Origin of the sequence: Kitasatospora hibisci (genome assembly GCF_043950205.1) — a bacterium.
GTDB classification, from domain to species: Bacteria; Actinomycetota; Actinomycetes; order Streptomycetales; family Streptomycetaceae; genus Kitasatospora; species Kitasatospora hibisci.
Genome location: NZ_CP171642.1, coordinates 1,015,878 through 1,067,500 on the forward strand (window position 1 = coordinate 1,015,878; position 51,623 = coordinate 1,067,500).

A 51,623-nucleotide genomic window follows, 5' to 3' on the forward strand; every position below is an offset into this window, starting at 1 on the left:
GCGTCGGCCGGGGACCGCCTCCCGGAGCGCTTCGCCACCGTCCTGGACCTGAGCGGCCCGCAGGCCGCGGTCGAGCCGTCGGCGTCCGCCGCCCGGGCGGCCGTCGCGCTGGCGGCGGCGAGCCTGCGGCGCGGTGAGTGCGACCTCGCCCTCGCCGGCGACGGCGGCACCGTCCTGGCGGTGCTCCGGCGGCTGCCGGAGGCGCGACGCGACGGGGACCGGATCCTGGGCGTGCTCACCGACGCCGGCCCGTCGTCGGACGGCGAGCCGCTCGGCCGGATCGGCGCCGTGGCCGAGGAGACTGCAGCCCAGGCCGAGGAGGCCGTAGCCGAGGAGTCACCCGCCGGCCGGCCCGCCGGGGCACAGCCCGCCGCAGCGCGGCCCACCGAGGCGGCACCCGCTCCCACGCGGCCGCTGACCACCCCGTTCACCCCGCTGGTGCTCTCCGCCCGCAGCGACGCCGCCCTGCGCGCCACGGCACGGGCGCTCCAGGTCCGCCTCACGGCCGACCCTCAGCTGCGGATCACCGACGTCGGCCTGTCCCTGACCGCGACCAGGACGGCGTTCGAGCAGCGCGCCGTCCTGGTCGCCGACGGCCGCGAGGACGCGCTGCGCGGCCTGCGCGCCCTCGCCGAGGGCGAGTTCGGCCCGCTGCTGGTCCGCGGCACGGCAGCCACCGGGACCGGAACGGCGGATACCGGGACCTCAACGGCGGGCCCCGCCGCCGGCACCGTCTTCGTCTTCCCCGGCCAGGGCACCCAGTGGCCCGGCATGGCACTCGACCTGCTGGAGTCCTCCGAGGTGTTCCGGGAGCACCTGGAGGCCTGCGCGGACGCGCTCGAACCGTACGTCCCCTGGTCGCTGACCGACGTGCTGCGCGGAGCGCCGGGCGCCCCGGCCCTGGTCTCGGTGGACGTCGTCCAGCCCGTTCTGTTCGCCGTGATGGTCTCGCTCGCCGCGCTCTGGCGGGCCTGCGGCGTGGAGCCGGCCGCCGTGGTCGGCGCCAGCCTCGGCGAGATCGCCGCCGCCCACGTCGCCGGTGCGCTCACTCTGGACGACGCCGCTCTGGTGGTGGCGCGGTGGAGCCAGGCCCAGGCCGGCGCCGCCGGCCAGGGCGACCTGGCCTCCGCCCTGCTGCCGCGCGAGCAGCTCGCGGCACGGCTCGACCGCCGGACCGTCGACCCGCAGCTCGGAAGCGTGGACATCGCCGGGACCAACGGCGCGCAGTCCGTCCTGTTCTCCGGCGACCGTGCCGCCGTGGACGCACTGCTCGCCGAGCTGACGGCCCAGGGCGTCACCGCGAAGAAGCTCAGCAACGGGCTCGCCGCGCACTCGCCCGGACTGCGGCTGGACCGCACGCGGCTGCTCGACGAGCTCGCCTGCATCCGCCCGCGCACCTCCACCGTCCCGTTCTACTCCTCGCTCACCGGTGGCCTGCTCGACACGGCCGGGCTGGACGGGGCGTACTGGCTGGAGAACATCACCAACGAGATCCGGTTCGAGGACGCCACCCGCGCGCTGCTGGCCGACGGCCACCGGACCTTCCTGGAGGTCGCCCCGCACCCGGGACTGCTCGGTGGCCTCCAGGAGACCCTGGAGGCCACCGGACTGGCGGACGACGCCGCCGTGGTCGGCACGCTCCGCCGCGACCAGGGCGGGGCGGACCGGCTGCTGGCCTCGATGGCCGAACTGCACGTCCGCGGCGCGGCGGTGAACTGGTCCGCCGCCTTCACCGGCTCCGGTGCACGGCGGGTGCCGCTGCCGACCTACCCGTTCGGTGCCGCGCCGTCGGCCACCCGCCGGTCGGACGCCAGCCGGTCGGCCGCCGAACAGCGCCGGTGGATCGGCGAGTTGGTTCGCACGGAGATCGCCGCTCTGCGCGGTCCCGGGACGGCGGCGCAAGCCCACGGAGGCCGGTCCTTCCGGGACCTCGGATTCGACTCCGCAACGGCGGTCGAGCTGCGCAACCGGCTGGCGGCGGCGACCGGACTGCGGCTGCCGCTGACCCTGCTCTTCGACCACCCCACGCCGGAGGCCCTCGGGCGGAACCTGCTCACCGCGCTGGCCGGCGGCCCGGATCCGGCGTCCACGGCGTCGGCCGCGTCCACGGCGTCGGCCCGCACGGACGAACCGATCGCGATCGTCGCGATGGCCTGCCGGTTCCCCGGCGAGGTCCGCAGCCCCGAGGACCTGTGGCAGCTCGTCGCCGACGGCCGGGACGCGATCACGCCGTTCCCCGACGGCCGTGGCTGGGACGTCGAGGCGCTGTACGACCCCGACCCGGACCGGAGCGGCTGCACCTACGCCCGGGAGGGCGGCTTCCTGCACGACGCGGACCGGTTCGACGCCGCGTTCTTCGGCATCAGCCCGCGCGAGGCCCTGGCCATGGACCCGCAGCAGCGCCTGCTGCTGGAGACCTCCTGGGAGGCCTTCGAACGCGCCGGCATCGACCCCGCGTCGATGCGCGGAAGCCGGACCGGTGTCTACGTCGGCGCGATGACGCAGGACTACGGCGCCCGCATGCACGAGGCGAGCGGCGGCGTCGAGGGCCACGTGCTCACCGGTGCGACGGTGAGCGTCCTCTCGGGCCGGCTGTCGTACGTGTACGGGCTGGAGGGCCCGGCGATCACGGTCGATACGGCGTGCTCGTCCTCGCTGGTCGCCCTGCACCTGGCGGCGCAGGCGCTGCGGAACGGGGAGTGCACGATGGCGCTCGCCGGTGGAGCTGCGGTGATGGCCGCGCCGGGCATGTTCGTCGAGTTCAGCCGCCAGCGCGGGCTCGCCCCCGACGGCCGCTGCAAGGCCTTCGCCGCCACCGCCGACGGGACCGCCTGGGCGGAGGGCGTGGGCCTCCTGTTGCTGGAGCGGCTCTCGGACGCCGAGCGGAACGGGCACCGGGTGCTCGCCGTCGTGCGCGGGTCGTCGGTCAACCAGGACGGGGCCAGCAACGGACTGTCCGCGCCCAACGGGCCCTCGCAGCAGCGGGTGATCCGGGCGGCGCTGGCCGACGCCCGGCTGACGGCCGCGGAGGTGGACGCGGTCGAGGCGCACGGGACGGGCACCAAGCTCGGCGACCCGATCGAGGCGCAGGCCCTGCTGGCCACCTACGGGCAGGACCGTCCGGCCGAACGGCCGCTCTGGCTCGGCTCGCTGAAGTCCAACCTCGGCCACACCCAGGCCGCGGCCGGGGTCGGCGGCGTGATCAAGATGGTCATGGCGATGCGCAACGGCGTGCTGCCGCGGACCCTCCACGTCGACGAACCCACCACACACGTCGACTGGGCGTCCGGAGCGGTCTCGCTGCTCACCGACGCACAGGAATGGCCGGCCGGTGAACGCACCCGGCGAGCCGCCGTCTCCTCGTTCGGGATCAGCGGGACCAACGCGCACGTCATCCTGGAGGAGGCCCCGGAGGGCAGCGAGGCCGAGGTCGTACCCCCTTCAGCGGTGGTGCCGTGGGTGCTGTCCGCGCGGGACGAGCGGGCGCTGCGTGAGCAGGCCGGGCGGTTGCGGGCGGCCGTCGAGGCCCACCCGGAGTGGGACCCCGCCGCGGTGGCCGGGACGCTGGTATCGGGCCGATCGGTGTTCGAGCACCGGGCCGTGGTCATCGGCGAGAGCCGTGCCGAGCTGCTGAACGGCCTCGCGGCCCTCGCCGACGGAACCACCACGCCCGGCGTCGTCCAGGGCCACGGCACCTTCGACCGCCCGGTCTTCGTCTTCCCCGGCCAAGGCTCCCAATGGATCGGCATGGGCGCCGAACTCCTCGACACCTCCCCCGTGTTCGCCCAGTGGATCGCCAACTGCGAAACCGCACTCGCCCCACACGTCAACTGGTCACTCACCGACGTCCTACGCGGCAACAACGACCTCACCCGCGTCGACATCGTCCAGCCCGCACTGTTCGCCGTCATGGTCTCCCTCGCCGAACTCTGGCGCTCCCTCGGCATCGAACCCGCCGCCGTCATCGGCCACTCCCAAGGCGAAATCGCCGCCGCCACCATCGCCGGCGCCCTCACCCTCGAAGACGGCGCCCGCATCGCCGCCCTCCGCAGCCAAGCCATCCTCACCATCAGCGGCCACGGCGGCATGGCCTCCCTCCCCCTCAACAACACCGACACCACCGAACTACTCCAGCCATGGAACGACCGCCTCACCATCGCCGCCCACAACGGCCCCACCACCACCGTCATCGCCGGCGACCACGACGCCCTCGACGAACTCCTCACCCACTGCCAGAACAACAACATCCGCGCCCGACGCATCGACGTCGACTACGCCTCCCACTCCCCCCACGTCGAAACCATCCAGACCAACCTGACCACCCAACTCGCCGGCATCACACCACGCCAAGCCACCATCCCCTTCTACTCCACCGTCACCGGCACCCTCCTCGACACCACCAACCTCAACGCCGACTACTGGTACACCAACCTCCGCCACCCCGTCCGCTTCACCGACGCCACCCACGCCGCCCACACCAACGGCCACACCACCTACATCGAAACCAGCCCCCACCCCGTCCTCACCATGGCCGTACAGGACATCAGCGAAAACACCGACCGACAGGCCCACGTCATCGGTTCGCTACGCCGCGACGAGGGCGGCCTCCGCCGCCTCCTCACCTCCCTCGCCGAAGCCCACGTCCACGGCGCCACCCTCACCTGGCCGACCAACCCACCCCACCCCACCGGCCCACTCGACCTGCCCACCTACCCCTTCCAGCGCGAACGCTTCTGGCTCGACACCCCAACCGCGACCGGAGACGTCACCACCGCCGGCCTCACCCCCGCCCAACACCCCCTGCTCAGCGCCCTACTCCCCCTCGCCGACGACGACGCGACCATCCTCACCGGCCAGATCTCCCCCACCACCCACCCCTGGCTCACCGACCACGCCGTCTTCGGCACCCCCCTCCTCCCCGGCACCGCCTTCGTCGAACTCGCCCTCCACGCCGGACGCGGACTCGACTGTGAACACCTCGAAGAGCTCACTCTCGAAGCCCCGCTGACGCTCACCGAGCAACACGCCACCCGCCTCCAGGTCCGTGTCGGCGCCCCCGACGAGACCGGCCGGCGCCCCCTCACCATCCACTCGGCCCGGGAAAACAGCGAATGGACCCGGCACGCCACCGGTGTTCTGGCCGCGGACGGTCCGGCGGTGCCGCCGACCGGGTGGCAGGCCCCGACGGCGGCGTTCGAGCCGGCCGGCACGCTCTACGACCGGCTGGCCGACGCGGGCTTCGACTACGGCCCGACGTTCCAGGGGCTGCGTGCCCTCGGCCGGCGCGGCGACGAACTGCTCGCCGAGGTCGTCCTCCCCCAGGAGCGGCACGGCGACGGCTTCGGCCTGCACCCCGCCCTGCTCGACGCGGCCCTGCACGTCTGCCTGCTGGAGGGCGCGAGCGGCGTCCGCCTGCCGTTCTCCTGGTCCGACGTCACCGTCCATGCGGTCTCCGCCACATCGCTGAGGGTCCGGCTGACGCCGACCGGTCCGGACACCGTCTCGCTGCTGGCGACCGACGAGCGGGACCGCCCGGTCGTCTCGGTCGGTGCGCTGACGCTGCGGCCGGTCACTCCCGAGCAGTTCAGCGCCGCGGCCCACGGCCATCGCGACTCGCTCCACCAGGTGGAGTGGGTGCCGGTCCAGGCCGCCCCCGCGGCCGCCGGCGCCACCGCTCCGTTCCTCGTGGGCGCCGGTCTCGCCGGACACCCCGCGTCCGCCGACGACGCGGGGTTCGCCGACCTCACGGACCTGCTCGCGGCGGTCGCCGCCGGTGCCCCGGTGCCGGAGACGGTCGTGGTTCCGTTCCTGCCCGGCCCCGAGCCGACGGCAGCGGCCGTCCACGCGGCAACCGCCGACGTGCTCGGCCTCGTCCAGGCCTGGATGGCCGAGGAGCGGCTCGCCGCCTCCCGCCTTGTGCTGCTCACCCGCGGCGCCGTGGCGGTGGACCCGGCGGACGATGTCCCCGACCTGGTCCACGCCCCGCTCTGGGGTCTGCTCCGGTCCGCCCAGTCGGAGAACCCCGGCCGCTTCGTCCTGGCCGACACCGACGAACACCCCGACTCATACCCGGCGCTGGTCCGGGCCCTCGGCTCCGCGGAGACGCAACTGGCCGTGCGCGCCGGTCGGGTGTCCGCCGCCCGGCTGACGGCCGTCCCGCCGAGCGCACCGGAGGCCGCGGGCCCGTTCGGCCCGACCGGCACGGTTCTGGTGACCGGCGGAACCGGCCTCCTCGGCGGCCTGTTCGCCCGTCACCTGGTCACCCGGCACGGCGTGCGGCACCTGCTGCTGCTCAGCAGGCACGGGCTCGCTGCCGACGGAGCGGCCGAACTCCGCGACGAGCTCGCCGCGTCGGGCGCACAGGTGACGGTCGCGGCCTGCGACGCCGCCGACCGGGACGCGCTCGCCGCCGTCCTGGCCGCGGTGCCCGCCGAGCAGCCGCTGGTCGGCGTGGTGCACACGGCCGGCGTGCTGGACGACGGGGTGATCACCGCCCTGACCCCGGACCGCGTCGCGGCCGTACTGCGGCCGAAGGTCGACGCGGCGTGGCACCTCCACCAGCTGACGCGCGGGAGCGAGCTGCGCGCTTTCGTGATGTTCTCCTCGGCAGCCGGCGTGCTCGGCCAGTCCGGCCAGTCGAGCTACGCGGCCGCCAACGCCTTCCTCGACGCCCTCGCGCAGCGGCGCCGAGCGGCCGGTCTGCCCGCGCAGTCCCTGGCCTGGGGCCTCTGGGCGGAGGCCGGCGGGATGACCCGGCACCTCGCGGAGGCCGACCTCGTGCGGTTGAGCCGTACCGGTCTCGCGGGCATGCCGTCCGACCAGGGTATGGCCCTGTTCGACGCCGCCCTGCGGACGGACCGGCCGGTGTTGGTGCCCGCCCGGCTGGACACCGCCGCTCTGCGGGCGCAGACCGAGGTGCCGCCGCTGCTCCGCGGCCTGGTCCGCACCACCAGGCGCCGCGAGACCGTCGCCACCGGGACCACGACGTTCCGGGAGCGGTTCGGCGAGCTGACGCCGGAGCAACGGGCCCGTGCCGTGCTCGACCTGGTCCGCGCCCACGTCGCCGCCGTCCTCGGCTACGCCTCGCCGGACCGGGTCGAACCGGACCGCGGCTTCCTCGACCTCGGCCTCGACTCCCTCACCGCACTCGAACTGCGCAACCGGCTCGGCGCGGAGGCCGGTCGCCGACTGACCGCCACGCTGATCTTCGACCACCCGACCCCGGCGGCCGTCGCCCGGCACCTCGAGGCCGAGGCCTTCCCGGCGGAGGATCCGTCCGCGGAGCCGGATGCTTCGGAGGTCGGCGAGGACGAGTTCCGCCGGGCCCTGGCGGCGATCCCGCTGGACCGCTTCCGGGAGGCCGGACTGGTCCGCACTCTGCTCCAACTCGCCGACTCCGCGGACGGATCCGCCACGGTGGACGACGACGAGGAGGAGCACGGAAGCGCGCTCGACACGATGGACCTGGAGAGCCTCGTCCGGGTCGCCCTCGGTGACAAGTGACCACCACGCACCACGTCTCAACGGCTCGGAGTTTCGGAGTTCTCGATGACCACCAGTGAAGAAGTCGTCAAGGCGCTGCGGGCCTCCCTCAAGGAGGCCGAGGCGCTGCGGCAGCAGAACCGCAAGCTGACCGCCGCGGCCTCCGAGCCGATCGCCATCGTCGGCATGGCCTGCCGGTACCCCGGAGGCGTCAAGTCCCCTGAGGACCTCTGGCAGTTGGTCGCCGACGGCGGCGACGCGATCTCCGCCTTCCCGGAGGACCGCGGCTGGGACGTCGAGGCGCTGTACGACCCCGACCCGGAGGCGGTCGGCAAGACCTACACCCGGGCCGGCGGGTTCCTGCACGAGGCCCCGCTGTTCGACCCCGACTTCTTCGGGATCAGCCCGCGCGAGGCCATGGCCATGCACCCGCAGCAGCGCCTGCTGCTGGAGACCTCGTGGGAGGCCTTCGAGCAGGCCGGCATCGATCCGGCGTCGGTGCGCGGCACCCGGACCGGCGTGTTCGCCGGGGTGATGCACCAGGACTACGCTGCGCGGCTGCGCCAGACCCCGGAGGACCTTGAGGGCTACCTGATGACGGGCAGCCTCGGCAGCGTGGTGTCGGGCCGGGTCGCCTACACCCTGGGCCTGGAGGGTCCGGCCGTCACGGTCGACACGGCGTGCTCCTCCTCGCTGGTCGCCCTGCACCTTGCGGCGCAGGCGCTGCGGAACGGCGAGTGCACGATGGCACTGGTCGGCGGCGTCACCGTGATGACCGGGCCTGGCGGGTTCGTCGAGTTCAGCCGCCAGCGCGCGCTGTCGCCGGACGGTCGATGCCGCGCCTTCGCCGCCGCCGCCGACGGGACCGGCTGGGCGGAGGGCGTGGGCATCCTGCTGGTGGAGCGCCTGTCGGACGCCCAGCGCAACGGGCACCGGGTGCTGGCAGTGGTGCGCGGCTCGGCGATCAACCAGGACGGGAGCAGCAGCGGCTTCTCCGCGCCGAACGGTCCGGCCCAACAGCGGGCGATCCGGGACGCGTTGAAGAACGCCCGGCTGACGGCCGCGGAGGTGGACGCGGTCGAGGCGCACGGGACGGGCACCAAGCTCGGCGACCCGATCGAGGCGCAGGCGCTGCTGGCCACCTACGGGCAGGACCGTCCGGCCGAACGGCCGCTCTGGCTGGGTTCTCTGAAGTCGAACATCGGCCACGCCCAGGCGGCGGCCGGGGTCGGCGGCGTGATCAAGATGGTCATGGCGATGCGCAACGGCGTGCTGCCGCGGACCCTCCACGTCGACGAACCGACGCCGCACGTCGACTGGGCGTCCGGAGCGGTCTCGCTGCTCACCGACGCACAGGAATGGCCGGCCGGTGAACGCACCCGGCGAGCCGCCGTCTCCTCGTTCGGGATCAGCGGGACCAATGCGCATGTGATCCTGGAGGAGGCCCCGGAGGAGGCCCGGAAGGAGACGACCGAGGTCGTATCCCCTTCAGCGGTGGTGCCGTGGGTGCTCTCCGCCCGCGACGAACGCGCCCTACGCGCCCAGGCCGGACAGCTCGCCACCTTCCTCCAGAACCACCCCGACACCGACCTACGCGCCGTCGGCCACACCCTCCTCACCGGACGCGCCACCCTCGACCACCGCGCCGTCGCCCTCGGCCAGAACCACCACGAACTCCTCACCGCCCTCACCGCAATCGCGGACGGCACCACCCCCACCGGCCACGGCACCCACGACCGCCCGGTCTTCGTCTTCCCCGGCCAAGGCTCCCAATGGATCGGCATGGGCGCCGAACTCCTCGACACCTCCCCCGTGTTCGCCCAGTGGATCGCCAACTGCGAAACCGCACTCGCCCCACACGTCAACTGGTCACTCACCGACGTCCTACGCGGCAACAACGACCTCACCCGCGTCGACATCGTCCAGCCCGCACTGTTCGCCGTCATGGTCTCCCTCGCCGAACTCTGGCGCTCCCTCGGCATCGAACCCGCCGCCGTCATCGGCCACTCCCAAGGCGAAATCGCCGCCGCCACCATCGCCGGCGCCCTCACCCTCGAAGACGGCGCCCGCATCGCCGCCCTCCGCAGCCAAGCCATCCTCACCATCAGCGGCCACGGCGGCATGGCCTCCCTCCCCCTCAACAACACCGACACCACCGAACTACTCCAGCCATGGAACGACCGCCTCACCATCGCCGCCCACAACGGCCCCACCACCACCGTCATCGCCGGCGACCACGACGCCCTCGACGAACTCCTCACCCACTGCCAGAACAACAACATCCGCGCCCGACGCATCGACGTCGACTACGCCTCCCACTCCCCCCACGTCGAAACCATCCAGACCAACCTGACCACCCAACTCGCCGGCATCACACCACGCCAAGCCACCATCCCCTTCTACTCCACCGTCACCGGCACCCTCCTCGACACCACCAACCTCAACGCCGACTACTGGTACACCAACCTCCGCCACCCCGTCCGCTTCACCGACGCCACCCACGCCGCCCACACCAACGGCCACACCACCTACATCGAAACCAGCCCCCACCCCGTCCTCACCCCCGCCATCGAAGAAACCCTCCACACCACCAACCCCGTCATCATCACCGGCACCCTCCGCCGCAACGAAGACACCTGGACCCGCCTCCTCACCTCCGCCACCCACCTCCACAACCACGGCCACCCCCTCAACTGGACCCCCCTCCTCCACCCCGCCCCCCACCCCGACCTCCCCACCTACCCCTTCCAGCACCAGCACCTGTGGATCGAGGACACCGCCCCGGCCGGTTCTGGCCCGGCCGAGGGCACCGCGGTGGACGCGGGCTTCTGGGAGGCCGTCGCGGAGCAGGACGTCGCCGCCCTGGCCGCGACGCTGGAGGTCGAGGACGAGGAACAGCGCCGGTCGCTGACCACCCTGCTGCCCGCTCTCTCCTCCTGGCACCGGCAGAGCCTCGACCGTTCGGCGGTGGACGACTGGAGGTACCGGATCGCCTGGAAGCCGGTCGCCGGGCACGCCGCGTCCGCGCTCACCGGCACCTGGCTGGTCGTCGTGCCGGCCGGCCACTCCGAGGCCGCTTGGGTCGCCGAGGCCACCCGCGTGCTCGGCGTGCGCGGCGCACGGACCGTTCTGCTGGAGGTCCCCGACGGGGACGCGGACCGCGAGGTCCTGGCCGCGCGGCTGCGCGGACTGCTCGCCGACGACGCGTCCGACCACGCCGGCGTGCTGTCGTTCCTCAGCCTGGCCGACAGCCGGTGCCCCGGGAAGCGCACGGTGACGGTCGGCCTGGCGCTGACGCTGGCGCTCGTCCAGGCGCTGGCCGACCTCGGCGTCCGGGCGCCGCTGTGGTGCGCCACCCGCGGCGCCGTGTCCGCCGGGCCGTCCGACGCTCCGGCCGATCCGGTGCAGGCCCAGCTGTGGGGCCTCGGCCGGGTCGTCGCGCTGGAGCAGTCGCAGCTCTGGGGCGGCCTGGTCGACCTGCCGGAGCAGCCCGACGAGCGCTCGCTCGGCCAGCTGGTCCGGGTGCTGGCGGCGGCATCCGACGAGGACCAGATCGCGGTGCGTCCGGCCGGGCTGTTCGCCCGGCGAATGGTCCACGCGCCGCTCGCGGACGCCAGGCCGGTCCGGCGGTGGCGCCCGCGCGGCACGGTGCTGGTCACCGGCGGTACCGGGAGCCTCGGCCCCCGGCTCGCTCGCTGGCTGGCCGACAACGGCGCCGAGCACCTCGTCCTGGCCAGCCGCTCCGGCCCGAACGCGCCGGGCGCGACGGAGCTGGCGGCCGAGCTGACGGCGCAGGGCGTGGCCGTCACCCTGGCCGCGTGCGACATCGCGGACCGCGAGGCGGTGTCCGCGCTGCTCGACGGGCTGCGGGCGGACGGCCACACGGTGCGGGCGGTCCTGCACACGGCCGCGTTCATCGAGCTGACATCCGTGGCCGACACCGGGCTGGAGAGCTTCGACCAGGTTCTGGCCGCCAAGGTGGACGGAGCCCGGCACCTCGCCGACCTGCTCGACCCGGAGGCGCTGGACGCCTTCGTGCTCTTCTCCTCCATCGCCGGCTTCTGGGGCAGCGGGGACCACGCCGCGTACGCGGCCGCCAACGCGGCGCTCGACGCACTGGCCGAACAGGGCCGTGCGGACGGTCTGCCGATGGTGTCGGTGGCCTGGGGCGTCTGGGAGGACGCCGTCAACACCTGGAAGAACCTCGGCGACCTCGACGTCGAGCGGACCCGTCAGCGCGTGCGCGGGCAGGGCCTCCCGCTGATGCGTCCCGAGGCGGCGATCGCCGCCCTCCAGCAGGCACTTGACCACGACGACACCTTCATCGCGGTGGCCGAGATCGACTGGGCCCGCTTCGTCCCCCTGTTCACCGCGCTGCGCCCGAGCCCGCTGCTTGCCGAACTCCCCGAGGCGCGAGCGGTGCTGGCTTCCTCCGCCGAGGCGGAGGCCAACACGCCGGGCCTCGGCTCGGAACTCCGCCGCTCCCTGGCCGACCTGTCCGAGGCGGAGCAGCTCCGGGTGCTCGTGGACCTGGTCACCACCCACGCCGTCGCCGTGCTGGGGCGGCGCGACCCGGAAGCCATCCGTCCCGAACGAGCCTTCAAGGAGCTCGGTTTCGAGTCCCTGACCGCGGTCGAGCTGCGCAACCGGCTGGCGGCCGCGACGGGCCTGCGACTTCCGGCGACGCTGGTCTTCGACTATCCGACACCGGCTGCGATCGCCGCCCAACTGCGGCGCGAGGTGCTTGAGCTGGGTGCAGCCGAGGAGGCTGTCCCGGCCGGTCCGACCGGGTCGGCCGGCGCCGCGGACGACGAGGCGATCGCGATCGTCGGGATGGCCTGCCGGTTCCCGGGCGGCGTCACGACCCCCGAGGCGCTCTGGCAGCTGCTGGTCACGGACGGCGACGTGGTCTCCGGTCTGCCCACCGACCGCGGCTGGGACCTGGACGCGGTCGCAGGCCAGCAGGGCGGGTTCCTCCAGGACGTCGACCGGTTCGACCCTGCGTTCTTCGGGATCAGCCCGCGCGAGGCCCTGGCGATGGACCCGCAGCAGCGGCTGCTGCTGGAGACCTCCTGGGAGGCCTTCGAACGCGCCGGCATCGACCTCACCACGCTGCGCGGCAGCCGCACCGGCGCCTTCGTCGGCGCGATGCAGCACGGCTACGGCGTCAGCTCGGCCGAGGCGCCGGCCGCCATCGAGGACTACGTCATCACCGGCAGCGTCACCAGTGTCATCTCGGGCCGACTGGCCTACGCCTTCGGTCTGGAGGGCCCGGCGATCACCGTCGACACGGCGTGCTCGTCATCGCTCGTCGCCCTGCACCTGGCCGGCCGGGCCCTGCGCAACGGCGAGTGCACGATGGCGATCGCGGGCGGCGCGGTCGTGATGCCGACCCCGGACTCCTTCATCGGCTTCAGCCGGATGGGCGCGCTCTCCGAGAGCGGCCGCTGCAAGGCGTTCTCCGACTCCGCGGACGGTTTCGGCCTTGCCGAGGGCGCCGGGGTGGTGCTGCTGGAGCGTCTGTCCGACGCGCAGCGCAACGGGCACCGGGTGCTGGCGGTGATCCGCGGCTCGGCGATCAACCAGGACGGCGCCAGCAACGGGCTCGCCGCACCGAACGGGCCCTCGCAGCAGCGGGTGATCCGGGCGGCGCTGGCGGACGCCCGGCTGACGACGGCGGACGTGGACGCGGTCGAGGCGCACGGAACGGGCACCCGGCTCGGCGACCCGATCGAGGCACAGGCCCTGCTGGCCACCTACGGCCAGGACCGGCCGGCCGAACGGCCGCTCTGGCTCGGCTCGGTGAAGTCCAACATCGGCCACACCCAGGCCGCGGCAGGCGTCGCCGGCGTCATCAAGACGGTGCTCGCGCTCCGGCACGGCGTTCTGCCACGAACCCTGCACGTCGACGAACCGACCACGCACGTCGACTGGGCGTCCGGAGCGGTCTCGGTACTCACCGAGGCGCAGGAGTGGCCGCAGGCGGACGGACGTCCGCGCCGGGCGGGTGTGTCGGCCTTCGGGATCAGCGGGACCAATGCGCATGTGATCCTGGAGGAGGCCCCGGAGGAGGCCCGGAAGGAGACGACCGAGGTCGTATCCCCTTCAGCGGTGGTGCCGTGGGTGCTCTCCGCCCGCGACGAACGCGCCCTACGCGCCCAGGCCGGACAGCTCGCCACCTTCCTCCAGAACCACCCCGACACCGACCTACGCGCCGTCGGCCACACCCTCCTCACCGGACGCGCCACCCTCGACCACCGCGCCGTCGCCCTCGGCCAGAACCACCACGAACTCCTCACCGCCCTCACCGCAATCGCGGACGGCACCACCCCCACCGGCCACGGCACCCACGACCGCCCGGTCTTCGTCTTCCCCGGCCAAGGCTCCCAATGGATCGGCATGGGCGCCGAACTCCTCGACACCTCCCCCGTGTTCGCCCAGTGGATCGCCAACTGCGAAACCGCACTCGCCCCACACGTCAACTGGTCACTCACCGACGTCCTACGCGGCAACAACGACCTCACCCGCGTCGACATCGTCCAGCCCGCACTGTTCGCCGTCATGGTCTCCCTCGCCGAACTCTGGCGCTCCCTCGGCATCGAACCCGCCGCCGTCATCGGCCACTCCCAAGGCGAAATCGCCGCCGCCACCATCGCCGGCGCCCTCACCCTCGAAGACGGCGCCCGCATCGCCGCCCTCCGCAGCCAAGCCATCCTCACCATCAGCGGCCACGGCGGCATGGCCTCCCTCCCCCTCAACAACACCGACACCACCGAACTACTCCAGCCATGGAACGACCGCCTCACCATCGCCGCCCACAACGGCCCCACCACCACCGTCATCGCCGGCGACCACGACGCCCTCGACGAACTCCTCACCCACTGCCAGAACAACAACATCCGCGCCCGACGCATCGACGTCGACTACGCCTCCCACTCCCCCCACGTCGAAACCATCCAGACCAACCTGACCACCCAACTCGCCGGCATCACACCACGCCAAGCCACCATCCCCTTCTACTCCACCGTCACCGGCACCCTCCTCGACACCACCAACCTCAACGCCGACTACTGGTACACCAACCTCCGCCACCCCGTCCGCTTCACCGACGCCACCCACGCCGCCCACACCAACGGCCACACCACCTACATCGAAACCAGCCCCCACCCCGTCCTCACCCCCGCCATCGAAGAAACCCTCCACACCACCAACCCCGTCATCATCACCGGCACCCTCCGCCGCAACGAAGACACCTGGACCCGCCTCCTCACCTCCGCCACCCACCTCCACAACCACGGCCACCCCCTCAACTGGACCCCCCTCCTCCACCCCGCCCCCCACCCCGACCTCCCCACCTACCCCTTCCAGCGCGAGCGGTTCTGGCTCACCCCGCCCGCAGCCGCCAACCCGCGCACCGCCGGGCTCGACTCCGGCGAGCACCCGATGCTCGCCGCCGCCGTCCCGCTGCCCGAGGACGAGGGCGTGATCCTCACCGGCCGACTCTCCGCCGCCACTCACCCCTGGCTGGCCGACCACGCCGTCTGGGACACCGTCCTCGCCTCCGGTACCTCGCTCGTCGAGCTCGCCCTGCACGCCGGCCGCCGGCTCGGCTGCGACCGTCTGGAGGAGCTGACCCTCCAGGTGCCCCTCGTGCTGCCCGAGCAGCAGGCGGTCCGGGTCCAGGTACGCGTCGGTGCGTCGGACGGCGCCGGGCGTCGGCCCCTCACCATCCACTCCGCCCCCGACACCGCCGAGGCCACCACCGCCTGGACCTGCCACGCGACCGGCACCACCGCCCCGGCCGGGCCCGCCGCCGGGTGGGCCACCGGTGCCGCCTGGCCGCCGGCCGGCGCCGAGCCGGTCGCCCTCGACGGCCTCTACGAGCGGCTGGCGGAGGACGGGCTCGGGTACGGACCGGCATTCCGCGGGCTGCGCGCCGCCTGGCGCCTGGGCGAGGAGGTCTACGGCGAGGTCCGGCTGCCGCAGGAGCAGTTCGCCGACGCCGGCCGGTTCGGTCTTCACCCCGCGCTGCTGGACGCGGCGCTGCACACCACGCTGGTCGACGGCGCGGAGCGGGTTCGGCTGCCGTTCGCGTGGACCGGCGTCGCCCTGCACGCCACCGGCGCCACCGCGCTGCGGGTCCGCCTCACGCCGACCGGACCGGACGAGATGTCGCTGGTGGTGGCCGACCAGACCGGCCTGCCGGTGGCCACGGTCGAGTCGCTCGCCGTCCGGCCGCTCTCCCAGGCGCAGCTCGGCTCGGCCGTCCAGCGCGCCGCGGCCGACTCGCTCTTCGAGGTGGCCTGGACCGAGCTGTCCGACCGCCCCGCCGCCCGCACCGTCCGCACCGCCGTGCTCGGCGGCCCAGACGCGCTCACGGGACTCGCCGGAGCGTCCTACCCCGACCTCGCCGCCCTCGTCGACGCGGTCTGCGCCGGGGAGCCGGTGCCCGAGGCCGTCGTGGTCCCGTGGATGCCGGAGCCCGACGCGGACACCGTCTCGGCGGACGCCGCCCGGCAGGCGGTGGAGCGGGCGCTGTCGCTGCTGCAGGCCTGGACGGCCGACGACCGGTTCGCCGCCTCCCGCCTGGTGCTGGTGACCCGCGGGGCCGTCGACGCCGACGACCCGGCCGGCTCGCCCGACCTGGCAGCGGCCGCCGTGTGGGGTGCGGTGCGCTCCGCGCAGGCCGAGCACCCGGACCGGCTGGTCCTGGTGGACCTCGACTGCGCCGTGGCCGAGGCCTCGGCCACGCTGCCGCTCCTGCTCGACGGCGCCGAGCCGCAGTACGCGGTCCGGGCCGGCCGGGTGTTCGTGCCGCGGCTGGCGCGGCTGCGTCCCGCCGACGGGCCGTCCGTCGTCCCCGCGCCGGACCCCGAGGGCACGGTGCTGATCACCGGCGGGACGGGGACGCTGGGTGCGCTGGTCGCCCGGCACCTGGTCGAGACGCACGGCGTACGGCACCTGGTGCTGCTCAGCCGGCAGGGCCGCCAGGCCCGCGGGGCCGACGAACTCGTCCGCTCACTGGCCGAGTCCGGCGCCGAGGTGACGGTGGCCGCGTGCGACGCCGCCGACCGGGAGGCCCTGGCCGCGGTGCTCGCCGCCGTCCCCGCCGAACACCCACTGACCGGGGTGGTGCACGCGGCCGGGGTACTGGACGACGGCACGCTCGCCGCGATCACGCCCGAGCGGCTGGCCGCCGTCCTGCGGCCCAAGGCGGACGCCGCGTGGAACCTGCACGAGCTGACCCGGGACGCCAAGCCGGCACTGTTCGTGCTGTTCTCGGCGGCAGGCGGGCTGCTGGGCAACGCCGGCCAGGCCAACTACGCCGCCGCCAACGCCTACCTGGACGCCCTGGCCGCGCACCGCCGTGCGCTGGGTCTGCCCGGGGTGTCGATGGCGTGGGGACTGTGGTCCGCGGTCAGCGCGATGACCGGCGGCCTGAGCGAGGCGGACCGGGCGCGGATGAAGCGCTCCGGTGTGCTGCCGATGTCCACTCCGGAGGGTCTGGCGCTGTTCGACGCGGCCCTCGCCCAGGAGCGGCCGCTGGTGCTGCCGCTCCGGCTGGACCTGCCCGCGCTGCGGGGCGGCGAGCCGGCGGGGCGGTCCCCGCTGCTGCGCGCCCTGCTCGGCCCGGCGCCCCGGCGCGCGGCGCAGGCCGACGCGCCGGCCGGGGCCGGTACCGGTGCCGGGCTGTCGCTCGCCGGGCTCTCGGTCGCCGAACAGTCCCACGCCCTGGTCGAGTTGGTGCGGGCCCAGGTGGCTGCGGTGCTCGGCCACGCCTCGCCGCAGGAGGTCGGCAGCGCGCGCGGGTTCCTGGAGTCCGGGTTCGACTCGCTGCGCGCGGTCGAGCTGCGCAACCGGCTGAACGCGGCCACCGGCCTGCGGCTGCCGGCGACGCTGGTCTTCGACCACCCGACGCCGGTCGCCGTCGCCGAGCACCTCGGCGAGCTGCTGCGGCAGCTGTCGCGGCCGGCCGAGGAGCCGGAGCCGTTGGACCTCGACAGCCTGGAGGCCGGTCTGCGCGACCTCGCCGCCGGGGATCCGCGGCGCGAGCGGCTCGCCGCCCGGCTGCGCGGGCTGGTGGCCCAGCTGGACGCGAGCGGCGCCGCGAGCACCGCCGGACCGGCCGAACCCGCCGAGGACGAGGACGAGTTCGGTGACGCGACGCTCGACGAGCTCCTCGACATCGTCGACGGCGAACTGCGGAACTCGTGAACCTGCCCACCCGGCCCCGTCGTCGGAGCCCGCGTTGAACAGAGAGGCGCACAGCGCAATGACGAGCGACGAGAAGGTCCTCGACACCCTCAAGCGGCTGACCATCGACCTGCGCCGGACGCGCCGGCGGCTGCAGGAGGTCGAGGAGGGGGCCCGCGAGCCGATCGCGATCGTCGGCATGGCGTGCCGCTACCCCGGCGGGGTCACGTCCCCCGAGGACCTCTGGCGGCTGGTGACCGAGGAGCGGGACGTGATCTCCCCGTTCCCGGCCGACCGCGGCTGGGGCGAGGACCTCTACGACCCGGACCCGGCACAGCACGGCTCGGTGTACGTCCGCGAGGGCGGATTCCTCTACGACGCCGCCGAGTTCGACCCGGCGTTCTTCGGCATGAGCGCCCGGGAGGCGCTGGCCACCGACCCGCAGCAGCGGCTGCTGCTCGAAACGGCCTGGGAGGCCTTCGAGCGGGCCGGGATCGACCCGGCGTCGGTGCGCGGCAGCCGGACCGGGGTCTTCGCCGGAGTGATCTACCAGGACTACGCCTCGCGGCTGCGCCGGGTGCCGGGCGAGTTCGAGGGCTACGTCGGAAACGGCAGCACCGGCAGCGTCGCCTCCGGCCGGGTCGCGTACACCTTCGGTCTGGAGGGCCCGGCCGTCACGCTGGACACGGCGTGCTCGTCCTCGCTGGTCGCGCTGCACCAGGCCGCGCAGGCGCTGCGGAACGGCGACTGCACGCTGGCGCTGGCCGGCGGGGTGACCGTGATGGCCTCGCCGATGGCGCTGGTCGAGTTCAGCCGGCAGCGCGGCCTGGCCACCGACGCACGGTGCAAGGCCTTCGCGGCCGGGGCCGACGGGACGGGCCTCGGCGAGGGCGTCGGGATGCTGCTGCTGGAGCGGCTCTCGGACGCCCGCCGCAACGGGCGCCGGGTGCTCGCGGTGATCCGCGGCAGCGCGGTCAACCAGGACGGCGCCAGCAGCGGGCTGACGGCGCCGAGCGGGCCGGCCCAGCAGCGGGTGATCCGGCAGGCGCTGGCGCACGCCGGGCTGGCCGCGCGCGAGGTGGACGCGGTGGAGGCACACGGCACCGGGACGACCCTCGGCGACCCGATCGAGGCGCAGGCCCTGCTCGCCACCTACGGCCAGGACCGGTCCGGCGGGGAGCCGCTGTACCTCGGCTCGGTGAAGTCCAACATCGGCCACGCCCAGGCGGCGGCGGGTGTGGCCGGTGTGATCAAGACGGTGATGGCGATCCGGCAGGGCGTGCTGCCGCGCACGCTCCACTTCGACGAGCCCAATCCGCACGTGGACTGGTCGGCGGGCGCGGTGGCGCCGCTGACCGGGTCCCGGGAGTGGCCGGTCACCGGGCGGCCGCGCCGGGCCGGCGTGTCGTCCTTCGGGGTCAGCGGGACCAACGCGCACCTCATCCTGGAGGAGGCTGCCGAAGAGGCCGCCGCCGACCTCCCGGTGGAGGGGACCGGGCCGCGGCCCGCCGAGGGGGCGTCCGTGCCGTGGGTGCTCTCCGGCCGGACCGAGGCCGCGCTGCGCGCGCAGGCCGCGCGGCTGCTGGACCACCTGGCCACGCATCCCGATCAGACGGCGGCCGAGGTCGGTGCGGCGCTGGCGCGCCACCGGTCGGCCTTCGAGCGCCGGGCCGTGCTGCTGGGTGCGGACCTCGGCGAGTTGCGGGCGGGCCTGGCGGCGCTGGCCGCGGGCGAGTCCCGGCCCGGCCTGGTCACGGGCGTCGCCCGGGACGACGGCCCGGTGGTGTTCGTGCTGCCGGATGCGCCGCTGGAGCGTCCCGACCGGGTGGTGCGGCTGCTGGACACCACGCCGCTGTTCGCCGCGCGGCTCGCCGAGTGCGACGCCGCGCTGCGCGAGGTCGCCGGCTGGTCCGCGACGGAGGTGCTGCGCGCAACGGCGGGCGCGCCCGATCCGGCGCGTCCCGAGATCGGCCGGGCGGTGGCGTGGGCGGTGCTGGTGGCCCTCGCCGGGCTCTGGAGGGAGCACGGGGTGGACCCGGCCGCGGTGGTCGCGCCGGGCGCCGGCACGGTCGCCGGCGCCTGCGTCGCTGGGTCGTTGTCCCTGGTCGACGGTGCGCGCGCGGCGGTGTCCGGCGAGGCGGGTGCCCCGACGGAGAGCAGGATCCCGCTGCTCACCGAGCCCGTGGACGCCTCACTGCGCACGATGCTGGAGCGCGGCCACAACCGCTTCGTCGTCCTCGGCACCGACCGGACCGACCGGATCACCGCCGCCGTCGGGCCGGACGTCCAGGTGGTCGCCACCGCGGACGGGTTCCTCCCCGCGCTGGCCGACCTGCACGTCCACGGCGCGGCGGTCCGCTTCGGGGCGGCGTTCCCGGTCACCGGGCTCCGCCTCGTGGACCTGCCGACCTACGCCTTCCAGCGCCGGCGGTACTGGCTGGAGGACGGGCCGGCCGATCCCGACGTGACCGCCGCCGGGCTCACGGCCACGGGCCACCCGCTGCTCCGGGCCCTGGTCGAACTGCCGCACGACGGCGGGCTGTTGTTCACCGGCCGGCTCACCCCGCGCGAGCTGCCCTGGCTCGCCGACCACACGGTGCAGGGCCGGGTGCTGCTGCCCGGCACCGCCGTGGTCGAGCTGGTCCGCGAGGCCGGCGCGCGGACGGGCTGCCCGCACCTCGGCGAGCTCACCCTGCTCGCCCCGCTGGAGCTGCCCGCGCCGGAGGCCGCCGCCGATGCCGGCGTCCGGATCCGGCTGGTCGTCGGCGCCCCGGACGGTTCCGGTCACCGCGCGGTGGAGCTGTCCTCGCGCCCGGCCGCCCCCGAGCACGCCGCCTGGACCCGCCACGCCACCGGCACGCTGACGCCCGAGGAGCCGACCGTCCCCTCCGACCTGGTCGCCTGGCCGCCGGCCGGCGCCGAGCCGGTCGGCCTGGACGGCTGCTACGAGCGCTTCGCCGCCCTCGGCGTCGAGTACGGCCCGGCCTTCCGCGGCCTGCGCGCGCTCTGGCGGCGCGGCGAGGAGGTGTTCGCCGAGGTGGCGCTGACGGAGGCGGACCGGGCCGACGCCGGCCGCTACGGCCTCCACCCGGCACTGCTGGACGCCGCCCTGCAGGCCTACGCGGCCGGGGCGGAGCAGGCGGACGGCCCGACGCCGGTGCCGTTCGGCTGGCACGGCGTCTCGGTCCGGGCGACCGGCGCCACGGCCCTGCGGGTGCGGCTCGCCCCGGCCGGCCCGGACGCGGTGACCGTCGAGGCCGCCGACCCGGCGGGCGTCCCGGTGGCCACGGTGGCGAGCCTGCGCTCCCGCCGGCTGCCCGGGGCCGGCGCCGGTTCCGGCGCCCTGTGGCGCGTCCGCTGGGCGCCGGTGCCGCCGGTCCCGCACCCCGTCGCGGTGCGGACCGCGGTGGTGGGCGCCGGGCTGCCGGACGCCTCGCCGGAGCGCCACCCCGACCTCGCCGCACTGGCCGCCGCCGGCACCCCCGTGCCGGACGTCGTCCTCGTCCCGCTCGCTCCGACCGGCGGCGGCGACGTGCCGGCCGCCGTCCACACCGCCACCGCGGACGCGCTCCGGCTGGTGCGGGCCTGGCTGGCCGAGCCGCGGTTCGCCGCCGCGCGGCTGGTCGTGGTGACGAACGGCGCCCAGTCCACCGGAGCCGGCGACCCCGCCCCCGACCTCGCGGCGGCGGCCGTCTGGGGACTGCTCCGGTCCGCTCAGTCCGAACACCCCCGGCGCTTCGGCCTGCTGGACCTCGATCGGGCGACGCCCACCTCGGCCGACCTGGCCGTGGCACTCGCCTCCGACGAACCACAGCTGGCGCTCCGCACCTCGGGGCTGCTGGCGCCGCGGCTGGTGGAGGCCGAGACGGCCACCGGCGGCGGCACCGCCTTCGACCCGGACGGCACCGTCCTGGTCACCGGCGGCACCGGCACCCTGGGCGGCCTGCTCGCCCGGCACCTGGTCGAGCGCGGCGCCCGGCACCTCCTCCTGGCGGGCCGCCGGGGCGAGAGGACGCCGGGCGTGGCCGAGCTCGTGACGGAACTGACCGAACGGGGCGCCGAGGTCACCGTCGCCGCCTGCGACACCGCCGACCGGGAGGCGCTGGCCGCCCTGCTGCGGTCGATACCCGAGGCCCACCCGCTGCGGGCGGTCGTGCACGCCGCCGGCGTGGCCGACGACGGCCTGCTGGCCGCGCTCACGCCCGAGCGGCTCGCCGCCGTCCTGCAGCCGAAGGTCGACGCGGCCTGGCACCTGCACGAGCTGACCCGCGACGCCGGGCTCGACGCCTTCGTGCTGTTCTCCTCCGCCTCGGGCACCTTCGGCACCGCCGGGCAGGCCAACTACGCCGCCGCCAACGCCTTCCTCGACGCGCTCGCGCAGCGGCGCCGATCCGAGGGCCTGCCCGGCCTCTCACTGGCCTGGGGGCTGTGGGCGGAGCGCAGCAAGCTGACGGAAGGTCTGGATCCGCTCAGCATAGGCCGGTTGGCCAGGGAAGGCGTCGGTGCGCTTTCGACGGCTGAGGCACTTGATCTCTTCGACACCGCCCGTATCATGATCAATGAGTCGGTGCTCGTCCCCGTTCGGCTGGACCTCGCGGTACTGCGGGGCCGGGCCGACCAGGGACAAGTTCCCTCGCTGCTGCGGGAGTCGGTCACGGTGTCGGTCCCCACGGCGGCGTCGGCGCCCGCGCCGGGGCCGGACCAGGAACCGGCGCAGGACGGGACGAGCGGCTTCGCGCAGCGCCTTCGGGCGATGCCGGAGTCCGACCGCCGGCGCGCCCTGCTCGACCTGGTGCGCACCCACGCGGCGATCGTGCTGGCCGAGTCCACCCCCGAGTCCATCGACCCGGGCCAGGGCTTCGTCGACCTGGGCTTCGACTCGCTCGCCAACCTCGAACTCCAGGAGCGGCTGCAGGACGCCACCGGCCTCCAGTTGCCCAGCACCCTGGTGTTCGACTACCCCACCGCGGAGGTGCTGGCCGATCACCTCTGCGCCGAGTTCGACACCGGAGAGACCACGGCGGTGGGCCCGGCGCTCGCCGAACTCGACCGACTGGAGCAGTTCCTGACGCCCTACACCGACGACGACCAGGCCCGGACGGCGATCACCCACCGGCTGAAGGACCTCCTCGCCCGCTGGGGCGACGACAGCCGGGACAGCAGCGGCCGGCCCGACCTCGCCTCGGCCACCGACGACGAACTCTTCGACGTACTCGACCAGTTGCGCGCCCGCTGAGGGCGAGGGCAGAACCAGGTCGAACCCGCACCGGCTATAGGAGCAGGCTCAAGTGGCACATGAAGACAAGCTTCGCGAGCACCTCCGGTGGGCTGCCGCCGAGCTCGGCGAGGCACGCCGCAGGGTGGCCGAACTGGAGGCGGCCGACCGCGACCCGATCGCGATCGTCGGGATGAGCTGCCGGTACCCGGGCGGGGTGCGGACGCCGGAGGAGCTGTGGGACCTGGTGGCCGCCGGGCGGGACGCCGTCGGCGTCCCGCCCGGCGGACGCGGCTGGTGGGTCGAGGACTTCTACGACCCCGAGGGCCTGCGCCCCGGGACCTCCTACGTGTGCGAAGGCGGCTTCCTCGACGACGCGGACCGGTTCGACGCCGGCTTCTTCGGGATCAGCCCGCGCGAGGCCCTGGCGATGGACCCGCAGCAGCGGCTGCTGCTGGAGACCTCCTGGGAGGCCTTCGAACGGGCGGGCATCCGGCCGGCGACCGTACGCGGAGCCCGGGTCGGCGTGTTCACCGGCCTGATGTACCACGACTACGGCACCCGCCTCGGCTCGGTGGACGAGTCGGTCGCGGGCTTCCTGGGAAGCGGGACGGCGGGCAGCGTCGCGTCCGGCCGGATCGCCTACGTCCTCGGCCTGGAAGGGCCGGCGGTGACGGTGGACACGGCGTGCTCCTCGTCGCTGGTCGCGCTGCACCTGGCGGCGCAGGCGATCCGGCGTGGCGACTGCACGATGGCGCTGGCCGGCGGCGTCACGGTGATGGCCACCCCGAGCACGTTCGTCGAGTTCAGCCGCCAGGGCGGCCTCGCCCGGGACGGGCGCTGCAAGTCGTTCGCCGCCGCCGCCGACGGGACGGCGTGGGGCGAGGGCGCCGGAATGCTGTTGGTCGAGCGCCTGTCGGACGCCGAGCGGAACGGACACCGGGTGCTCGCGGTCCTGCGCGGGTCGTCGGTCAACCAGGACGGCGCCAGCAGCAACCTCTCCGCGCCCAACGGGCCCTCACAGCAGCGGGTGATCCGGCAGGCCCTCGCCGAGGCCGAACTCTCGCCCGACCTGGTCGACGCGGTCGAGGCGCACGGGACGGGCACCAAGCTCGGCGACCCGATCGAGGCACAGGCCCTGCTCGCCACCTACGGCCAGGACCGGCCGGCCGAACGGCCGCTCTACCTCGGCTCGCTGAAGTCCAACCTCGGCCACACCCAGGCCGCGGCCGGGGTCGGCGGCGTGATCAAGATGGTCATGGCGATGCGCAACGGCGTGCTGCCGCGGACCCTCCACGTCGACGAACCGACGCCGCACGTCGACTGGGCGTCCGGCGCCGTGTCGCTGCTCACCGAGGCACAGGAATGGCCGCAGACCGGCCGTCCGCGGCGGGCGGCCGTGTCCTCGTTCGGTGTGAGCGGGACCAACGCGCACGTCATCCTGGAGCAGGCGCCGGAGGTTCCGGCAGCCGACCACGGCGCAGCGTCCGGTGGCGTGGTGCCGTGGGTGCTGTCCGCGCGGGACGAGCGGGCGCTGCGTGAGCAGGCCGGGCGGTTGCGGGCGGCCGTCGAGGCCCACCCGGAGTGGGACCCCGCCGCGGTGGCCGGGACGCTGGTATCGGGCCGATCGGTGTTCGAGCACCGGGCCGTGGTCATCGGCGAGAGCCGTGCCGAGCTGCTGAACGGCCTCGCGGCCCTCGCCGACGGAACCACCACGCCCGGCGTCGTCCAGGGCCACGGCACCTTCGACCGGCCGGTCTTCGTCTTCCCCGGCCAGGGCTCCCAATGGATCGGCATGGGCGCCGAACTCCTCGACACCTCCCCCGTGTTCGCCCAGTGGATCGCCAACTGCGAAACCGCACTCGCCCCACACGTCAACTGGTCACTCACCGACGTCCTACGCGGCAACAACGACCTCACCCGCGTCGACATCGTCCAGCCCGCACTGTTCGCCGTCATGGTCTCCCTCGCCGAACTCTGGCGCTCCCTCGGCATCGAACCCGCCGCCGTCATCGGCCACTCCCAAGGCGAAATCGCCGCCGCCACCATCGCCGGCGCCCTCACCCTCGAAGACGGCGCCCGCATCGCCGCCCTCCGCAGCCAAGCCATCCTCACCATCAGCGGCCACGGCGGCATGGCCTCCCTCCCCCTCAACAACACCGACACCACCGAACTACTCCAGCCATGGAACGACCGCCTCACCATCGCCGCCCACAACGGCCCCACCACCACCGTCATCGCCGGCGACCACGACGCCCTCGACGAACTCCTCACCCACTGCCAGAACAACAACATCCGCGCCCGACGCATCGACGTCGACTACGCCTCCCACTCCCCCCACGTCGAAACCATCCAGACCAACCTGACCACCCAACTCGCCGGCATCACACCACGCCAAGCCACCATCCCCTTCTACTCCACCGTCACCGGCACCCTCCTCGACACCACCAACCTCAACGCCGACTACTGGTACACCAACCTCCGCCACCCCGTCCGCTTCACCGACGCCACCCACACCGCCCACACCAACGGCCACACCACCTACATCGAAACCAGCCCCCACCCCGTCCTCACCATGGCCGTACAGGACATCAGCGAGAACACCGACCGACAGGCCCTCGTCATCGGTTCGCTACGCCGCGACGAGGGCGGCCTCCGCCGCCTCCTCACCTCCCTCGCCGAAGCCCACGTCCACGGCGCCACCCTCACCTGGCCGACCAACCCACCCCACCCCACCGGCCCACTCGACCTGCCCACCTACCCCTTCCAGCGCGAACGCTTCTGGCTCGACACCCCAACCGCGACCGGAGACGTCACCACCGCCGGCCTCACCCCCGCCCAACACCCCCTGCTCAGCGCCCTACTCCCCCTCGCCGACGACGACGCGACCATCCTCACCGGCCGGATCTCCCCCACCACCCACCCCTGGCTCACCGACCACGCCGTCTTCGGCACCCCCCTCCTCCCCGGCACCGCCTTCGTCGAACTCGCCCTCCACGCCGGTGACCACACCGGCTGCGACGTCCTCGACGAACTGACGCTCCAGGCACCGCTCCTGCTCCCCGACGAGGGCGCCGTCCAGCTCCAGCTCCGGATCGGCCCGCCGGAGGAGGGGGGCCGCCGCGCCTTCTCCCTGCACTCCCGCCCCGACCGCCCCGACGCCCCCTGGTCGCGGCACGCCACCGGCGCGCTGGCCGTCGGCGCCGAGCGCCCGACCTGGGACCTCGCCACATGGCCCCCGGCCGGCGCGGTGCCGGTGGACGTCACCGAGCTCTACCCCCGGCTGGCCGAGGACGGCCTCGGCTACGGCCCGGCCTTCCAGGGGCTGCGCGCACTCTGGCGGCAGGGCGACGACCTGTTCGCCGAGGTCCGGTTGCCTGCCGAGCAGCACGACGACGCCGTGCGCTTCGGCCTGCACCCCGCGCTGCTGGACGCCGCCCTGCACGCGACCGCTGCCGCCTCGCCCGGCGAGGTGCGGCTGCCGTTCTCGTGGAGCGGTGTCGCCCTGCACGCCACCGGTGCGACCGCGCTGAGGGTGCGGGTCTCCCCGGCCGGCGCGGACGGGATCGCCCTCCAGGTGGCCGACGCGTCCGGCGCCCCGGTGGCCTCGGTGGCGGCGCTGGCGAGCCGCCCGGTGGACCGGGAGCGGCTGCAGGCGGCGCGCGAAGACCACGCGGACCCCCTGCTGCGGGTGGACTGGACCGAGCTGCCCGCCGCCGAGGCGGCCGCCGGGCGCTGGGTCCTGCTCGGCACCGACCGGCTGGGCCTGTCCGAGGACCTCCGGATCGGCGGCCACCCCGACCTGGCCGCCCTCGCCGAGGCCGTCGCCGCCGGTGCGACCGTCCCCGACGCGGTGCTGGTCACCTGCACCGGCGCCGGCTCCCCGGACGTCCCCACCGCCGTCCGCGACCTCACCACCGACACCCTGACCCTGCTTCAGCAGTGGCTGGCTGCCGAGCAGTTCAGCACCTCCCGACTGGTCGTCCTGACCTCTGGCGCCGTCCCGGCCGGCACCGGCGAGAGCGTGCGCGACCTGGTCGCCGCACCGGTCTGGGGCCTGCTGCGCTCCGCCCAGACCGAACACCCCGGCCGCTTCGTCCTGATCGACCTGGACGACCGCCGCTCCCCCGCCCCGAAGGACGCGCTCGCCGCCGCTCTCGCCACCGACGAGCCGCAACTGGCACTCCGCGAAGGCAGGTTGTACGCCCCTCGGCTCGTCCGCGGCGCCACCGGCCGGCTGCTGGAGCCGCCGGCGGACGGCGCCGACTGGCGGCTGGACACCACCGCCAAGGGCACCCTGGAGAACCTCGCACTGATCCCGTACCCCGCCGCTGCCGAACCGCTCGGCCCTGGCCAGGTCCGGCTGGCCGTGCGCGCCGCCGGGATGAACTTCCGCGACGTGCTGCTCGGCCTGGGCATGGTCGACCAGGACGTCATGGGCGGCGAGGCGGCCGGCGTGGTGCTGGAGACCGCCCCCGACGTGACCGGGTTCGCCCCGGGCGACCGCGTGATGGGCATGGTGCCCGGCTCGTTCGGGCCGGTCGCCGTGGTCGACCACCGGCTGCTCGTCCCGCTGCCGGCGCACTGGACGTTCACCGAGGGCGCCTCGGTGCCGATCGCCTTCCTCACCGCCTACTACGGGCTGGTGGACCTCGCCCGGCTCGCTCCCGGCGAGTCGGTGCTGATCCACTCGGCGACCGGCGGTGTGGGCATGGCCGCGATCCAACTCGCCCGCCACCTGGGTGCCGAGGTGTTCACCACGGCGAGCCCGGCCAAGTGGGACACCCTGCGCTCGCTGGGGATCCCCCAGGACCGGATCGCCTCCTCCCGCGACCTCGGCTTCGAGCAGCGGATCCGTACCGCCACCGGCGGCCGGGGTGTGGACGTCGTCCTGAACTCGCTCGCCAACGAGTTCGTCGACGCCTCGCTGCGGCTGCTCGCGGACGGCGGCCGGTTCGCCGAGATGGGCAAGACCGACATCCGCGACGCGGCCGAGGTCACCGCCGCCCACCCCGGCACCTCCTACCTCTGGTTCGACCTGATCGAGGCCGGCTACGACCGGATCGGCCGGATGACGGCCGAGCTGATGCCGCTGTTCGAGCGCGGCACGCTCCACCCGATCCCCGCCCGCACCTGGGACGTGCGGCGTGCACCGGACGCGTTCCGTTTCATGAGCCAGGCCCGCCACACCGGCAAGGTGGTGCTCACCATGCCTGCCGGGCCCGACCCGGACGGCACGGTGCTGATCACCGGGGGCACGGGCGTGCTGGGCGGCCTGGTCGCCCGCCGTCTGGTCACCGAGTACGGCATGCGGCACCTGCTGCTGCTCGGCCGGCGCGGCCCGGAGGCCGCGGGCGCGGCCGAGCTGACCGCCGAACTCACCGCGCTGGGCGCGCAGGTGACGGTCACCGCCTGCGACACGGCGGACCGCGACGCCCTGGCACGGGTGCTCGCCGACGTCCCCGCCGAGCACCCGCTCACCGCCGTCGTCCACGCCGCCGGTGTGCTGGACGACGCGGTGATCGCCTCGCTGACCCCCGGCCAGGTGGCGACGGTGCTCCGCCCGAAGGCGGACGCCGCCTGGCACCTGCACGAGCTGACCCGGGACGCCGACCTCGGCGCGTTCGTCCTCTTCTCCTCCTCGGCCGCCGTCCTGGGCGGCCCCGGCCAGGGCAACTACGCGGCGGCCAACGCCTTCCTCGACGGTCTCGCCGAGCAGCGCCGCGCCGCGGGGCTGCCCGGCCTGTCGATCGCCTGGGGCCTGTGGGAGCAGGCCAGCGGGATGACCGGCCACCTCGACGACACCGACCTGACCCGGCTGCGCCGCTCCGGCGTCCGCCCGCTCTCCGACGCCGACGGCCTGGCGATGTTCGACTCGGCCCTGGACGCCGACGAGGCCCTGCTGGTGGCGATGCGGCTCGACGTCGCGACCGCCCGCACCGCTCTCCAGTCCTCGTCGGTGCCGCCGCTGCTGCGCCGGCTGATCGGCTCGCCGGCCCGCCGGGCAGTGGCGGTCGCCGAGGCGGGCGGAGCGGACGCACCGGCCCGCCGGCTGGCCGCCCTGCCCGAGGCCGAACGGGCCCGTGCCCTGCTGGAGTTGGTTCGCGCCAACGCTGCCGTCGTGCTCGGTCACACCACCGACGATGCGATCCGGCCGGACCTCGCGTTCAAGCAGCTCGGCTTCGACTCGCTGACCGCCGTCGAGCTGCGCAACCGGCTGGGCGCCGCCACCGGGCTCCGGCTCCCGGCGACGCTGGTCTTCGACCATCCGCGGCCGGACGCCCTGGCCGCGTACCTGCTCGCCGAGCTGGCCCCGGCCGCACCGGCCGAGCCGGACCGTCCGGCCGCCTCGGACGGCGAGGTCAGCCGGCTCCTGGCCACCATCGCGCCGGCCCGGCTTCGCGCCGCCGGCCTGCTCGACGCGCTGCTCGCCCTGGCCGGCGCTGCGCCCGAGGAGCCGCCGGCCGAGGCGGACGACCAACTGGACGAGATCGACGCCATGGACGCCGACGACCTGATCGGCCTGGCCCTCGGCACCACTGACCTCTGATCGCGCTCGGACTGCGGAGAACCAAACGATGGCTGCATCACAGGAGAAGGTGCTGGAAGCGCTCCGGGTCTCGCTCAAGGAGACCCGGCGGCTGCAGCAGCAGAACCACCAGCTGACCGAGGCCCGGCACGAGCCGATCGCGATCGTCGGCATGGCCTGTCGCTACCCCGGCGACGTACAAAGCCCCGAGGACCTGTGGCGGCTGGTCGCCGACGGCCGCGACGCCCTCTCCGACTTCCCGGCCGAACGCGGCTGGGACACCGAGGAGTTGTACGACCCGGACCCGGACCGCCCCGGCCGGAGCTACGTCCGGCAGGGCTGCTTCGTCCGGGACGCGGACCGGTTCGACGCCGCGTTCTTCGGCATCAGTCCGCGCGAGGCCCTGGCCATGGACCCGCAGCAGCGCCTGCTGCTGGAGACCTCCTGGGAGGCCTTCGAACGCGCCGGCATCGACCCCTCCTCCGTCCAGGGCAGCCGGACCGGAGTGTTCGTCGGCGCCGCCCCGCTCGGCTACGCCGCCGATCCGCGCAGCGCCGAGGGCTCCGAGGGCTACCTGCTGACCGGCACCACCGTCAGCGTCGCCTCCGGCCGACTGGCCTACGCCCTGGGCCTGGAGGGCCCGGCGCTCACGGTCGACACCGCCTGCTCCTCCTCCCTGGTCGCACTGCACCTGGCGAGCCGGGCGCTGCGGGACGGCGAGTGCACGATGGCACTGGTCGGCGGCGCGGCCGTGATGGCGGCGCCGCACATGTTCATCGAGTTCAGCCGCCAGCGCGGCCTCGCCCCCGACGGCCGCTGCAAGGCCTTCGCCGGTGCGGCCGACGGCACCGCCTGGGGCGAGGGCGTCGGCGTGCTGCTGGTCGAGCGGCTCTCCGACGCCCGCCGCCTCGGCCACCCGGTACTCGCTCTGGTCCGCGGCTCGGCGATCAACCAGGACGGCGCCTCCAACGGCCTGACCGCCCCGAGCGGGCCCGCCCAGCAGCGGGTGATCCGGGCGGCGCTGGCGGACGCCCGGCTGACCGCCGCCGACGTGGACGCGGTCGAGGCCCACGGGACGGGCACCCGGCTCGGCGACCCGATCGAGGCGCAGGCCCTGCTCGCCACCTACGGCCAGGACCGGCCGGCCGAACGGCCGCTCTACCTCGGCTCGGTGAAGTCCAACATCGGCCACACCCAGCTCGCCGCGGGCGTCGCCGGCGTCATCAAGACGGTGCTGGCGATGCGGCACGGCGTGCTGCCCGCCACCCTGCACGTGGACGAGCCGACGCCGCAGGTCGACTGGTCGCGCGGCGCGGTCGAGCTGCTCACGGAGCAGCGTGCCTGGCCCGTCACCGACCGGCCGCGGCGCGCGGGTGTCTCCTCGTTCGGGATCAGCGGCACCAACGCCCACGTGATCCTGGAACAGCCCTCCGAGGAGCCGGTCGACGAGCCGGTCGAGGGGCCGGCGGCCGGGCCGAGCCCGACCGAAGAGCCCCACGAGGCGCCCGCCGGCACCCCGTGGCTGCTCTCCGCCCGCAGCCCGGAGGCGCTTCGCGCCCAGGCCGGCCGCCTGGCCGGGGCCGTCGCGGGCGAGCCCGGGTGGGACCGGGCGGACGTCGCCTGGTCGCTGGCCACCTCCCGGGCCGACCTCGACCACCGCGCGGTGGTGCTCGGTGCCGACCGCACCGAACTGCTCGCCGGTCTCGACGCCCTGCAGCGGGGTGGGAGCGCGCCGCAGCTCGTCCGGGGTCCGGGCCCGCGCGGCGGGAGGCTGGCGTTCCTGTTCACCGGCCAGGGCGCCCAGCGGGCCGGCGCCGGCCGCGAACTGCACGGCCGCTTCCCGGTGTTCGCCACCGAGCTGGACAGGGTCTGCGCCCTGCTGGCGGAGCGGACCGGGCTGCCGGTGCGCGAGGTGCTGCTCGCCGAGGAGGGCTCGCCCGAGGCCGAACGGCTGGACGAGACCGCGTTCACCCAGGCCGCCCTGTTCGCGCTGGAGGTGGCGCTGTTCCGGCTGGCCGAGTCCTGGGGCCTGCGGCCGGACTTCGTGCTCGGGCACTCGATCGGCGAACTGGCGGCGGCACACGTCGCCGGGGTGTTCTCACTGGAGGACGCGGTGACGGCGGTCGCCGCGCGCGGCCGCCTGATGCAGCAACTGCCCGCCGGCGGCGCGATGGTGGCCGTCGAGGCGACGGAGGACGAGGTCGCCGGGCTGCTCGCCGGCCACGAGGCGCAGGCGAGCATCGCTGCCGTCAACGGCCCCCGCTCGGTGGTGCTCTCCGGCGAGGAGGAGGCGGTCACCGTGATCGCCGAACGACTCCGTGCCGAAGGCCGCCGCACCAAGCGGCTGACCGTCAGCCACGCCTTCCACTCCCCACGGATGGCGGGCATGCTCGACGCGTTCCGCGAGGTGCTCGCCGGGCTGACCCTGCACGAGCCGACGATCCCGGTCGTCTCCAACCTCACCGGCCGCCCGGTCACCGAGGAGATCCGCACCGCGGAGTACTGGGTCCGGCACGTGCGCGAGGCCGTGCGCTTCCACGACGGGGTTCGGCACCTGCTCGACCGCGGGGTGACCGCCCTCCTGGAGCTGGGCCCGGACGGCGTGCTCTCCGCCATGGCCCAGCAGGCCGCCGGGGACCGGGACGACGTCGCGGCCGTGCCGCTGCTGCGCCGGGGCCGCCCGGAGACCGACACCGTGCTGGCCGCCGCCGCGCAGGCACACGTGCGGGGCGTCCGGGTGGACTGGCCGACCTGCCTCACCGACCTGACCGGACCGGACCGGCACCGGGTGGACCTGCCGACGTACGCGTTCCAGGGCGAGCGGTACTGGCCGGTCGCCGCCGGGCCGGCCGCCGAGGCGTCCGAACTGGGCGTGACGGCGGCCGGGCACCCGCTGCTCGGCGCCTCCGTCACCCCGGCGGAGGGCGGCGGACTGATCCTCACCGGGCGGCTGTCGGTCCGCTCGCACCGCTGGCTCGCCGACCACGTCATCCTCGGCAGCGTGGTGGTGCCCGGCACCGCCTACCTGGAGCTGGCGCTGCACGCGGCGCACCTGACCGGCTGCACGGCGGTGGAGGAGCTGGACCAGGAGGCGCCGCTGATCCTCACCGAGGCCGGCGCGGTGCAGGTGCAGCTGGTGGTCGGTGCGGCCGACGAATCGGGCCGGCGATCGATCGGCGTGTACTCGCGGCCGGACGACGGCGAGCCGTGGACGCGGCACGCCGGCGGCACGCTGACCGCCGAGGACGGGGCCATCGGCCGGGACCACACGGGCGTCTGGGACCACGCGGGCGTCTGGCCGCCCGAGGGCGCGGTGCCGGTGGACGTGACCGACTTCTACCCGTCCGTCGCCCGCGACGGATTCGTCTACGGCTCGTCGTTCCGCGGTCTGCGGGCGGTGTGGCGCGCGGGCGAGGAGATGTACGGCGAGGTCGCGCTGCCGGAACCGGAGCGGGCACAGGCCGCCGGGTACGGTGTCCACCCGGCGCTGCTCGACGCCGCGCTGCACGCCGGTCTGGTCGGGAACACCGGCGAGCAGGTGCTGCTGCCGTTCGCCTGGAACGGGGTGCGGCTGCACCGCCCGGGCGCGGCCGTGCTGCGGCTGCGGATGGCCCCGGCCGGGCCGGACGCGATGTCGCTGCAGGTGGCCGACGAGTCCGGCGCGCCGGTGGCCTCGGTCGGCGCGCTGCGGGCCCGGCCTGTCTCGGTCGATCAGCTGCGCTCGGCGGCCCGGGTCGGGCTCGGCGACGCCCTGTTCCGCGTCGAGTGGACGCCGGCCCCGGCGGCGGAGCCCGTCCGTGGGCGGTGGGCCGTCCTCGGCTCCCCGGGCGGCGGAACCCTGGGCGCGGGCCTCGACCATCACCCGGACGTCACGGCACTCGGCACAGCCGTCGACGCCGGGCTGCCGGTGCCGGACGCGGTCTTCCTCCCCATTCCTGACATGGCCGGAGCCGACCGGCCGGAGGCCGGTGGTGACGTCCCCGACGCGGTCCGCGCGGCGGTGCACCGGGTGCGGTCCGCGCTGGCGGAGTGGGCGGCGGACGACCGCCTCACCGGCTCCCGGCTGGTCCTGGTGACCCGCCGCGCCGTGGCCACCGATCACGGCGAGGACGTCCCGCAGCTCGCGCACGCCCCGCTGTGGGGGCTGGTCCGCGCCGCCCAGGCCGAGCACCCGGACCGCTTCGTCCTGCTCGACCTCGACGGCACCCCGGACCCCGCCGCGGCCTTCGCCCGGGCCGCCGCCGGCACCGAGCCGCAGCTCGCCCTGCGTGCCGGGGCCGTCCTGACGCCGCGCCTGGTCCGGGCCCGCCCGGCGGCGCCCGCGCCGGCCCCCGCGCTCGACCCGGACGGCACGGTGCTGATCACCGGCGGCACCGGTGCGCTCGGCGCGCTGTTCGCCCGCCACCTGGTCGCCGCCCACGGCGTACGGCACCTGCTGCTGCTCGGCCGCCGCGGCCCGGAGGCCGCGGGCGCAGCCGAGCTGACCGCCGAGCTCACCGACCTGGGCGCACAGGTGACACTCACGGCCTGCGACGTCGCCGACCGTGCGGCACTCGCCGCCGCCCTCGCCGCCGTCCCCGCCGAGCACCCGCTCACCGCCGTCGTCCACACGGCCGGCGTGGTCGCGGACGGTGCCCTCGCCTCGCTCACCGAGGAGCTGTTCGACGCCGCGCTCCGCCCGAAGGCTGACGCCGCCTGGCACCTGCACGAGCTCACCCGCGAGGCCGGTCTCGCCGCCTTCGTGCTGTTCTCCTCGGCGACGGCCACCCTCGGCGGCGCAGGCCAGGGCGGCTACACGGCGGCCAACGCCTTCCTCGACGCCCTGGCCCAGCACCGCGCCGCGCAGGGCCTTCCCGCCCGGTCGCTCGCCTGGGGGCTCTGGGAGCAGCGCGACGGCATGGCGGGCGCCCTCGACGACGCCACGCTCGGCCGGATGCGGCGCTCGGGCGTCCTCCCGCTCACCCCGCAGGACGGCCTCGCCCTCTTCGACGCGGCGCTCACCGGGGCCGACCCGACCACGCTGCCGGTCCGGCTGGACCTGGCCGCGCTGCGCCAGGCCGGGGCCGAGCTCCCGCCGCTGCTGCACAGCCTGGCCGGGACGACCGCCGGGCCCGCCCGTCGTCCCGACGCGGAGGCGGCGGACGGGCTGAAGCGACGGCTCGCGGGTCTGTCCGACGCCGACCGCGGACGCGTGCTGCTGGACCTCGTCAGCACCCAGGTGGCGGTCGTGCTCGGCCACTCGGACGCCGCTTCGGTCGACGCCGACCGTGCCTTCGGCGACCTGGGCTTCGACTCGCTGACGGCGGTCGAGCTGCGCAACCGCCTCACCTCCGCGACCGGTCTGCGGCTGCCGGCGACTCTGGTCTTCGACCATCCCACGGCGGCGGCGCTGGCCGGCCACCTGGACGCCGAACTCCCCCGCGAGGGAGAGCTCTCGACCGCCCCGGTGCTCGCCGAACTGGACCGTCTGGAAGCCGTCCTCGCCGCGGTTGCCGCCGACCACCCCGACCGGGCGCGGATCGCCGGCCGGCTGCGGTCCGTGGTCTCGCGGTGGGACGACCGGCGCGATCCGACCACCTCCGGTGAATCCCCCGCGGGCGAAATGGAGTTGGACTCCGCCGAGGACGACGAGGTCTTCGACTTCATCACCAACGAACTCGGCATCTCCTGACCGCCCCGCCCTGACCAGCCTGCCGGCGGCCGTGCCGGCCAGACATCCCGTACCTGTCCATCCCGAAGGGGTTGCGCCACTGTGGCCAGCGAGACCGAGGACAAGCTCCGCTACTTCCTCAAGCGGGTGACCGCCGACCTCCAGGAGACCCGCCGGCGGCTCCAGGAGATGGAGAACGTCGCGGGTGAGCCGATCGCGATCGTCGGCATGGCCTGCCGCTTCCCCGGCGGCGCCGACTCGGCGGAGCAGCTCTGGCAGTTGGTCGCGGACGGTCGGGACGCGATCTCCGCCTTCCCGGAGGACCGCGGCTGGGACGTCGAGGCGCTGTACGACCCCGACCCGGACCGTGCCGGCCACACCTACGCCCGCGAGGGCGGATTCGTCGAGGGAGCAGACCGGTTCGACGCCGGCTTCTTCGGCATCGGCCCGCGCGAGGCCCTGGCGATGGACCCGCAGCAGCGGCTGCTGCTGGAGACCTCCTGGGAGGCCTTCGAACGGGCCGGCGTCGACCCGGCCACACTCCGAGGCAGCAGGACCGGCGTCTTCATGGGCGCCGGACAGGTCGACTACGCGGCGCTCGCCCAGAACGCGACCGAGAGCCTGGAGGGGTACCTGCTCTCCGGCGGGGCGGCGAGCGTGATCTCGGGCCGGCTCTCTTACGTGTTCGGTCTGGAGGGCCCGGCGATCACCGTCGACACGGCGTGCTCCTCGTCCCTGGTGGCGCTGCACCTGGCCTGCCAGTCGCTGCGCCGGGGCGAGTGCACGACCGCCCTCGCCGGTGGGGCGGCGGTGATGGCCGCGCCGGGCATGTTCGTCGAGTTCAGCCGCCAGCGCGGGCTCGCCCCCGACGGCCGCTGCAAGGCCTTCGCCGCCGCCGCCGACGGGACCGGCTGGGGCGAGGGCGTCGGTGTCCTGCTGTTGGAGCGTCTGTCCGACGCGCAGCGCAACGGGCACCGGGTGCTGGCGGTGGTGCGCGGCTCCGCCGTCAACCAGGACGGCGCCAGCAACGGGCTCACGGCACCCAACGGTCCGGCGCAACAGCGGGTCATCTGGGACGCGCTCGACAACGCCCGCCTCGCGGCGGCGGAGGTGGACGCGGTCGAGGCGCACGGCACCGGGACGACGCTGGGCGACCCGATCGAGGCGCAGGCGCTGCTGGCCACCTACGGGCAGGACCGTCCGGCGGAACGGCCGCTCTGGCTCGGCTCGGTGAAGTCCAACATCGGCCACACCCAGGCCGCGGCGGGTGTCGCCGGGGTGATCAAGATGGTCATGGCGATGCGCAACGGCGTGCTGCCGCGGACCCTCCACGTCGACGAGCCGACGCCGCACGTCGACTGGGCGTCCGGCGCCGTGTCGCTGCTCACGGAGGCACAGGAGTGGCCGGCCGGTGAGCAGGCCAGGCGAGCCGGGATCTCGGGATTCGGGGCGAGCGGGACCAATGCGCATGTGATCCTGGAGGAGGCCCCGGAGGAGTCCCGGAAGGAGACGACCGAGGTCGACCCGCCGTCGTCGGTGGTGCCGTGGGTGCTCTCCGCCCGCGACGAACGCGCCCTACGCGCCCAGGCCGGACAGCTCGCCACCTTCCTCCAGAACCACCCCGACACCGACCTACGCGCCGTCGGCCACACCCTCCTCACCGGACGCGCCACCCTCGACCACCGCGCCGTCGCCCTCGGCCAGAACCACCACGAACTCCTCACCGCCCTCACCGCAATCGCGGACGGCACCACCCCCACCGGCCACGGCACCCACGACCGCCCGGTCTTCGTCTTCCCCGGCCAAGGCTCCCAATGGATCGGCATGGGCGCCGAACTCCTCGACACCTCCCCCGTGTTCGCCCAGTGGATCGCCAACTGCGAAACCGCACTCGCCCCACACGTCAACTGGTCACTCACCGACGTCCTACGCGGCAACAACGACCTCACCCGCGTCGACATCGTCCAGCCCGCACTGTTCGCCGTCATGGTCTCCCTCGCCGAACTCTGGCGCTCCCTCGGCATCGAACCCGCCGCCGTCATCGGCCACTCCCAAGGCGAAATCGCCGCCGCCACCATCGCCGGCGCCCTCACCCTCGAAGACGGCGCCCGCATCGCCGCCCTCCGCAGCCAAGCCATCCTCACCATCAGCGGCCACGGCGGCATGGCCTCCCTCCCCCTCAACAACACCGACACCACCGAACTACTCCAGCCATGGAACGACCGCCTCACCATCGCCGCCCACAACGGCCCCACCACCACCGTCATCGCCGGCGACCACGACGCCCTCGACGAACTCCTCACCCACTGCCAGAACAACAACATCCGCGCCCGACGCATCGACGTCGACTACGCCTCCCACTCCCCCCACGTCGAAACCATCCAGACCAACCTGACCACCCAACTCGCCGGCATCACACCACGCCAAGCCACCATCCCCTTCTACTCCACCGTCACCGGCACCCTCCTCGACACCACCAACCTCAACGCCGACTACTGGTACACCAACCTCCGCCACCCCGTCCGCTTCACCGACGCCACCCACGCCGCCCACACCAACGGCCACACCACCTACATCGAAACCAGCCCCCACCCCGTCCTCACCCCCGCCATCGAAGAAACCCTCCACACCACCAACCCCGTCATCATCACCGGCACCCTCCGCCGCAACGAAGACACCTGGACCCGCCTCCTCACCTCCGCCACCCACCTCCACAACCACGGCCACCCCCTCAACTGGACCCCCCTCCTCCACCCCGCCCCCCACCCCGACCTCCCCACCTACCCCTTCCAGCACCGCCGTTACTGGGTGGACACCACGGGTTCCGGCAAGCCGGTCGCCGCGCCGGAGAACCACGTCGCAGGCTCCGCCGGAGCGGAGCTGCGCCGCCGCCTCGCCGAGCTCTCCGAGCCCGACCGGGAGCGGCTGGTGCGCGATCTGGTGGACTCCCACGCGATCGCCGTCCTCGACCTGGCCGCCCCGATCACACCGGGCCGCACCTTCCAGGAGTTGGGCTTCGTCTCGCTCACCGCCGTCGAGCTGCGCAACCGGCTGATGGCCGCCACCGGCCTCCGGCTCCCGGCCGCCGTCGCCTTCGACCACCCGACGCCGGAGGCCCTGAGCCGCCACCTGCTCTCCCGACTCGCCGACCCGGACGTCGAGATCACGGAAGCCGAGCCCGTCCCCGCCGCGGCGGTCGGCGCCGACGAGCCGATCGCCGTCGTCGCGATGGCCTGCCGCTACCCGGGCGAGGTCCGCAGCCCCGACGAGCTGTGGCAGCTGGTCGCGGAGGGACGGGACGCGATCACGTCCTTCCCCGACAACCGCGGCTGGGACCTGGACAACCTCTACGACCCCGACCCGGACCGGGCCGGCCGCAGCTACACCCGCGAGGGCGGGTTCCTCCACGACGCGGACCGGTTCGACGCCGCGTTCTTCGGCATCAGCCCGCGCGAGGCCCTGGCCATGGACCCGCAGCAGCGCCTGCTGCTGGAGACCTCCTGGGAGGCCTTCGAACGCGCCGGCATCGACCCGACCACCCTGCGCGGCAGCCGCACCGGGGTGTTCACGGGGAGCAGCGGCCAGGACTACCACCTGCTGGCGCAGGGCTCGCCGGACGGCCTGGAGGGGTACCTGCTCACCGGCAACGCGGCGAGTGTCCTGTCCGGCCGGCTCGCCTACACGTTCGGACTGGAGGGGCCGGCCGCCACGGTGGACACGGCCTGCTCGTCCTCCCTGGTCGCCCTGCACCTGGCCTGCCAGTCGCTGCGCTCGGGCGAGAGCACGCTCGCACTCGCGGGCGCCGTCAGCGTGCTGTCCACCCCGCAGGCCTTCGTCGCCTTCAGCCGGCAGCGGGGGCTCGCTCCGGACGGGCGGTGCAAGCCGTTCGCCGCCGCGGCCGACGGCACGGCCTGGGGCGAGGGGGTGGGTGTGCTGGTGCTGGAGCGGCTCTCCGACGCCCGGCGCAACGGGCACCCGGTGCTGGCCGTGGTCCGCGGCTCGGCGACCAACCAGGACGGCGCCAGCAACGGCCTGTCCGCGCCCAACGGCCCCTCCCAGCAACGGGTCATCCGGCAGGCGCTGGCCAACGCCCGGCTGTCCCCGGACGACGTCGACGCGGTGGAGGCGCACGGGACGGGCACACCGCTCGGCGACCCGATCGAGGCCGAGGCGCTGCTCGCCACCTACGGGCGCGGGCGGTCGGCCGAACAGCCCCTCTACCTCGGCTCGGTGAAGTCCAACATCGGCCACACCGCCGCGGCCGCCGGGATGGCGGGGGTGATCAAGATGGTGATGGCGATGCGGCACGGCGTCCTGCCGCCGATGCTGCACACCGACGCCCCCACCCCGCACGTGGACTGGGACTCGGGGGCGGTCGCCCTCCTCACCGAGTCGGTGGCCTGGCCGGAGCGGGACCGGCCGCGGCGCGCGGGAGTGTCCGCGTTCGGCATCAGCGGTACCAACGCCCACGTCGTGCTCGAAGCGGCCCCGCTCCTGCCCGGCCGACCGGCACCGTCCGACGGCTCCCGGAGCTCCGCGGGCCCCGACGGCTCTCAAGGCCTTGAAAGCGCCGACGGCTCCGACGGCACCGCATCGCGCGCCGAATCGGTGGACGTCGGCCCGGCCGGGCCGACGCCGTCGGCGCGTCCGCTCGTCCCCTGGCTGGTCTCGGCCCGCGGTGAAGCCGCCCTGCGGGCCCAGGCGGAGCGCTTGCGCGAACACCTCGCCGGCTCGCCCGCCGTCGCCCCGGCCGCCGTCGGGCGCGCACTGGCCCTCTCCCGGGCCGCCCTGCCGCACCGGGCGGTCCTGCTCGGCCGTGACGCGGCCGAGCTGGGCACCGGTCTGGACGCGCTGGCCGCGGGCTCCCCCGCGCCCGGGGTGGTCCGCGGCACGGTGGCCGCGGGCCGGGTCGGCTTCCTCTTCCCCGGCCAGGGCAGCCAGAGCCCTGGCATGGGCCAGGGCCTGTACGCGGCCCACCCGGTCTTCGCCCGGGCCCTGGACGAGGTCTGCGCGCTGCTGGACCGGCAGCTCGCGGCGCCCGGCCGCCCCGCCCTGCGCGACGTGCTGTTCGCCCCCGAGGGCAGCCCGGAAGCCGCTCTGCTCGACGAGACGGTGTTCACCCAGGCCGGGCTCTTCGCCGTCGGTCTGGCGGCGTTCCGGCTGCTGGAGTCCTGGGGGGTGGTGCCGGACTGGGTCGGTGGCCACTCGATCGGCGAGCTGACGGCGGCCTGCGCGGCCGGGGTGTTCACGGTCGAGGACGCCTGCCGGCTGGTCGCCGCCCGCGGCCGGCTGATGCAGGACTCGCCGGCCGGCGCCATGGTCGCGGTGGAGGCGGCCGAGGAGGAGGTGCTGCCGTTGCTGGCGGGCCGGGAGGACCGGCTCGGCATCGCCGCCGTCAACGGGCCGCGCGCCATCGTGCTCTCCGGCCTGGCCGAGGCGGTCGACGAGGTCGCCGCCGAGCTGGCCGCGCGCGGCTGCCGGACCAGGCGGCTGCGGGTGGCCCGGGCGTTCCACTCGCCGCTGATGGACGGCGTCCTGGCGCGCTTCCACGAGGCGGCGAGCGGGATCGCCTACCGGCCGCCGCGGATCCGGCTGCTGTCGAACCTCACCGGCGAGCCGGCGACCACCGAACAGGTGGGCCGCCCGGAGTACTGGGTGCAGCACGTCCGGGAGGCGGTCCGCTTCCACGACGGCGTCCGCCGGATGGCGGAGGACGGCGTCACCACCTTCCTCGAACTCGGTCCCGGCGGTGTCCTGTCCGGCCTCGTCCGGGACGGTCTGGCCGGACGGACGCCGGCACCGGCGGCGGTGCCGCTGCTCCGGCGGGCCCGCCCCGAGGCGGAGGGCGCGCTGACCGCGCTCGCCCACGTCCACGTCCGCGGCGTCCCGGTCGACTGGGCCGCCGTCTTCGCCGGCGACGGGACACCGCACCTCGAACCGGACCTCGTAGACCTGCCCACCTACGCGTTCCAGCGCCGCCGGTTCTGGATCGAGGGCACCGCCGCCCTCCCCCGGCCGGCCGAGGGCGCCGTCCCCCCGGCCGACGATCCGGTGGCCGGCGCCGAGACGCCCGTCCGCCTCCGCGAGCGGCTGCTCACCCTCGATGCGCCCGAACGCCTGGCCACCCTCAAGGAGTTGGTGGCCACCCAGGTGGCCGCGGCCCTGGGGCACGGCTCCGCCGGCGAGCTGGATGCCGGACTGGAGCTGCCCGAGCTGGGACTCGACTCGCTCGCGGCCACCGAGCTCAGCGCCGCCCTGCAGGCCGCCACCGGCGTCCCCCTGCCGTCCACCGCGGTGTTCGAGCACCCCACGCTGGACGGCCTCACCGCGCATCTCGAAGCCGGGCTGGCCACCGCGGCGGCCGCGCCGCACGCGCCGGCTGCCGGCCTGCTGGCCTCGCTCGCACCCCGGGCCGCCGAGCTGGGCCGGTTCGCCGAGTTCGGCGAACTCCTCGCGGCCGCAGCCCGGTTCCGGGACACCTTCGACGGCGCGGCCGACCCTGCCGGCCGCCCGGCACCGGTCCGCCTCGCCCGCGGAGCGGCGACCCCGCGCTTCTTCTGCTTCCCCTCCTTCGCCTCCAGGTCCGGCGCCCACCAGTACGCCAGGCTGGCCGCCGCCTTCGACGGCCGGCACGAGCTCTGGGCACTGCCCGCACCCGGCTTCGCCGCGGGCGAGCCACTGCCCGCCGACCTCGACGCGCTGGTGCGTCTGCACGCCGACGACGTCGAAAGGCTCGCCGCAGGGAGGCCGTTCGCCCTCCTCGGCCACTCGGCCGGCGGCTGGATCGCGCACGCGGTGGCGGCGCACTTGGAGAAGCTCGGCACCGCACCGGTCTCCGTCGTCCTGCTGGACAGCTACCGGCCCGGGAGTGCGATACTTCCCCGCATCCAGGCGGAGATCGCCAAACTTCTGACGGAAGGTCAACTCCCCGCCGACCAGCTGCTGGACGACACCTGCCTCACCGCGATGGGCGGCTACGCCCGGCTCTTCGAGAGCTGGCAGCCGCAGCCCCTCACGACGCCGACGTTCCAGCTCCGCGCGGCCCGGCCGCTCCCCGGCTTCCCCGCCACCGGCTGGCAGGCCTCCTGGCCGGTGCCGCACACCGAGGACGAGGTGCCGGGCGACCACTTCTCCCTGACCGGCGAGCACAGTCCCTCCACCGTGCGCGCCGTCCTCGACCGGCTCGCCGAGCCGTCCGCCTGACCCGTCCAACCGTACGTACCGACTCCGACCGAGGGTGAGCAGACCATGAGCATCGACAACGACCACCAGCCCGACTCCGTCGACCAGGCGGTCCTGGACGGCGCGAACCCGTACCACCGGCGCGCGCTCGCCTTCTACGACCTGCTCGTGTTCCGCGGCAGCGCGCCGCTGTTCTGGCGCTGCTCCCCGCGCAACTTCCTGGAGATGTACCGGACCTCCATCGGCGCGAAGCACCTGGAGATCGGCGTCGGCACCGGCTACCTGCTGCAGCGCACCCGGTTCCCGGTCTCGAACCCGGAGATCACGCTGGCCGACCTCAACCCCAGCACCCTCGACTTCACCGCCGAGCGGCTGGCGCACTTCAAGACCACCAAGGTGGTCGCCAACGCGCTGGAGCCGCTGCCGGTGCCCGCCGAGAGCCACGACTCGGCAGCCCTCAGCTTCCTGCTCCACTGCATCCCCGGCAGCCTGCGTGAGAAGGGCGTCGCCATCAGGCACGCCGCGGCGGCCGTGCGGCCCGGCGGCACGGTGTTCGGCAGCACCATCCTCTCCCAGGGCGTTCCGGTCACCGGGGCCGGCCGCTGGCTGATGAACGACCTCAACGGCAAGGGTGTCTTCCACAACGACCAGGACCACCTTGACGACCTGCGCGACCAGCTGAAGCAGAACTTCGACGACTTCGACCTCGCCGTGCGCGGCTGCGTCGGCCTCTGGCGGGCCCGCAAGGCGTAACTCCCGCGACGCACCGATCCCCCGGCGCACCGCCCCACCCCGGAACACCCCGTAAGACCCCCTGGAAAGGAACCCGACACCATGGCCGCCCGCTGGTATCCGATCGAGGAAGCCGACGACTCGCTCTTCGCCACCGCCCCGCTGTACCACGCCCGTTCGGTCGAGGTGCCGTTCTCCGCCGAGGAGACCTGGGCGGCCCTGACCGGCGACGGCGTCTCCAGCTGGACCAAGGGCATGCGTCAGCTCACCTGGACCTCGCCGCGGCCGTTCGGCGTCGGCACCACCCGGGAGATCGAGATGGAGAGCGGCCTCATCCTGCGCGAGCGCTTCTTCCGCTGGGAGGAGGGCACCCGCAAGACCTTCACCGCCACCGGAGCGACCAAGCCGATCTTCCGCCACCTGGTGGAGGACTACGTGGTCGAGCCCACCGAGACCGGCGCCCGGTTCAGCTGGCGCTGGGCGGCCGAGCTGAACCGCCCGTGGTCCTTCCTGCAGGGCGCTCTGGACCGGTTCTTCTTCGCCCCCACCGGCCGCTCCCACATCGACGGCCTGCCCGCCTACATGGCCTCCCAGCGCGGCACCGCGCTCCGCTGACCACCCGGTCGGCCCACCCCGCCCTCTGAACGAAGGAAGACCCGAATGTGCGGGATCGCTGGCTGGATCTCCTTCCAGCTCGACCTCGAACGTGAACTCGCCGCCCTGAGCGCCATGACCGACACCATGGCCTGCCGCGGCCCGGACGCCTCCGGCACCTGGCTGTCCGCCCACGCCGCCCTCGGCCACCGCCGGCTCTCCGTCATCGACCTGGCCGGCGGCGTGCAGCCCATGGTCGCCGAGACGCCGGACGGCCCGGTCGTGATGACCTACAGCGGTGAGGCGTACAACTTCACCGAGCTACGGGACGAACTCCGGCGCCGGGGGCACGAGTTCCGCACCTCCAGCGACACCGAGGTGGTGCTGCGCGGCTACCTGGAGTGGGGGCAGGGGGTTGCCGACCGGCTCAACGGCATGTACGCCCTGGGCATCTGGGACGGCCGCGTGGAGAAGCTGATCCTGCTGCGCGACCGCCTGGGCATCAAGCCGCTCTACTACGCCCCCACCGCCGGCGGCCTGGTGTTCGGCTCCGAGGCCAAGGCCCTGCTGGCCCACCCGGAGGTGGAACCGGTCGTCGACGCCGACGGCTTCCGCGAGCTGTTCGGCTTCGTCAAGGAACCCGGCCGCGCGGTCTGGGCCGGCATGCACGAGGTCAAGCCGGGCACCATGGTGACCTTCGACCGCTCCGGGCTGCGCGAGCACGTGTACTGGCGCCTGGAGGTCGCCGAGCACCGCGACGACACCGAGACCACCGTGCGCCGGGTCCGGGAGATGCTGGAGGACAGCGTCGCGCGGCAGCTGGTCGCCGACGTGCCGCAGTGCGTCCTGCTCTCCGGCGGGCTCGACTCCAGCGCCCTCACCGCCCTGGCCGGCCGCCGGCTGGCCGCCGACGGCGAGCGCGCCCGCACGTTCACCGTCGACTTCGAGCAGTCGGACGCGTTCCGCCCGGACGACCTGCGTGGCTCGCCGGACGCGCCGTTCGCCCGCGAGGTCGTGCAGCACGTCGGCACGCTGCACCATGACATCAAGCTCGACTACCAGGAGCTGGCCAACCCCGAGGTGCGCCGCGCCACGGTGACCGCCCGCGACCTGCCGTTCGGCTTCGGTGAGGCGGACAACTCGCTCTACCTGCTGTTCAAGGCGATCCGCGAACACTCCACGGTCGCGCTCTCCGGCGAGTCGTCGGACGAGATCTTCGGCGGCTACCCCTGGTTCCACCTGCCGGCCGTCCAGCAGGTCCCGATGTTCCCGTGGGTGACCGCCTCCGGCCTCGGCCCGCGCAACCACCCCACCAAGCTGATCGACCCCGACCTGCTGCTGCGCACCCTCGACGTCCCCGGCTACTGGGCCCAGCGCTGGAGCGACTCTGTCGCGGCCCTCCCCGTGGTGGCCGGCGAGGACGCGCACGAACGGCGGATGCGCGAGTTCTGCTACGTGCACCTGACCAGCCTGCTCGGCCTGCTGCTGGATCGGAAGGACCGGATGAGCATGGCGGTCGGTCTGGAGGTCCGGGTGCCGTTCTGCGACCACCGCCTCGTCGAGTACGTGTTCAACACCCCCTGGGCGATGAAGACGTTCGACGGCCGGGAGAAGAGCCTGCTGCGGGCCGCGGTCAAGGACGTGCTGCCCACCTCGGTGGTGGAACGCGTGAAGGCGCTCTACCCGCACACCCAGCAGCTCGCCTACGTCGGCCGGCTGCAGCAGCAGGTCGGCGAACTCCTGTCGGCCGACCACGAGGCCGTGACGCTCTTCGACGGAGCCGCACTCGCCAAGGCGGTCGCCGCGCAGCCCGAGGCCGTCGACCGGGACGAGCGCGAGGCGTTCGAGCGCGTCCTCGACCTGGCCGTCTGGCTCGACCAATACCGCCCGACCATCAAGCTCTCCTGAGGAGTCGCACCATGGCTGTCGACAACGACGTCTACAACACACACTCCTGGTGGGACGACGACCAGCCGTTCGCCACGCTGGAGGCGTTCACCCCGGCCCGGTTCGACTACTTCCACGACGTGCTGACCAACCGGCTGCGGCTGGACCTCGCCGGCCTGCGGGTGCTCGACGTGGGCTGCGGCGGCGGCCTGCTCGCCGAGCTCTACGCCAAGGCCGGCTGCAGGGTGACCGGCATGGACCCGTCCGGCCCCTCGCTGGAAGCCGCCCGCGCCCACGCCGCCGAGTCCGGCCTGGAGATCGAGTACCAGCAGGGCTTCGCCGAGAAGCTGCCCTTCCCGGACGGCACCTTCGACGTCGTCTACTGCTGCGACACGCTGGAGCACGTCACCTCGGTGGACCAGGCCGTCGCCGAGGCGGTCCGGGTCCTCAAGCCGGGCGGCTACTACCTGTACGACACGATCAACCGCACCTTCCGGTCCAAGCTCGCGATGATCAAGATGGCGCAGGACTGGAAGTCGGTCAGCTTCGCGCCCAAGGACCTCCACGACTGGAACAGCTTCATCAAGCCGGCAGAGCTGCACGAGGTCTTCCGCCGACACGGCCTGGCCAACCAGGACCTGATCGGATTCGCCTCCAAGCGGCCGCAGTTGGAGCTGCTGAAGGCGATGCGGAGCCGGGCCCGCGGTGAGATCACGTACGGCGAGCTGGGGCGGCGGTTCCAGCTCGGCGTTCACAAGGACACGTCGGTGATCTACGCCGGCTACGCACGAAAGGCAGCAAACTGACCATGGCGACCACCACCCCCGGCGTCCGCGTCCCGGTCCTGATCGTCGGCGCCGGACCGGCCGGGCTGACCGCCTCACTGGCGCTCTCCCGGTACGGCGTCCCGCACCTGGTCGTCGGCAAGTACCCGGGCACCGCGCACACTCCGCGGGCCCACCTGCTGAACCAGCGCACCGGCGAGATCCTGCGCGACCTCGGCGTCGAGCGCGAGGTGCTGGCCGAGGCCACGCCGAGCCCGCTGCTCGCCAACCACATCTTCATGTCGACCTTCGCCGGTCCCGAGGTCAGCCGGCTGGACGCGTACGGCAACGGACCGGACCGGATCGGCGACTACCTCGCGGCCAGCCCGAGCAAGATGTGCAACCTCCCGCAGCACCTGATGGAGCCGCTGCTCGTCGAGCAGGTCCAGCAGGCCGGGGTCGGCGAGCTCCGCTTCGGCCAGGAGTTCCTGAGCCTGGAGCAGGACGAGGACGGCGTCACCGCGGTGCTCGCCGACCGGCAGTCCGGCCTGGAGTACACCGTGCGCGCCGACTACGTGATCGGCGCCGACGGTGCCAACAGCCGGGTGATGCAGCAGGCCGGGCTCACGGTGGAGGGCGCCAGCGGGCTGGCCAAGGCGGCCACGATCTGGTTCGAGGCGGACCTCTCCCGCTACTGCGCCGACCGCCCCGCGATCCTCTACATGGGCGCCGTGCCCGGCAACCCGCCGGAGGACGGCCGGGTGTTCGTCAACGTCCGTCCCTGGAACGAGTGGGTCTTCCTGCGCTTCCTCGACCACGACCCCGGCTTCGACCCGGAGGACCACGAGGAGATCCGCGCGCACCTGCGCGAGAGCATCGGCGACCCCTCCGTCGAGATCCGGATCAAGAACGTCTCGCCGTGGGAGGTCAACGCCGTCGTCGCCCCCCGCTACGCGAACGGCCGGGTGTTCTGTGTCGGCGACGCCGTCCACCAGATGCCGCCCACCAACGGCCTCGGCCTGAACTCGGCGGTCGCGGACTCCTTCAACCTGTGCTGGAAGCTCAAGCTGGTGCTGGACGGCACGGCCTCGCCCGAGCTGCTCGACACCTACCAGACCGAGCGGGTGCCGGTCGGCGCGCAGATCGTCGACCGCGCCGTCCGCAGCATGATGGACTTCCTCGGCATCCCGGCTGCGCTGGGCTACGCGGCCGGCCAGAGCGCGACCGAGCAGTGGGAGCTGCTGCGCGGCCTCACCGACGACACCGACGAGGCCGCCGCCCGCCGCGCCGCCCTGGCCGCCGCGACCGACCGGATCAACTACCAGACGAACGCGCACGGGGTCGAGATCGGCTACCGCTACCGAGCCGGTGCCCGCGTCGACGACGGCACGCCCGAGCCGACCCAGGACCGCGACCCGGAGCTCTACTACCAGGCCACCACCTGGCCGGGCGCCCGTCTGCCGCACGCCTGGCTGGAGGACGGCGGGCGCCGCCGCTCCACTCTGGACGTGGTCGGCCAGGGCCGCTTCGTCCTGCTCACCGGCCGCGGCGGCGAGCGCTGGCACGACGCGGCCCGCGAGGCCGCCCGGGTCACCGGCGTGTCCGTGGCCGTCCGCACGATCGGCGCCGCCGAGGGCCTGCGCGACCCGTACGGAGCGTGGGAGCGGCTGCGCGAGGTCGAGGCCGACGGCTGCGTCCTGGTCCGCCCGGACGGGCACGTCGCCTGGCGCGCCCGGACCGCCGAGTCCGCGGGTGAGCTGCCCAAGGTGCTGTCCACCGTCCTGCACGCGCCGGCCGGCCCCGCTGCCTGAGCCGACGGCCTGATCCAACGGGCCTGACACCCGGGCGGTCCCTCCTTCGGGAGGGGCCGCCCGGACCGTTTAGCCGACCTCTCGGGCCGGACGCTCCCGAAATGCGAAGAACCCCCGATCCGTTCCCGGACCGGGGGTTCTTCAGAAGAATTGTTCGGCGGCGTCCTACTCTCCCACAGGGTCCCCCCTGCAGTACCATCGGCGCTGTGAGGCTTAGCTTCCGGGTTCGGAATGTAACCGGGCGTTTCCCTCACGCTATGACCACCGAAACACTATGAAACTATCTACCGCCCACCCATCGATGGCGGGGGTCGTTGTTTCAGAACAACACAGTGGACGCGAGCAACTGAGGACAAGCCCTCGGCCTATTAGTACCGGTCAACTCCACCCCTCACAGGGCTTCCATATCCGGCCTATCAACCCAGTCGTCTACTGGGAGCCTTACCCTCTCAAGGAGGTGGGAGTGCTCATCTCGAAGCAGGCTTCCCGCTTAGATGCTTTCAGCGGTTATCCCTCCCGAACGTAGCCAACCAGCCATGCCCTTGGCAGAACAACTGGCACACCAGAGGTTCGTCCGTCCCGGTCCTCTCGTACTAGGGACAGCCCTTCTCAACACTCCTACGCGCACAGCGGATAGGGACCGAACTGTCTCACGACGTTCTAAACCCAGCTCGCGTACCGCTTTAATGGGCGAACAGCCCAACCCTTGGGACCTACTCCAGCCCCAGGATGCGACGAGCCGACATCGAGGTGCCAAACCATCCCGTCGATATGGACTCTTGGGGAAGATCAGCCTGTTATCCCCGGGGTACCTTTTATCCGTTGAGCGACGGCGCTTCCACAAGCCACCGCCGGATCACTAGTCCCTACTTTCGTACCTGCTCGACCCGTCAGTCTCACAGTCAAGCTCCCTTGTGCACTTACACTCAACACCTGATTGCCAACCAGGCTGAGGGAACCTTTGGGCGCCTCCGTTACCCTTTAGGAGGCAACCGCCCCAGTTAAACTACCCACCAGACACTGTCCCTGATCCGGATCACGGACCCAGGTTAGACATCCAGCACGACCAGAGTGGTATTTCAACGACGACTCCACAACAACTGGCGTTGCCGCTTCAAAGTCTCCCACCTATCCTACACAAGCCGAACCGAACACCAATATCAAGCTATAGTAAAGGTCCCGGGGTCTTTCCGTCCTGCTGCGCGAAACGAGCATCTTTACTCGTAATGCAATTTCACCGGGCCTATGGTTGAGACAGTCGAGAAGTCGTTACGCCATTCGTGCAGGTCGGAACTTACCCGACAAGGAATTTCGCTACCTTAGGATGGTTATAGTTACCACCGCCGTTTACTGGCGCTTAAGTTCTCAGCTTCGCCAGAGCGAACTCTAGCTAACCGGTCCCCTTAACGTTCCAGCACCGGGCAGGCGTCAGTCCGTATACATCGCCTTACGGCTTCGCACGGACCTGTGTTTTTAGTAAACAGTCGCTTCTCGCTGGTCTCTGCGGCCACCCCCAGCTCAGACAGCACGTGTCATCACCAGGAATGGCCCCCCTTCTCCCGAAGTTACGGGGGCATTTTGCCGAGTTCCTTAACCATAGTTCACCCGAACGCCTCGGTATTCTCTACCTGACCACCTGAGTCGGTTTGGGGTACGGGCCGCCATGAAACTCGCTAGAGGCTTTTCTCGACAGCATAGGATCATCCACTTCACCACAATCGGCTCGGCATCAGGTCTCAGACTACGTGAACGGCGGATTTGCCTACCGTTCGTCCTACACCCTTACCCCGGGACAACCACCGCCCGGGCTGGACTACCTTCCTGCGTCACCCCATCGCTCACCTACTACAGGCTTGGTTCAGCGGCTCCACCACGTCCCATCATCCGAAGACTCCGGGCCGGCTTCACGGCTTTAGCATCACCTGGTTCAGCGTTGGCGCTTCAAAGCGGGTACGGGAATATCAACCCGTTGTCCATCGACTACGCCTGTCGGCCTCGCCTTAGGTCCCGACTTACCCTGGGCAGATCAGCTTGACCCAGGAACCCTTGGTCAATCGGCGCAAGAGTTTCCCACTCTTGTATCGCTACTCATGCCTGCATTCTCACTCGTATACCGTCCACGACTCGATTCCTCGGCCGCTTCACCCGGCACACGACGCTCCCCTACCCATCCACACAGCCGTTGGGCCTATTATGTGAATGACACGACTTCGGTGGTGTGCTTGAGCCCCGCTACATTGTCGGCGCGGAATCACTTGACCAGTGAGCTATTACGCACTCTTTCAAGGGTGGCTGCTTCTAAGCCAACCTCCTGGTTGTCTCTGCGACTCCACATCCTTTCCCACTTAGCACACGCTTAGGGACCTTAGTCGGTGTTCTGGGCTGTTTCCCTCTCGACCATGGAGCTTATCCCCCACAGTCTCACTGCCACGCTCTCACTTACCGGCATTCGGAGTTTGGCTAAGGTCAGTAACCCGGTGAGGCCCATCGCCTATCCAGTGCTCTACCTCCGGCAAGAAACACGTGACGCTGCACCTAAATGCATTTCGGGGAGAACCAGCTATCACGGAGTTTGATTGGCCTTTCACCCCTAACCACAGGTCATCCCCCAGGTTTTCAACCCTGGTGGGTTCGGTCCTCCACACGGTCTTACCCGCGCTTCAACCTGCCCATGGCTAGATCACTCCGCTTCGGGTCTTGGGCATGCAACTGGGTCGCCCTATTCGGACTCGCTTTCGCTACGGCTACCCCACACGGGTTAACCTCGCTACACACCGCAAACTCGCAGGCTCATTCTTCAAAAGGCACGCAGTCACGGCCACCAGCAAGCTGATGACGACGCTCCCACGGCTTGTAGGCACACGGTTTCAGGTACTATTTCACTCCGCTCCCGCGGTACTTTTCACCATTCCCTCACGGTACTATCCGCTATCGGTCACCAGGGAATATTTAGGCTTAGCGGGTGGTCCCGCCAGATTCACACGGGATTTCTCGGGCCCCGTGCTACTTGGGAGATGAGCAAGCAAGCCGTACAGATTTCGCCTACGGGGGTCTTACCCTCTACGCCGGACCTTTCGCATGTCCTTCGACTATCCATACGGTTTCTGACTCGCCCAGCCGCCGGCAGACGACTGAAGCTCATTCCCACAACCCCCAAGCGGCAACCCCTGCCGGGTCTCACACCACCTAGGTTTAGCCTCATCCGGTTTCGCTCGCCACTACTCCCGGAATCACGGTTGTTTTCTCTTCCTGCGGGTACTGAGATGTTTCACTTCCCCGCGTTCCCTCCACACTGCCTATGTGTTCAGCAGCGGGTGACAGCCCATGACGACTGCCGGGTTTCCCCATTCGGACACCCCCGGATCAAAGCTCGGTTGACAGCTCCCCGGGGCCTATCGCGGCCTCCCACGTCCTTCATCGGTTCCTGGTGCCAAGGCATCCACCGTGCGCCCTTAAAAACTTGGCCACAGATGCTCGCGTCCACTGTGCAGTTCTCAAACAACGACCAGTCACCCACCTCCAAGAACCCGAAGGCACCTCTTCAGTGAGACCGGCAACTCTGAAGCAACGACCATACAGCCGT

At 73.3% G+C, this 51,623-nt stretch carries 8 protein-coding genes, 2 rRNA genes and 4 pseudogenes (1 of these 14 only partly in view); 12 read left to right on the forward strand and 2 right to left on the reverse strand.

What is annotated here, in order from left to right; genetic code table 11:
• The 12 genes and pseudogenes from ACF9IK_RS04675 to ACF9IK_RS04730 all read left to right on the forward strand — a co-directional run.
• Positions 1–7,503, forward strand: partial view of an SDR family NAD(P)-dependent oxidoreductase gene (locus ACF9IK_RS04675; RefSeq protein ID WP_395292965.1) — the 3' portion only. 255 nt of this gene lie to the left of the window's left edge; 7,503 of the gene's 7,758 nt are visible here — the last part of the coding sequence; its start codon lies off the left edge, out of view; it ends in the stop codon at positions 7,501–7,503.
• A gap of 75 nt (positions 7,504–7,578) precedes the next feature.
• On the forward strand, positions 7,579–17,697 hold the full coding sequence (locus tag ACF9IK_RS04680) for a type I polyketide synthase (RefSeq protein WP_428846381.1): 10,119 nt from the start codon (positions 7,579–7,581) through the stop codon (positions 17,695–17,697).
• A 34-nt stretch (positions 17,698–17,731) separates the two neighbouring features.
• Positions 17,732–22,213 (forward strand): annotated as a pseudogene (locus ACF9IK_RS04685) (SDR family NAD(P)-dependent oxidoreductase); the annotation flags it as partial.
• Between the two features lie 291 nt (positions 22,214–22,504).
• Positions 22,505–22,912, forward strand: a pseudogene (locus tag ACF9IK_RS37025) (phosphopantetheine-binding protein); the annotation flags it as partial.
• A gap of 70 nt (positions 22,913–22,982) precedes the next feature.
• Positions 22,983–29,441, forward strand: a pseudogene (locus ACF9IK_RS04695) (SDR family NAD(P)-dependent oxidoreductase); the annotation flags it as partial.
• A gap of 28 nt (positions 29,442–29,469) precedes the next feature.
• Complete coding sequence (locus tag ACF9IK_RS04700) at positions 29,470–35,091, forward strand: type I polyketide synthase (protein ID WP_395292967.1); 5,622 nt, start codon at positions 29,470–29,472, stop codon at positions 35,089–35,091.
• 123 nt (positions 35,092–35,214) lie between these two features.
• Positions 35,215–42,234: pseudogene (locus ACF9IK_RS04705) on the forward strand (type I polyketide synthase); the annotation flags it as partial.
• 84 nt (positions 42,235–42,318) lie between these two features.
• Positions 42,319–43,005, forward strand: a complete 687-nt coding sequence (locus ACF9IK_RS04710) for a class I SAM-dependent methyltransferase (protein WP_395292968.1) — start codon at positions 42,319–42,321, stop codon at positions 43,003–43,005.
• 81 nt (positions 43,006–43,086) lie between these two features.
• Positions 43,087–43,599, forward strand: a complete 513-nt coding sequence (locus tag ACF9IK_RS04715; RefSeq protein ID WP_395292969.1) for an SRPBCC family protein — start codon at positions 43,087–43,089, stop codon at positions 43,597–43,599.
• 45 nt (positions 43,600–43,644) lie between these two features.
• Positions 43,645–45,486, forward strand: coding sequence for an asparagine synthase (glutamine-hydrolyzing) (gene asnB, locus ACF9IK_RS04720; protein WP_395292970.1), 1,842 nt, complete (start codon positions 43,645–43,647; stop codon positions 45,484–45,486).
• 11 nt (positions 45,487–45,497) lie between these two features.
• Positions 45,498–46,271 carry a bifunctional 2-polyprenyl-6-hydroxyphenol methylase/3-demethylubiquinol 3-O-methyltransferase UbiG gene (gene ubiG / locus ACF9IK_RS04725; protein WP_395292971.1) on the forward strand — a complete coding sequence of 258 codons (774 nt, stop codon included), beginning with the start codon at positions 45,498–45,500 and terminating at the stop codon, positions 46,269–46,271.
• Positions 46,272–46,273: 2 nt separating this feature from the next.
• The gene (locus tag ACF9IK_RS04730; RefSeq protein ID WP_395292972.1) at positions 46,274–48,040 is read left to right on the forward strand and encodes an FAD-dependent monooxygenase; all 1,767 of its coding nucleotides are present in this window, start codon (positions 46,274–46,276) and stop codon (positions 48,038–48,040) included.
• 152 nt (positions 48,041–48,192) lie between these two features.
• Here the strand turns inward: ACF9IK_RS04730 and rrf are convergent.
• Positions 48,193–48,309, reverse strand: a 5S ribosomal RNA gene (rrf, locus tag ACF9IK_RS04735).
• 79 nt (positions 48,310–48,388) lie between these two features.
• Positions 48,389–51,506: ribosomal RNA gene (locus ACF9IK_RS04740) — 23S ribosomal RNA — on the reverse strand.
• Positions 51,507–51,623 lie beyond the last annotated feature (117 nt).

Coding starts and splice junctions, on each gene's coding strand:
- ubiG (WP_395292971.1), top strand. CDS start 45,498: ATGGCTGTCGACAACGACGTCTACAACACACACTCCTGGTGGGACGAC.
- ACF9IK_RS04730 (WP_395292972.1), top strand. CDS start 46,274: ATGGCGACCACCACCCCCGGCGTCCGCGTCCCGGTCCTGATCGTCGGC.
- asnB (WP_395292970.1), top strand. CDS start 43,645: ATGTGCGGGATCGCTGGCTGGATCTCCTTCCAGCTCGACCTCGAACGT.
- ACF9IK_RS04700 (WP_395292967.1), top strand. CDS start 29,470: ATGGCTGCATCACAGGAGAAGGTGCTGGAAGCGCTCCGGGTCTCGCTC.
- ACF9IK_RS04715 (WP_395292969.1), top strand. CDS start 43,087: ATGGCCGCCCGCTGGTATCCGATCGAGGAAGCCGACGACTCGCTCTTC.
- ACF9IK_RS04710 (WP_395292968.1), top strand. CDS start 42,319: ATGAGCATCGACAACGACCACCAGCCCGACTCCGTCGACCAGGCGGTC.